The 57671-nt window shown below is 41.7% G+C and carries 57 protein-coding genes (1 of these 57 running past the window's edge); 25 read left to right on the forward strand and 32 right to left on the reverse strand.

Annotated features, from left to right (window positions below):
* Positions 1-45: 45 nt before the first annotated feature.
* Genes B2727_RS18385 through B2727_RS18395 form a run of 3 tightly spaced genes read right to left on the reverse strand, consistent with a single transcriptional unit; the run spans position 46 to position 3404 of the window.
* A complete protein-coding gene (locus B2727_RS18385) occupies positions 46-984 on the reverse strand; it encodes an alpha/beta hydrolase (RefSeq protein ID WP_033134236.1) in 939 nt (312 codons plus the stop codon).
* Between the two features lie 27 nt (positions 985-1011).
* On the reverse strand, positions 1012-1749 hold the full coding sequence (locus B2727_RS18390; RefSeq protein WP_033134235.1) for an SDR family NAD(P)-dependent oxidoreductase: 738 nt from the start codon (positions 1747-1749) through the stop codon (positions 1012-1014).
* Between the two features lie 2 nt (positions 1750-1751).
* Positions 1752-3404, reverse strand: coding sequence for a flavin-containing monooxygenase (locus tag B2727_RS18395; protein ID WP_033134234.1), 1653 nt, complete (start codon positions 3402-3404; stop codon positions 1752-1754).
* A 110-nt stretch (positions 3405-3514) separates the two neighbouring features.
* On the opposite strand from B2727_RS18395, the gene B2727_RS18400 reads away from it, so the two are divergent.
* On the forward strand, positions 3515-4210 hold the full coding sequence (locus B2727_RS18400; protein WP_033134233.1) for a response regulator transcription factor: 696 nt from the start codon (positions 3515-3517) through the stop codon (positions 4208-4210).
* A 79-nt stretch (positions 4211-4289) separates the two neighbouring features.
* Here B2727_RS18400 and B2727_RS18405 read toward each other — a convergent pair whose 3' ends face one another.
* Both B2727_RS18405 and B2727_RS18410 read right to left on the reverse strand, forming a co-directional pair.
* Positions 4290-5270 (reverse strand): putative solute-binding protein, encoded by a 981-nt coding sequence (locus tag B2727_RS18405; RefSeq protein ID WP_033134232.1) that lies wholly within the window; start codon positions 5268-5270, stop codon positions 4290-4292.
* Between the two features lie 125 nt (positions 5271-5395).
* Entirely contained in the window at positions 5396-6214 is an 819-nt protein-coding gene (locus B2727_RS18410; protein WP_033134231.1) for an NAD-dependent epimerase/dehydratase family protein, read from the reverse strand.
* Between the two features lie 18 nt (positions 6215-6232).
* On the opposite strand from B2727_RS18410, the gene recG reads away from it, so the two are divergent.
* Both recG and B2727_RS18420 read left to right on the forward strand, forming a co-directional pair.
* Positions 6233-8278: an ATP-dependent DNA helicase RecG gene (recG, locus tag B2727_RS18415; RefSeq protein WP_033134230.1), complete on the forward strand. Its 2046-nt coding sequence runs from the start codon at positions 6233-6235 to the stop codon at positions 8276-8278.
* Positions 8271-8975: a ComF family protein gene (locus B2727_RS18420; protein WP_033134229.1), complete on the forward strand. Its 705-nt coding sequence runs from the start codon at positions 8271-8273 to the stop codon at positions 8973-8975. Before recG ends, B2727_RS18420 begins: the two co-directional genes overlap by 8 nt.
* Here B2727_RS18420 and B2727_RS18425 read toward each other — a convergent pair.
* The gene (locus tag B2727_RS18425; protein WP_033134228.1) at positions 8908-9303 is read right to left on the reverse strand and encodes an NUDIX hydrolase; all 396 of its coding nucleotides are present in this window, start codon (positions 9301-9303) and stop codon (positions 8908-8910) included. The genes B2727_RS18420 and B2727_RS18425 overlap by 68 nt on opposite strands.
* 10 nt (positions 9304-9313) lie before the next feature.
* Complete coding sequence (locus B2727_RS18430; protein ID WP_033134227.1) at positions 9314-9898, reverse strand: TIGR00730 family Rossman fold protein; 585 nt, start codon at positions 9896-9898, stop codon at positions 9314-9316.
* 171 nt (positions 9899-10069) lie between these two features.
* Here B2727_RS18430 and B2727_RS18435 point away from each other — a divergent pair, with 171 nt between their 5' ends.
* Positions 10070-11083, forward strand: a complete 1014-nt coding sequence (locus tag B2727_RS18435; RefSeq protein ID WP_004657647.1) for a magnesium and cobalt transport protein CorA — start codon at positions 10070-10072, stop codon at positions 11081-11083.
* Positions 11084-11131: 48 nt separating this feature from the next.
* Here the strand turns inward: B2727_RS18435 and B2727_RS18440 are convergent, their stop codons facing one another.
* The 9 genes from B2727_RS18440 to dxs form a co-directional block, all read right to left on the reverse strand.
* A complete protein-coding gene (locus B2727_RS18440) occupies positions 11132-11419 on the reverse strand; it encodes an STAS domain-containing protein (RefSeq protein WP_004657643.1) in 288 nt (95 codons plus the stop codon).
* Positions 11420-11430: 11 nt separating this feature from the next.
* Complete coding sequence (locus B2727_RS18445; protein WP_004804079.1) at positions 11431-12063, reverse strand: MlaC/ttg2D family ABC transporter substrate-binding protein; 633 nt, start codon at positions 12061-12063, stop codon at positions 11431-11433.
* Between the two features lie 19 nt (positions 12064-12082).
* On the reverse strand, positions 12083-12760 hold the full coding sequence (locus B2727_RS18450) for an outer membrane lipid asymmetry maintenance protein MlaD (RefSeq protein WP_016162220.1): 678 nt from the start codon (positions 12758-12760) through the stop codon (positions 12083-12085).
* The gene (gene mlaE, locus B2727_RS18455; protein WP_005201238.1) at positions 12760-13539 is read right to left on the reverse strand and encodes a lipid asymmetry maintenance ABC transporter permease subunit MlaE; all 780 of its coding nucleotides are present in this window, start codon (positions 13537-13539) and stop codon (positions 12760-12762) included. Before mlaE ends, B2727_RS18450 begins: the two co-directional genes overlap by 1 nt.
* The gene (locus B2727_RS18460; RefSeq protein ID WP_004804074.1) at positions 13536-14354 is read right to left on the reverse strand and encodes an ABC transporter ATP-binding protein; all 819 of its coding nucleotides are present in this window, start codon (positions 14352-14354) and stop codon (positions 13536-13538) included. The genes mlaE and B2727_RS18460 overlap by 4 nt, the downstream gene beginning before the upstream one ends.
* Before the next feature lie 419 nt (positions 14355-14773).
* On the reverse strand, positions 14774-16732 hold the full coding sequence (locus tag B2727_RS18465; RefSeq protein ID WP_005201239.1) for a DEAD/DEAH box helicase: 1959 nt from the start codon (positions 16730-16732) through the stop codon (positions 14774-14776).
* 465 nt (positions 16733-17197) lie between these two features.
* Complete coding sequence (locus B2727_RS18470; protein ID WP_033134387.1) at positions 17198-17782, reverse strand: shikimate kinase; 585 nt, start codon at positions 17780-17782, stop codon at positions 17198-17200.
* A gap of 73 nt (positions 17783-17855) precedes the next feature.
* On the reverse strand, positions 17856-18686 hold the full coding sequence (locus B2727_RS18475; protein WP_033134386.1) for an inositol monophosphatase family protein: 831 nt from the start codon (positions 18684-18686) through the stop codon (positions 17856-17858).
* Positions 18687-18819: 133 nt separating this feature from the next.
* On the reverse strand, positions 18820-20715 hold the full coding sequence (gene dxs, locus B2727_RS18480; RefSeq protein WP_033134385.1) for a 1-deoxy-D-xylulose-5-phosphate synthase: 1896 nt from the start codon (positions 20713-20715) through the stop codon (positions 18820-18822).
* 306 nt (positions 20716-21021) lie between these two features.
* On the opposite strand from dxs, the gene ribA reads away from it, so the two are divergent.
* Entirely contained in the window at positions 21022-21624 is a 603-nt protein-coding gene (gene ribA / locus B2727_RS18485; protein ID WP_004804065.1) for a GTP cyclohydrolase II, read from the forward strand.
* A gap of 132 nt (positions 21625-21756) precedes the next feature.
* Positions 21757-22698: an oxygen-dependent coproporphyrinogen oxidase gene (hemF, locus tag B2727_RS18490; protein WP_033134384.1), complete on the forward strand. Its 942-nt coding sequence runs from the start codon at positions 21757-21759 to the stop codon at positions 22696-22698.
* Positions 22699-22739: 41 nt separating this feature from the next.
* Here the strand turns inward: hemF and B2727_RS18495 are convergent, their stop codons facing one another.
* Positions 22740-23195 carry a GNAT family N-acetyltransferase gene (locus B2727_RS18495; protein WP_033134383.1) on the reverse strand — a complete coding sequence of 152 codons (456 nt, stop codon included), beginning with the start codon at positions 23193-23195 and terminating at the stop codon, positions 22740-22742.
* 114 nt (positions 23196-23309) lie between these two features.
* Between B2727_RS18495 and B2727_RS18500 the strand changes: the two genes are divergently transcribed.
* Both B2727_RS18500 and aroE read left to right on the forward strand, forming a co-directional pair.
* Positions 23310-24791, forward strand: coding sequence for a PLP-dependent aminotransferase family protein (locus tag B2727_RS18500; RefSeq protein ID WP_033134382.1), 1482 nt, complete (start codon positions 23310-23312; stop codon positions 24789-24791).
* 60 nt (positions 24792-24851) lie between these two features.
* Positions 24852-25640, forward strand: a complete 789-nt coding sequence (gene aroE, locus B2727_RS18505) for a shikimate dehydrogenase (protein ID WP_033134381.1) — start codon at positions 24852-24854, stop codon at positions 25638-25640.
* A gap of 59 nt (positions 25641-25699) precedes the next feature.
* Here aroE and B2727_RS18510 read toward each other — a convergent pair whose 3' ends face one another.
* Positions 25700-28024 carry a hypothetical protein gene (locus B2727_RS18510; RefSeq protein ID WP_033134393.1) on the reverse strand — a complete coding sequence of 775 codons (2325 nt, stop codon included), beginning with the start codon at positions 28022-28024 and terminating at the stop codon, positions 25700-25702.
* A 239-nt stretch (positions 28025-28263) separates the two neighbouring features.
* On the opposite strand from B2727_RS18510, the gene B2727_RS18515 reads away from it, so the two are divergent.
* Positions 28264-30087, forward strand: a complete 1824-nt coding sequence (locus B2727_RS18515; RefSeq protein ID WP_033134380.1) for an acyl-CoA dehydrogenase C-terminal domain-containing protein — start codon at positions 28264-28266, stop codon at positions 30085-30087.
* A gap of 60 nt (positions 30088-30147) precedes the next feature.
* On the opposite strand, the gene B2727_RS18520 is transcribed toward B2727_RS18515, so the two are convergent.
* Positions 30148-30822, reverse strand: coding sequence for a hypothetical protein (locus B2727_RS18520; RefSeq protein WP_004804055.1), 675 nt, complete (start codon positions 30820-30822; stop codon positions 30148-30150).
* 345 nt (positions 30823-31167) lie between these two features.
* On the opposite strand from B2727_RS18520, the gene B2727_RS18525 reads away from it, so the two are divergent.
* Positions 31168-31437, forward strand: a complete 270-nt coding sequence (locus B2727_RS18525; RefSeq protein ID WP_004804053.1) for a PspC domain-containing protein — start codon at positions 31168-31170, stop codon at positions 31435-31437.
* Between the two features lie 72 nt (positions 31438-31509).
* Here B2727_RS18525 and B2727_RS18530 read toward each other — a convergent pair whose 3' ends face one another.
* The 4 genes from B2727_RS18530 to B2727_RS18545 all read right to left on the reverse strand — a co-directional run bounded on the left by B2727_RS18530 (position 31510) and on the right by B2727_RS18545 (position 35327).
* Complete coding sequence (locus tag B2727_RS18530; protein ID WP_033134379.1) at positions 31510-32610, reverse strand: HPP family protein; 1101 nt, start codon at positions 32608-32610, stop codon at positions 31510-31512.
* A 111-nt stretch (positions 32611-32721) separates the two neighbouring features.
* Positions 32722-33138 (reverse strand): lysozyme inhibitor LprI family protein, encoded by a 417-nt coding sequence (locus tag B2727_RS18535; protein WP_004804050.1) that lies wholly within the window; start codon positions 33136-33138, stop codon positions 32722-32724.
* A gap of 132 nt (positions 33139-33270) precedes the next feature.
* The gene (locus B2727_RS18540; protein WP_033134378.1) at positions 33271-34062 is read right to left on the reverse strand and encodes a TIGR03915 family putative DNA repair protein; all 792 of its coding nucleotides are present in this window, start codon (positions 34060-34062) and stop codon (positions 33271-33273) included.
* 2 nt (positions 34063-34064) lie between these two features.
* Complete coding sequence (locus B2727_RS18545; protein ID WP_033134377.1) at positions 34065-35327, reverse strand: putative DNA modification/repair radical SAM protein; 1263 nt, start codon at positions 35325-35327, stop codon at positions 34065-34067.
* Between the two features lie 294 nt (positions 35328-35621).
* On the opposite strand from B2727_RS18545, the gene glyQ reads away from it, so the two are divergent.
* Positions 35622-36611: a glycine--tRNA ligase subunit alpha gene (gene glyQ / locus B2727_RS18550; RefSeq protein ID WP_033134376.1), complete on the forward strand. Its 990-nt coding sequence runs from the start codon at positions 35622-35624 to the stop codon at positions 36609-36611.
* Positions 36611-38680 (forward strand): glycine--tRNA ligase subunit beta, encoded by a 2070-nt coding sequence (glyS, locus tag B2727_RS18555; protein ID WP_033134375.1) that lies wholly within the window; start codon positions 36611-36613, stop codon positions 38678-38680. Before glyQ ends, glyS begins: the two co-directional genes overlap by 1 nt.
* Before the next feature lie 63 nt (positions 38681-38743).
* On the opposite strand, the gene B2727_RS18560 is transcribed toward glyS, so the two are convergent.
* On the reverse strand, positions 38744-39028 hold the full coding sequence (locus tag B2727_RS18560; protein WP_005185387.1) for a YciI family protein: 285 nt from the start codon (positions 39026-39028) through the stop codon (positions 38744-38746).
* 173 nt (positions 39029-39201) lie between these two features.
* Between B2727_RS18560 and B2727_RS18565 the strand changes: the two genes are divergently transcribed.
* The gene (locus B2727_RS18565) at positions 39202-39624 is read left to right on the forward strand and encodes a hypothetical protein (protein WP_033134374.1); all 423 of its coding nucleotides are present in this window, start codon (positions 39202-39204) and stop codon (positions 39622-39624) included.
* Between the two features lie 210 nt (positions 39625-39834).
* Entirely contained in the window at positions 39835-40245 is a 411-nt protein-coding gene (locus B2727_RS18570) for a hypothetical protein (protein ID WP_033134373.1), read from the forward strand.
* Between the two features lie 93 nt (positions 40246-40338).
* Here the strand turns inward: B2727_RS18570 and B2727_RS18575 are convergent, their stop codons facing one another.
* Together B2727_RS18575 and B2727_RS18580 are read right to left on the reverse strand one after the other, a co-directional pair.
* On the reverse strand, positions 40339-41694 hold the full coding sequence (locus B2727_RS18575; RefSeq protein WP_005201260.1) for a S8 family serine peptidase: 1356 nt from the start codon (positions 41692-41694) through the stop codon (positions 40339-40341).
* Between the two features lie 76 nt (positions 41695-41770).
* A complete protein-coding gene (locus tag B2727_RS18580) occupies positions 41771-42082 on the reverse strand; it encodes a hypothetical protein (protein ID WP_005201261.1) in 312 nt (103 codons plus the stop codon).
* A 618-nt stretch (positions 42083-42700) separates the two neighbouring features.
* Here B2727_RS18580 and B2727_RS18585 point away from each other — a divergent pair.
* Positions 42701-43315, forward strand: coding sequence for a hypothetical protein (locus B2727_RS18585; RefSeq protein WP_004804029.1), 615 nt, complete (start codon positions 42701-42703; stop codon positions 43313-43315).
* Positions 43316-43382: 67 nt separating this feature from the next.
* Here the strand turns inward: B2727_RS18585 and B2727_RS18590 are convergent, their stop codons facing one another.
* A complete protein-coding gene (locus B2727_RS18590) occupies positions 43383-44654 on the reverse strand; it encodes a hypothetical protein (RefSeq protein WP_033134372.1) in 1272 nt (423 codons plus the stop codon).
* A gap of 121 nt (positions 44655-44775) precedes the next feature.
* Between B2727_RS18590 and B2727_RS18595 the strand changes: the two genes are divergently transcribed.
* Positions 44776-45555: a class I SAM-dependent methyltransferase gene (locus B2727_RS18595; RefSeq protein ID WP_005201267.1), complete on the forward strand. Its 780-nt coding sequence runs from the start codon at positions 44776-44778 to the stop codon at positions 45553-45555.
* Positions 45556-45574: 19 nt separating this feature from the next.
* Positions 45575-46138, forward strand: coding sequence for a hypothetical protein (locus B2727_RS18600; RefSeq protein WP_005201269.1), 564 nt, complete (start codon positions 45575-45577; stop codon positions 46136-46138).
* A gap of 51 nt (positions 46139-46189) precedes the next feature.
* Here the strand turns inward: B2727_RS18600 and B2727_RS18605 are convergent, their stop codons facing one another.
* The gene (locus B2727_RS18605; RefSeq protein WP_004657571.1) at positions 46190-46753 is read right to left on the reverse strand and encodes a hypothetical protein; all 564 of its coding nucleotides are present in this window, start codon (positions 46751-46753) and stop codon (positions 46190-46192) included.
* A 161-nt stretch (positions 46754-46914) separates the two neighbouring features.
* Here B2727_RS18605 and B2727_RS18610 point away from each other — a divergent pair, with 161 nt between their 5' ends.
* Positions 46915-47550 carry a class I SAM-dependent methyltransferase gene (locus tag B2727_RS18610; RefSeq protein ID WP_005201271.1) on the forward strand — a complete coding sequence of 212 codons (636 nt, stop codon included), beginning with the start codon at positions 46915-46917 and terminating at the stop codon, positions 47548-47550.
* On the opposite strand, the gene B2727_RS18615 is transcribed toward B2727_RS18610, so the two are convergent.
* The gene (locus B2727_RS18615; protein WP_005201277.1) at positions 47544-48014 is read right to left on the reverse strand and encodes a Holliday junction resolvase-like protein; all 471 of its coding nucleotides are present in this window, start codon (positions 48012-48014) and stop codon (positions 47544-47546) included. The genes B2727_RS18610 and B2727_RS18615 overlap by 7 nt on opposite strands.
* A 130-nt stretch (positions 48015-48144) precedes the next feature.
* Here B2727_RS18615 and B2727_RS18620 point away from each other — a divergent pair, with 130 nt between their 5' ends.
* The 4 genes from B2727_RS18620 (at position 48145) to yccS (ending at position 53093) form a co-directional block, all read left to right on the forward strand.
* Positions 48145-48789 (forward strand): ParA family protein, encoded by a 645-nt coding sequence (locus B2727_RS18620; RefSeq protein WP_004657565.1) that lies wholly within the window; start codon positions 48145-48147, stop codon positions 48787-48789.
* A gap of 123 nt (positions 48790-48912) precedes the next feature.
* On the forward strand, positions 48913-50007 hold the full coding sequence (locus B2727_RS18625) for an AI-2E family transporter (RefSeq protein WP_005201278.1): 1095 nt from the start codon (positions 48913-48915) through the stop codon (positions 50005-50007).
* A gap of 108 nt (positions 50008-50115) precedes the next feature.
* A complete protein-coding gene (gene sodC / locus B2727_RS18630; RefSeq protein ID WP_033134371.1) occupies positions 50116-50697 on the forward strand; it encodes a superoxide dismutase family protein in 582 nt (193 codons plus the stop codon).
* A 245-nt stretch (positions 50698-50942) separates the two neighbouring features.
* Complete coding sequence (gene yccS / locus B2727_RS18635; protein ID WP_033134370.1) at positions 50943-53093, forward strand: YccS family putative transporter; 2151 nt, start codon at positions 50943-50945, stop codon at positions 53091-53093.
* Between the two features lie 17 nt (positions 53094-53110).
* Here the strand turns inward: yccS and B2727_RS18640 are convergent, their stop codons facing one another.
* Positions 53111-54346, reverse strand: coding sequence for an MFS transporter (locus B2727_RS18640; RefSeq protein ID WP_374755513.1), 1236 nt, complete (start codon positions 54344-54346; stop codon positions 53111-53113).
* Positions 54347-54707: 361 nt separating this feature from the next.
* A complete protein-coding gene (locus tag B2727_RS18645; RefSeq protein ID WP_033134369.1) occupies positions 54708-55079 on the reverse strand; it encodes a hypothetical protein in 372 nt (123 codons plus the stop codon).
* Positions 55080-55259: 180 nt separating this feature from the next.
* Between B2727_RS18645 and B2727_RS18650 the strand changes: the two genes are divergently transcribed.
* From B2727_RS18650 to B2727_RS18660, 3 genes are all read left to right on the forward strand, one after another.
* Positions 55260-56135, forward strand: a complete 876-nt coding sequence (locus tag B2727_RS18650) for a DUF4349 domain-containing protein (RefSeq protein WP_033134391.1) — start codon at positions 55260-55262, stop codon at positions 56133-56135.
* A 112-nt stretch (positions 56136-56247) separates the two neighbouring features.
* Positions 56248-56838 (forward strand): NAD(P)H-dependent oxidoreductase, encoded by a 591-nt coding sequence (locus B2727_RS18655; RefSeq protein WP_033134368.1) that lies wholly within the window; start codon positions 56248-56250, stop codon positions 56836-56838.
* Positions 56839-56851: 13 nt separating this feature from the next.
* Positions 56852-57166 carry a putative quinol monooxygenase gene (locus B2727_RS18660; protein ID WP_033134367.1) on the forward strand — a complete coding sequence of 105 codons (315 nt, stop codon included), beginning with the start codon at positions 56852-56854 and terminating at the stop codon, positions 57164-57166.
* A gap of 86 nt (positions 57167-57252) precedes the next feature.
* On the opposite strand, the gene B2727_RS18665 is transcribed toward B2727_RS18660, so the two are convergent.
* Positions 57253-57671 carry the 3' portion of a nucleotidyltransferase domain-containing protein gene (locus B2727_RS18665; protein WP_033134390.1) on the reverse strand. 346 nt of this gene lie beyond the right edge of the window, so only the last 419 of its 765 coding nucleotides appear in the window; the start codon falls outside the window, past its right edge; its stop codon occupies positions 57253-57255.

The following is a 57671-nucleotide window of genomic DNA, read 5'->3' on the forward strand; positions in this document are numbered from 1 at the left end:
TTGCTTTTTTTATCTCTGAAAGAAAGTAGATAAGTGCTTTACTGACTATTCATGAAAGAACGTTGCTAATGCCTGAACATATTGCTGTATAGCCTGTTGTCCTATTACCGTCATTGGTGCATAGCCGTCAAAACCATGAAAGCAGCCAGGGTACAAATGAAATTCAGTGGGGACTCCTGCTTTTGCCAGTGCTGCCACATAGTCCATTGTTTCATCCCTAAACGGATCTTGATCACCCACACAGGTATAGGTTGGTGGTAAATGAGCATAGTCCTCAGCCCTTGCTGGAGCTGCATAAGATGGAACTTGCTGTGCTAGCATATCACCTAAATACATAGCCCATGCATTTCGATTGGATTGCTCATTCCAGACTCGACTATCCTGAATTTCAGTACTAGAGTGCGTCTGAAGACGATCATCAATCATTGGGTAAAGTGGCATTTGAAATGCAATCTTTGGTCCCTTACGATCCCGAGCCAATAAGCTAACCGCAGCGGTTAAGCCACCACCAGCACTCGCCCCTGCTACCGCGATCTTGTCAGCATCAACACCAAGTGCAGATGCATTTTCAGATAACCAACACAAGCTATCATAACAATCCTCCAAAGGTGCAGGATAAGGATACTCAGGTGCCAGATGATAATCGACAGCAACAACCTGACAACCAGCCTCAAGTACAAAGCGCTCACAAAGACTGGCATCCATTTCAGGTGTTCCCATCACATAGCCACCTCCGTGAATCCACAGTACGGCAGGACTCGGCTTCTGAAGGGCTTGAGAACGATAAATTAAAATTCGAATCTCTCGTCCACGATATTGTGACGGAATCCACTGCTCAAGGCATTCGACTTGTGGGTGAGCTTGAAAATCACCGATCAAATGATCTTTCAGGAACTGACGAATAGCAGGCATTTGCTCTGCACTAATCATTAACTCAGGGAGTTGCGCCAATACAGACTGCAATTCCTTATGAACATATCTCATGTTGCTTACTCCTTTGTCTAATGCGAGTTAACTAGCTAGGCCACCATCCACTGGAAGCAAGACTCCGTTGATATAAGAAGCATTTTCTGACAATAGATACACCACACTATTAGCAATTTCTCCCGCTAAAGCCAGACGTCCTAAGGGACCTAAACGTGATGCATCACTGTCTTTTACCATGCCACTAATCATGCTGGTATCCACACCTCCCGGACAGACGGCGTTAACACGTATGCCGTACGGCCCATATTCATGTGCAGCGGATACTGTCAACCCTGACAAAGCATGTTTACTCGCGGCATAAATTGCCAGATAAGGTTCTGCACGTATGCCAGCATGAGATGACGTATTGACAATGCTGCCAGATTTTTGTCCCATCATCTGCTTCAGCACCAGCTGCATTCCCCAATAAGCGCCTTTTAAATTCACATTCAAAACACGTTCCGCTTCAATCTCTTCCGTTTCATGTAATAACGAAGGTTTCTGGAGCACACCAGCATTGTTATGAAAGAAATCAATTCGTGGAAACAACTCGTTTGCCTGATCCACATAAGCCTGCACGTCAACATAATTTGCTACATTAGCTTGTTTACAGTAGGCAATGCCGTGCTCATCTTCAATTAATTGTTTTGTTTCAAGAAGGGCCTCATAGTTATAATCCACCAACAGAACTTGTGCGCCCTGCCTACAGAGTTGTAGAGCCGTTGCTCGGCCAATCCCTCCACCAGCCCCCGTTACAATGCCAAATTTATTTTTAAAGTTCATAATTAAGCACTCCATACTGTATTGTGACTGTCTACTTGTTTGAATTGAAATCCTCGATATTGATCTGCCGCAACTTCATTACAGAGCTGTCGATATGGTCCAATACCAGGCAAATAGATCAGAAAGCGTCGCGGTTTTCCTGCAATATTGGCGCCGGTATACCATGACTCAGCTTTGGTAAATAAAGTGTATTCCGCAATCTCCAGGCAACGTGCACTCCATTGATCTTCAGCCGTAACCGAAGCCTCGATCAGGTCATGATCGCAATCTCGCATATAATTCAGGCAATCGGTAATCCAGTCGACATGCTGTTCAATACACAAAGGCATATTGCTAAGTACCGATGGGCTTTCTGGTCCAGTAATCATGAAAAAATTGGGGAAGCCTGCTGTGCAGAGCCCAAGATAGGTCCGGGTCGCAGCTCCATTTTCCCATTTATCTTGTAAGGAAATACCAGCAACGCCGCGGATATCCATTTTAAACAATGGCCTGGTCATACCATCGTATCCCGTCGCATAGACCAGAATATCTAATTCAAAATATTCATCGGTGGTTTGCAAGCCATGTTCATCAATCGCAACAATTGGATTCTCTTTAATATTGACCAATTGCACATGTGCCTGATTGAACGTTTCATAAAACTGCGAGCCTAAAATTGGACGCTTGGTTCCATAGTAATATTGAGGCTGCAACTGTTTGGCAATTTCATTATCATCAATACTGTCTGCAATTTTATCTCTAAAGAAATGAGCAATTGCGGCATTGGATTGTTCATTTACCAACAAATCGTTATATGAAGTTGCGAGATAAAAACCACCTTTATCCCAAGCATGTTCAAATACTTGTAAGCGTTCTTCAGCACTATCTTGCATAGCAGACTTGTCTGGAGGGTCTTGTGGCATCCCAAACATGGTTTGATGCATTTGCGCCTTCAATGTCTGAAAGCTATTTTTTATGTGCTGACGTTCCTGATCTGAATAGGGACGATTATTAGCAGGCGCCACATACTGTGGAGTTCGCTGGAAAACAAATAATTGTTCAGCCTCTTTAGCAATCTCTGGAATACTTTGGACGCCACTTGACCCAGTACCAATGACACCCACTCGTTTTCCTTTGAAGTCGACCTTTTCATGCGGCCAATGTCCCGTATGGTAAGCTTGTCCCTTAAAGAGGTGTTGCCCTTGAATTACAGGCATATTCGATGCAGACAAACAGCCCACACCAGAAATAAAATACTTAGCTGAGAACCGTTGTCCCTCCTGTGTATGAATGTCCCAGCGTTGGCTCTGTTCGTTAAAATGCGCAGAAATGATCGTTTGGTTAAACTGAATGTCTTTCTTTAAATCAAACTTATCTGCCACATAATTGAGATAAGCTAAAATTTCAGGTTGTTCCGGATAGCGTGAGGACCAGCTCCATTCTTGGAACAGCTCTTCGGAAAAGGTGTAGTTATAAGAAAAACTTTCTGTATCACATTTGGCACCAGGATAGCGATTCCAATACCAAACACCACCCACCCCCTGACCCTTTTCAAAAACCATGGTCTTAAACCCAGCATCTCGCAGCTTTAACAGCATATAGAGTCCTGAGAATCCTGCACCAACAACAACTGCATCTAGAAATACATTGCTTGTGTCTAAAGCTGCTTTTATCATATTCAAATACTCCTTTTGAATTTTACTGACAAATTCATCATAGGAGCTTGAATCGGATACGGATATTCCCGATTTCTATACTAACAATTCCCTAAAAAGGAGGATAAGCATTGATCCCACCTTCTAGAATAATTAAACAGGTACAACAAATCGGATTGGCAAAAAGCCATGAAGAACAACTTTTTATGATTTTAAAAACCTATATATCACTTTTCCCAATGATGAATGCCACACTATCCCGATATTCTGCATTCGGCTTTCTTGGAGAAGGTATTATTTCAATGGAAGGGGAACGGCTCAAGTACATCAGTGAAATACGAGATGATATCCGTTCTATTCCTATTATTTATCTAGCCGTACAGGAACGTAAGGCACATTTTTGTCAAGGCATTGATTTCTTAAAAATGGTGAGTAGTCGTTATCAAATTGCAACCAACATACAAGCCATTACGGTCACGCCCATATGTAATGGTTCAGCCGTATTGGGTTTTATTTGCAGTACCAAATTTAGCGATGATACCCAACTCAATCCAGCTTTACTCCATGCCCTCACCCAATTTGGGCATTTGGTCGGTCAATATGTGGCGGGTGATACTGCCTTGCAATTAAAACATCGTCTCAGTAAGAGAGAACTCGAAGTCATGAAACGGGTTTCACTAGGTGAAAGAAGTAAGGAAATTGCAAATGCTCTAGATATTAGCGAATTAACCATTAACCAATATATCCAATCATCAGTCAAAAAATTGTTCGCCCATAATCGCACCCATGCAGTCAGCATTCTGTTACGCGAAGGTGTTTTAACATAAAACCAATGAGCAGCTCAAAATGCTGTTATAAAATGCGATACAACAGGCAACTAATCGCAGTTGCCTGTATCTTTAATAGCTATTTACGACACTCTAAATACTTCGGATCATCCAAACATCTCAGTCGTTTAATCAGCGATACAAAATATGCATCATAATAACCAGAGTCGACATAACGATTCCGAATTTTGACCACCATCGCGTCATAGCCCTGTTTCTCATAACCTGAGATATCCGCCCAGTAATAGGCTGGTAAATGGTTTTCCCATTGAATGGCTTGTGCAGCAAGCACATTGCTGTTGCGTACAAACCAAGCTCGTATTTGATGACCGAAGCCCGCTGGGTAGACTTGTGGTCGAATCACGATATTCATCGCAAAATACGCCATAGGGAAGTTGACGACCTGCGTGTCTGCACCAAATTCCTTTTTCAAGTTATACGGCAATATGCCATAGGCAGGTGCAGCCAAAATATCAATTTTCTTCTGCTTAAAGGATTCCACCGCATTGGAAAAATCCACGTAGACAGGTTTAGCACCCACACTTTGTACCAATGCTTGCTGTGGTGGATTATTCTCCAAAATACCAATGGTTTTATTTTTTAATTGAGACACCTTATTGATCTGTTGCGTATTCATGATCATATAAGCCGTACCGATCGGGATCATACCCAGCATTTCATAATCTGCCCCGACCATACGCTTTTCTACATTGCTATTATTTAAAAGCTGTAAAAAGACTCTGGCAACACGATTATTGGGAATCAAACCAATCCCCCCCGTTGTCCCCATAAAACGGTTATAGCGATAGGTATTAAAGTTAGATGCCACCAAGCCTGAACATTTACGCTGCTCAAAAGCTTGTATAGCCTCCTTTTCATTCTTAAAGGTTTGAAATTTTAATTGAACTTGATTCTGTAGCGAATACAAACGAATATCTTGTAGACGGCGGCTGATATCACCCTTTGTACTTAAAGGATCGAATACGCACCAAGACTGCTCAACAGCCCAGCTAGTGGTTGTGATCAACCCGAATAAGATCATGCAAATTATTTTTCTCATGTATCACCTTTACGCCTCGCCGCAAACCATGTGCTTAATTTAGGCGGTTCCTTTCAGGAATCTATTGGTATTTATAATTCAAAATACATACCAACTCTTTAAACTTTCTTTACAGTCTAATCTAATTATTTTTCATTACTATGTACCAATAAAGCCGCTGCATAGTCATTAAAGCAAATCAAATGGTCAAATTTAAAATCAATCTCAACTAATCGTGTCGCGTAAATTCGCTTGCCAGTGTGTTGTTCTGATACTAGTTCTAAGGGTTTTACATGGAGTTGCTGTTGAAACCACCATAATATTTCGTGCATTGGTAGTGGTGTATTATTGCTAATGATATAACTTGCTTCAACTTTAGATAAATTAACTAATAATGCTAAAAACTTTGCTAAATCATCAATATGAATGCGATTACTAAAATGGATTGCGGGATAAGTTAGACTCTGTTCTGCCATTTTTTTGAGTCGGGCGATTGAAGTCCCATAAATGCCAGTCGGGCGAACAATAATACTTTGTTGCGGATAATGTGCTTGCCAAAGTAATTCCATCTCCCGAAGAATACGCCCTTGCTCATCAGCAGGCTGTATCAGCGATTCATCATCAATTCGCTCTCCTGCATTTTCGCCATACACCCGAGTCGAGGACACCACGACAATACGTTGCACGGGATGTACTTTGAGTGCGTTGACAATGGGCAATACACTGTCAAGATAGGTTTGCTGATAGGCTGCTATACCACTCTGTGCAGGGGCCAATACCACATACACCATATCAACAGGTGGCAGTTTACTTAAATCCAGCTGATGAATATCCTGAATATAATGGGTCGCGTAACAATCTGTTTTTTCACTGCGACTAATTGTGCTAATGTGGTGACCTTGCTCAAATAAGTGTTTAGCGACACGCTGAGATGTTTTACCATAACCAATAAATAAAATATGCATACACACCTTTGAGCAGAGATGACATCAGTTCAGCAATTACAAGGCGTTGGTGCTGCCGCAGCGACCCTCTTAGAAAAGCTTCATATTTTTAGCACGGATGATTTGTTATTCCATCTTCCCCGTGACTATGAAGATCGTAGCACTATTATTCCAATGAATCAGCTGATCGTTGGACGAAGTTACTTGCTTGAAGGTGAAGTTCGTTCTGTCGATTTCCCTCCGGGGAAAAAGAAATCGCTCGCAGCTCTGCTACAAGATGATTTTGGCAAGGTAACCTTGCGCTTTTACCATATTTATAAAGGTCTGACAGATCGTATCCAAATGGGGCAACGATTACGGATTTTTGGTGAAGTTCGAGTTGGTGCACGGGGTTTGGAGTTGTATCATCCCGAAATTCAAGTAATCCAGCAACATACTGCTTTACCTAAGACACAACTCACTGCGATTTACCCCAGCACTGAAGGCTTAACTCAACCCAAGCTGCGTGAATACGTCCACCAAGCCTTGCAGCATCATAGTGATGACTTACCTGAATTACTGCCCAGCAAATACAGCAATGGCTATGAGCTTAAACAAGCGCTCCATTACATCCACGAGCCGCCGCTTAATGCCAATATGCTGCAACTCAATCAAGGTTCGCATCCTGCACAACAACGCCTGATTTTTGAAGAACTGGTTGCCCATCAAATTAGTTTACTCACCCGACGTGCCTATATTCGGCAAATTTCTGCACCTCGCTTTAGCAGCAGTAAAGTACTTGCAAAGAAACTCTTGGAAGGCTTGCCCTTCCAAATGACCAATGCACAAAAACGGGTGTCCAAAGAAATTCTGCAAGATCTTAAACAAGATCAACCGATGCTACGCTTGGTGCAAGGTGATGTGGGCGCAGGTAAAACCTTAGTAGCTGCAGTCGCTGCCTGCCATGCCTTAGAAGCGGATTGGCAAGTAGCCCTCATGGCACCAACTGAAATTTTAGCCGAACAGCATTACTTAAACTTTAAACGCTGGTTTGAACCCTTAGGCATTCAGGTGGCATGGCTATCAGGCAAACAAAAAGGCAAAGCCAGAACTCAAGCGGAACAACAAATCAAAGAAGGTCATGCGCAACTAATCGTAGGTACGCATGCTCTGTTTCAAGACACTGTTGGATTTTCTAAACTTGGCTTGGTGATTATTGACGAACAACATCGTTTCGGTGTCGATCAACGTCTTGCCTTAAGAAATAAGGGTGCAGATCAATTTACGCCACACCAATTAGTGATGACGGCAACACCGATTCCCCGTACTTTAGCGATGAGTGCATATGGGGATTTAGACACCTCGATTATTGATGAATTACCTCCTGGACGAACCCCAATTCAAACCGTAACGATTCCATTAGAACGTCGTGAACAGGTATTACAACGCATTGCCAGCAATTGCCGCGAAGGTAAACAAGCCTATTGGGTCTGTACCTTAGTGGAGCAATCTGAAACGCTGGATGCGCAAGCTGCAGAAGCCACTTATCAAGAAATTAAAGAACGCTTTCCAGACATCAATATTGGTTTGGTTCACGGCAAAATGAAGGCCGATGAAAAACAAGCGGTGATGCAAGCATTTAAAGACAATCAATCCCAACTGTTAATTGCCACTACAGTCATTGAAGTCGGGGTCGATGTCCCGAATGCCTCGATTATGGTGATTGAAAATGCAGAACGCTTAGGCCTTTCCCAACTGCATCAACTTCGTGGACGCGTGGGTCGTGGTGCAACCGCCAGTTTCTGTGCCCTACTGTATAAAACCCCATTATCGCAGAATGGACAGGAACGGCTTTCAATTTTACGTGAAAGCAATGATGGCTTTATCATTGCAGAAAAAGACTTAGAAATTCGAGGTCCTGGAGAACTGTTAGGTACTAAGCAGACAGGAGATATGGGCTTTCGCGTGGCACGTTTAGAACGGGATGATCATTTGCTTACCCAAGCACATTATGTGGCAGAGCAAATTCTAAAGGACTATCCACAACATGCCGAAGGACTACTCAAGCGCTGGCTGCCTGAGGCCCCAAGATATGCCTATGTTTAAACAACTTGGCACATCAGCACAGCAGCTTTTTGATTATTTTACACCTTGTAATCTCTGTGATATCGGCATGAAACGCCAGTTTGGTGTTTGCCACAGTTGCTGGCAACAACTGCCTTGGTTAAAGCAAAGCATTGAACGTAACCAGCAACAAGTCTTGGTTGCATGCCATTATCAATATCCAATTGATCGCTTGATTCAACAATTCAAATACGAGCAGAAACTGCATCATCAAAGAATATTAGATGGCCTGCTATTACAACTCAGACTTCCTAAAGTACATGCGATTGTACCAATGCCTGTTTCGATTGATCGCCTAACAGAACGTGGTTTTAATCAGGCCCTGCTATTGGCCAAGACACTAAGCGCTCACCTGAATGTTCCCGTGTGGCAGCCGGTACAACGCTTGGCTCAACACTCACAAAAAGGCTTGTCACGCTTAGAGCGTATGGAAAATATTGAGCAACAATTTGTGGCAGCACCGCCTAACTCAATTCGTTATCGCAAAGTCCTTATTCTCGATGATGTCCTGACCACAGGCAGTTCGATTCGTGCTTTATCTAAGGTACTGACCCAACTCGGCTGCCAACAAATCTATAGTGCCTGCATAGCAGCCGCACAAGTACAACAAACTAATTCACTTGATTTTGCTGACACCACGGAATCACAATTTCTTTCGTTAAGGGCGCAAGTAAAGTAAATTGATCATCTAAATCAATCCATTTCATTTCTGCGATTTCGGCTGCAATTTGCGGTGGCTGTTTTAATTCAACCGCGTAGACATAGCTCACTAAAACATGATCAGGTTCATTGGCTGCTGCTGTTTCAAAACGACCAATGAATTGTTTCAGCTCACATTCACAACCAATTTCCTCCAAAATCTCACGTTGCATCGTGATTTCAGGTGCTTCATCCATTTCCAATTTGCCGCCCACTTGCATAAATGCATGTGTGTTTTGCTTGCGTACTAATAACAATTGATTGTGTTCATTCAAAATCACGGCAGCCGCGACGGTGATAATTTTCACTCATTGATCCTCAAGCCTGAATTTCAGCAGTCGACATCCATTTCGGTGTCGCTGGTTGATAATTTGAAAATGCCGTAAGAATATCCTCAATTTGTTCCGCCACAATCAACTTATCGACAAAACGCTCCTGACTAAAGCCGCGCTCAACCGAGCCCTGAATCATTTGGATCAAGCCATCATAGAAGCCGTCCACATTTAAAAATGCGCATGGTTTCTGATGAATCCCCAATTGGCTCCATGTCCATTGTTCAAAAATTTCTTCCAGTGTTCCAGCACCACCTGGTAAAGCCACAAAGGCATCGGATAGCTCAGCCATTTTAGTTTTACGCTCATGCATATTCTTAACGATATGCAATTCAGTTAAACCCGTATGTGCTAGTTCTCGGTCGACCAAAGCATCAGGAATCACCCCAATCACTCGCCCACCCGCCTGTAATGCACTATTGGCGACCACTCCCATTAGACCAGAACGACCACCGCCGTAAACCAAGGTTTTTCCCTGTGCAGCAATTGCCTGACCAGTCGCCTCAGCCATTTGCTGATAAATGGGATCATTACCGAGAGAAGAACCACAGAAAACACATATAGAATTCATACAATTAAAACCGTTTTATATAACTGTCATGCTGATAAAGTAGGCTATGTAACAAGATTTTTGAGAAAATAACGTTTAGGCAAGTGTTTTTCGTTTCATCCTTGTCTAAAATACACCCTGCTTTCGGTAAACGACCGAAAACATTACACCGACTGCGCGAGGAAAAAAGACATGCTTGAAGCCTTTTATGCCACAGAGCGCGGTAGTCTAGAAGATGCAACCATCAACGGAGGTTTCGATCTCCACCCCGAACTGGTCTGGATTGATCTCATCGCTCCTTCCCAAGAAGAACAACAATGGGTTCTGGATGCGTATGACCGAAACTTACCGACCTTAAAATCGCTTGAAGATATTTCCTCATCTGCACGATTTTACCGTGATGATGATGGAATTTTGCATATCAGTACCTATTTTTTAACAAAGAATAAAAACTTTCAAGTCGATGGTGATACAGACGACTCCTTACCCATGTTAGCAATGGTACAAACGGTTGCATTTATTTTGCATAAAGATCGCCTATTTACCATGCGTGGTGAAAAGTTGGTTGCCTTCCGTGCCTTTCGTGCCCGCGCACGTCGTAATGACTATGATATGGATTATAAAGATCCCACATGGATCTTGCTCGGCCTACTTGAAGCGAAACTGGATGAACTTGCGGATATCTTGGAAGATATCCACAAGGACTTGGAACGATATTCCACAGAAGTCCTGAATAACCATCATCGCGAGAAAATTTTAGACCTTGATGACATGATTACCCGCTTAGCCCAGCAAGAAGATATGCTGGGAAAGGCACAACTCTGTTTAATTGATTTACGCCGTGTATTGACCTTTTTAGCACGCCCGCGTGCATTAGGCAGTCACATTTATGATGCCGACATTCGCGAGTTAAGTGAAGACGTTCGCTCTCTAGTCGAACATGATGCCTTCTTATTCCAAAAAGTGCGATTCTTACTGGATACCACTTCTGGATTCATTAATACTGAGCAGAACGACACGATTCGTCGATTCTCGATTTTACCCAGTATGCTTGCGCCCCCAATGCTGATCGCGAGTATTTATGGGATGAACACCGATGTACTACCTTTTGCTCATGGCAGCCTCAGTTTTTGGATTGTGATTGGTATTCTGATGGCCTTCCTCGTCTTGCCAATGTTTTACTTCCGTTGGAAGAAATGGATCTAATAATAAAAAAGCACCTGACGGTGCTTTTTTATTTCGACAAGATTTTGATCAAATCAATTTCAAATCGTCTTGTAAATGGCAAGCTTGGATGATTTTCAACATCTTCTCAGACACATTTTTGAAGTGTAGACCTTTATTTTCAGGTGTTTGACGCAACCATTGCACCAATACCGCCAAAGATAAAGTATTGCCTTGTTCAAGCTGGGCCAAATCAACAACCAAAGGAAAATTCTGATGTTGCTGAATATGCTTTAAACCAGCCTGATAAATCTGTTCTGCATTTTCAAAATTAATTGTCTTTGACACAATTAATTGCTGATCAATATATTGAATCACCCGTCACCTACTTATTTTTTGCTAACAGCAGCATCTGCATCTGGTTTAAATGTCGCAATCGCTTTATTGATGTCACCACCATTACGTTGAACCGTTGCCGCAAACTGATTACGGAATTGCAAACCAAGGTCAATACCAGACACATTGATATTACGTACCTTCCATTGATCGCCTTTGTCGGTTAACTGGAACGATACTGGAATTTTTTCACCATTGTGCAAGAAGTCTAAAGTCACCACAGGGTTTTTACTGTTGGTCGATTTAAACGGACGCATCGTGTAGCTTTCGTTGGTATATTTAGCGAAAGCACCACCATAGTTCTCAATAATGACCGCACGGAAGTTTTGTTCAAACTGAGCACGTTGAGCAGCATTGGTGTATTGGTTATTCGCATACGTCCCTAACACAATACGGGTAAATGCTTGTGAGTCCACATACGGGTCAAGATTCTGACGAATAATCGTTCTGACCAGAGCTGGATTATTCTGTAATTTTGCATTATCTGCTTTTAAACGAGTAATCAAGCCATCAGCTACGCGCTTAACAAAATCAGGTGGGGTCTCTGTTGGTGCCGCAAATGCTGCACTTGCAAGCATTGTTGATAATACGCTTGCTGTTAGAGTTTGTTTCAATAATGTGTTCACTTCAATCTCCTAACCTGAATTACTCAACAAAAGAGGGTTCTGCTTCAGTCGCCGCTGGCTTTGAAGCTGGACTTTCTGTCGCTGTTGAGCTCGATGTGGCTTTACCAGCACCACCAGTAATAAACTTACTGATTAAATCTTCTAAATCCATTGTACCTTGGGTATTTGAAACTACATCACCACGTTTTAAGTAGTTCACACCACCACCTGGGACAACTTTCAAATATTTCTCACCCAATAGACCATTGGTTGCAACCATAATATAAGCATCTTCATCAAGGCTGGTGATGGAGGTCATGTTAGCAATAAGTTGCTGTTCCATTTCTTTTTGTTTCGCAGCATCAGCTTGTTGATAATCAGCACTATAGTGCAATTCTTCAAGTGCATTCTTTTGCACTTCTTTCAGTTGCTCTGGGCTAAAACTGGTCAACTTACCATCTAGATCAAATTTTACAGTTGCCAAACGTGTCACTGGATCAAGTGTAATTGATTCAACACGGCCAATGGTTACACCGCTCATGGTGACTTTCGCGCGTGCTTTTAAACCGTTTACGTTATCAAACTGCGCTGTCATGCTGTAGCTATCACGTAAATTAGTACCAACTAAACCACTGACTTTCATCGCAAGAAAAAATAGAGCGATACCGAAGATAATGACAAAAATACCTACGGCCAGCTCACTAGTACGTGATTTCATTAAATCCCTCCGAACATGACCGCAGTCAACACGAAATCAAAACCTAATACACAAAGTGAAGAATATACGACCGTTCTGGTCATTGCAGTCGCGATACCTTCTGGCGTCGGATCACAAGCATAACCTTGATATACCGCTACCCATGTACAAATTAAAGCAAATACAATGCTTTTGATGATAGTGCCGTTAAAAACGTCATGCCAGAATTGTACGCTACTTTGCATACCGCCCCAGAATGAGCCTTCATCCGCACCCAAGAAATCAACACCCACCATCTTGCCACCAATAATACCAATGGTTGCAAAGATCACAGTCAGCATCGGAAGACTGACAATTCCCGCCCATAAACGTGGCGACACGATTTGTCTGAGCGGATCAACTCCGATCATTTCCATGCTGGCAAGTTGTTCACTTTGTTTCATGGAACCAATTTCAGCAGTTAATGCTGAACCGGCACGACCTGCGAAGAGCAATGCAGCAACCACGGAAGCCAATTCACGCAATAGTGTCAATGAAATCGCAGTACCTAGCATTGCCTCACTACCAAAGGTGACCAGAATGCTATACATCTGCAAACCAAGAACAGCACCAATAAACAAGCCAGAAACAGCGATAATCAGCAGGGACATCACCCCGACACGATACATTTGGTAAATAAAGCGCTGAAATCCACCTTTCGATGGCATGGAAAATAAAACTTGCAGAAGCATCAGTGCCGCAGCACCAATCCCCTTTATCCGCTCAATAACGAGTCTACCTAACCAGGCAATCGCATTCATGGACGAACCTCGTTATCTAAATATGCTTGGTGAGTAAATTGATATTCGACAGGTCCCTCAATCGAACCTGTTAAAAACTGGCGTACAAATGGTGATGCATGATTTTTTAATTGTTCAGGTGAACCTTCACCCTGAATTTTGCCTTCAGCAACCACATAAATATAATCAGCAATCGATAAGGTTTCTGCAACATCATGCGAGACGATAATCGTGGTTAAATCTAAAGCATCACGCAAAGAACGGATTAAGCGGGTCAAAACACCCATCACGATCGGATCTTGGCCTGCAAATGGCTCATCGTACATAATCAATTCAGGGTCTAACGCAATCGCACGTGCCAAAGCAACACGACGGTTCATCCCGCCGGAAAGCTCTGATGGCATCAACTGCTCAGCTCCACGCAAGCCCACTGATTCAAGTTTTAACGCAACTAACTCTGCAATAATATGTTCGGGTAATTTGGTATGTGCGCGGATGGGAAAAGCGACATTTTCATAGGTCGACATATCGGTAAATAATGCACCACTCTGGAATAGCATTCCCATACGTGCACGTGCAGCGAATAATTCTTGACGCGACATTGTCGCAATATCTTTACCGTCGAGCAGCACTTCACCATGATCAGGAAGCAATTGGCCACCAATCAAACGTAATAAAGTCGTCTTACCCGTACCAGACGGTCCCATAATTGCAGTAATTTGACCACGTCGAATTTTAAGACTGATATCGTCATAAATGACGCGTTCTCCTCGATTAAAGCTCAAGTTTTTAACTTCAATTAAGGCTTCGGTATCGAGAGGAGATTTGTTATTCATAATGGCATTCATTCCTGCACTTTTTATGCACGCATACTATACACTGAAACATTAAACGCTTGTTTTTATTTTGATAACCGATGGTACGAAGATTATTTAATTTATGTAGTTATTCTTCGAATCAGTTTGGCTGGTGGTATGTTGAGAATTGACATTAAAAGCATCAGAGTGACTGGTATCAAAAAGTGCATAGGCAAAGAACAAGCCATTACAAAGCATCAGAATGACAAATAGACACGGCAGTCCTTCACTACACATGAAAGACCACATTTGACTCAAAAGACTTTTATTTTGCTTAACCCTATTCATTTCTTATATAAAATTTGAATTAGTACACATTTTTAAGATTTTACATGACTAGCACAAAATAAAAAAGCCAGTTTTTCAACTGGCTTCTTGTTTTCATCGGTTTTTAACGATTAAAAATCGTTTTTGCGACGACGGTCACCACCGAAAGTTTCTTCACGTGTACCGCGTGCTGGGCTATCTTCACCAAACTTACGTTTTGGACGATCTTCACCACCGAAGCTGCGTTTTGGACGATCTTCACCACCGAAGCTACGCTTTGGACGGTCATCACCACCGAAGCTACGCTTACGGTCGCCAAAACCACCTTCACGTTGAGCAGGACGATCACCAAAATCACGTTTTGGACGGTCGCCGAAGCTACCTTCACGACGTGGTTTGTAATCTACACGGTTGCCACGGTTGTCATCATTCGAATCAAAACGCGGTTTATCATTGAAACCACCTTCACGACGTGGGCGATCAGAGTTGAACTCGCGACGTGGACGATCTTCACCACCAAAACTACGCTTTGGACGGTCTTCGAAACCACCTTCACGACGTGGACGATCAGAGTTGAACTCGCGACGTGGACGGTCTTCAAAACCACCTTCACGGCGTGGACGATCTGAATTAAATTCGCGGCGTGGACGGTCTTCGAAACCACCTTCACGGCGTGGACGATCTGAATTGAATTCGCGACGTGGACGATCTTCACCACCAAATGATGGACGTTCGCCACGAGGCTTGTCATCGAAGCTACGACGTGGACGGTCATCACCACCTTCACGGCGTTTGAAATTGCTTTCGCCTTCAAAACGACGACCACCACCGAAACCGCCACGACCGCCATCACGACCGCCACGACCACGACCACCGCCATCACGGCCACGACCACCACCATCACGACCTGAACGCGCAGGAGGTGGAGATGGCTCAAGACCTTCAATTTCAGATACATTTAAACGTGCATCTAAGTAATCTTCTAACGCACGGATTTTACCACGCTCGCGGTAAGTCGCTAAAGTAACGGCTTGACCTGTACGACCAGCACGACCTGTACGACCGATACGGTGTACATAGTCTTCGTTTTTCATCGGTAAACCGAAGTTAATTACGTGTGAAATTGTTGGTACGTCTAAACCACGTGCTGCAACGTCAGTCGCAACTAAGATTTTTGCACGACCTTCACGAATGCTACGTAAACGACGGTTACGAACGGTTTGTGGCATTGCACCGTGCAACGCAACAACTGAGTGACCAGCTTCAGCTAATTCTTCAGCAAGCATATCTGTATCTTCTTGCGTGCTTGCGAATACAACAGCTTGATCTACTGATTCGTCAGATAACCAATGCGTAAGTAATTTTTTCTTGTGTTCGAAACCATCAGTCCAATGCAATGTTTGCGTTACATCAGTATTGGTACTGTGACCAGTTTCAATTGCAATACGTTGTGGATCATTCATCATGCGCTCAGCAAGACGGATAATACGATCCGCAAATGTTGCAGAGAACATTAATGTTTGTTTACGGTTTGCAGCTAATTCACCAATTGCTTCTAGATCTTCAGAGAAACCTAGATCAAGCATACGGTCTGCTTCATCAACAATTAATGATTCAACTTTATCAAGTTTAATTTGACGACGGTTTACAAGATCAAGTAAACGACCTGGAGTCGCAACAACAACTTGTGCACCTTTAAGCTGTTGAATTTGCTTACCAAAAGGCATACCACCCATGATTGCAGCAATACGAACACCTTTCATGTGACGTACAAATGCAATTGCGTCTTGGCTCACTTGTTGAGCCAATTCACGGGTAGGAGAAATAACTAAAATTGTAGGCTGAGTGACTGCTTTCATACGGTCTTTAAAAGAAACAAATGCTTCTTCGCCCGCTAACGCATTTAACGTAGGTAATAAAAATGCGGCAGTTTTACCTGAACCAGTTTGGCTCGAAACTAATAAATCTTTCCCTTCTAATGCAGCGGGAATCGCTTGTTCTTGCACAGGAGTTGGTGTAGTAAAACCTAAACCTTCAAGCGCTTGTTGTAAGGTTTCGTGTAAAGAAAATTCGGCAAAAGTTTTGCTCATAGAGAGTTTCACCCTAATGGGTGCTCCATTTTAATAAATGCTAAAAAATAGACATCGGCAACAAGCGGCAAAGCGACTCAAGCTGAAAAATAGATGAAGTTCAGCGGCGATCCGAATAACGACGATGTGGACTTAACGCACGCTTGATTACTGCTTCAACCTGAAGAATCGCTAAGCGATTTGGGCGCAAGATGTGGTCCTCTCTACGGACAGCGTGCGCTAATAATGAATAGAACTGAATGTTCAGGTAATGAACTGGAATTTAAGTGCGTGGGCGGATTATAGCAGAATAATTTTAAAAGTCACCCTTTTTAATAGGTTTTTCTATTTCACCCTCTTTATTATTTGTATCCAGACGATAATGACGACCTCAAAACAACATATTTAAAATAATTTATATTCCAATATAAACATAATTATCAGCAAGTTAAAAACTTATTATGCCTTACTCTTTTGTTAACATTCTTATTGTACAGTTAAACTAAGTTCGATAGATCCCTGCTTTACTTTATTAAGGGTATCCAGTATTTGTTTCACATTTGCAGCAACTTGATCAGGAATCTGATCCGTCAAAAGTACCCGACACTTCAAATTCGAATAAAGCTGAAATCTCTGCCTAATCTTTAATTCTTCTTTTGCTCGAACAGGATTCAAGTAAGCTCGATTCATTTGCCTTGCTACAATTTCTTGAACATATGTTTCCAATGCGAGTGAAGGTAACATTAAAAAAGTAAAAATATGGCTCTCTATTTCATCTTTGATTTTCATATAGTCTTGTTGAATATCATGGGGATAGGCCATAAATCCAGAGGAACATACAATGATCATTATTTTATTCAAATCGTATTTTATTTGAAGCTGCATAAAAAGCTGAATGTTACGCGCTGCATATTCTTTATAACCATGTTGAATAATGTACTGAGTAATATCTCCTTCACTTTGCATAAAATATTCATCTAAATCATAGTAGTCAAAACCAAACTCCGCCGAGAGCAACTTGGCTACAGTAGTCTTACCAGCACCACCTGGGCCAATAAAATAGATAAGCAATTGATTTTACCTTATTTCGAATAACGCATAAAAAAGCCCTCAAATATTGAGGGCTTTTTTAGAATTCGGCAAATTATTTTGCAGCATCGCCCCAAGCAGGAACTACGGTTTGCATCAATGGCTTTAACATCTTGAGTGAACAAGCAATCACTTGACCATTATCCAATGAATCATTGCCACCACGAGCATCAACAATAACACCGCCCGCTTCTTTCACAATCAACTCACCTGCAGCGATATCCCATGGTTTTAAGCCAAGCTCAAAGAAACCATCAAAACGGCCTGCAGCAACATAAGCCAAATCAAGTGCAGCTGAACCACCACGACGGATTTGCGCACCAGATTTAGTCACTGCCAATAATGAAGCAAAATGCTGTTCTGCATAAGAAATGATTTCGCCATTACGTTTTGCACGGTATGGATGACCAACAGCAAGGAAAGTGTTTTCTAAGCTTTCTTTTACATTGACACGGATACGGCGTTGGTTCATCACTGCACCACGACCGCGGCTTGCAGAGAATAATTCATCACGCACAGGATCATAAATCACGCCGTGTTGAGTAACACCTTTATGTTGTACAGCAATAGAAATACAGAAATGTGGGAAACCATTAATAAAGTTTTGTGTGCCATCTAAAGGATCAATCACCCAGCACCAATCTGCATCGTGACCTTTACCTTCTTGCATACCAAACTCTTCGCCAAGGAAGCTGTGGTTTTTATAGCTTTTACGGAGGGTATCAATTGTAAGTTGTTCCAAGTAACGATCGACGCGCGTTACTGGACCATCGATGCCTTTTTCTTCAACTTGCAAATCGAGTTTATGACGATTTTGATGTGCCTTTAAAAGCTCTTGACCAACTGTTTGAGCCGCACGCGCAGCCATAACCACCATAGGTTCCATTGAACACCCACTACAAATTTGAAGATTTTGACAAAGAATAATGCATAAAAGCGCGTATATTCTAGCAAATATAAGCGCTTTTAGGGGAAAAATGTTGCGAAAAATTATTTTCGCTTTTACATGAGCTTATAGATTAAAACCAAGCTCGCTCAATTGAAGTTAAAATTCCCTGACTGTCTAAACCACAATCTTGCAACATTTGCTGATGCGTTGCCTGATGTAAGAAGCTATCTGGCAAACCAATATTCAAAATCGGCTTAAGAATCTTCGCATGTGCTAAGAACTCATTCACAGCACTCCCCGCACCAGCCATCACGGCATGTTCTTCTACCGTTACAAACAGCTGGGTCCGTGGAGCCAACTCACGAAGCATTTGCTCATCTAAAGGCTTCACAAAGCGCATATTCACCACACGCACACCCATCGAGTGTTTGTTCGCAAATTGCTGAGCGGCTTCTACCGATGCTGCAACACGACTACCAAAAGCAAGGACACTGATCTGCTGTTCAGCATCCACATTAAATTCAGCAACGATTTCAGCTTTACCAATTTCCATCGCTGTCATTTGCTGTTGAATCTCAACGCCTGTACCCACCCCACGTGGATAGCGCACTGCCGTTGGCCCTTTGTAGAGATAAGCGGTATGCAGCATTTGGCGGCATTCGTTTTCGTCTTTCGGTGCCATGATCACCATGTTAGGTACGGTACGCATATAGGCGTAATCATAAGCACCAGCATGGGTTGGGCCATCTTCACCCACTAAACCAGCTCGATCAATACCAAAGGTGACATCCAGATTTTGCAAGGCAACATCATGAATCAATTGATCATAACCACGTTGTAAGAAGGTTGAATAAATCGCAACAACGGGTTTAAGACCTTCACATGCCATACCTGCAGCTAAAGTCACTGCATGCTGTTCTGCAATGGCAACATCAAAGAAACGCTCAGGATATTGCTGCGCAAATTTAACCATACCAGAGCCTTCACACATCGCTGGGGTAATTGCGAGTAAACGATCATCTTGCGCTGCTTCATCACATAACCATTGCCCAAATACATCTGAATATTTTGGCGGTGATTTTTTTGCAGGTGTAGTTGCTGCTGGTGCAATCTTGGTAATGGCATGATAGGTAATCGGATCGGCTTCCGCTGGTGCGAATCCTTTCCCTTTTTTCGTATAAATATGAACCAGACGTGGACCTTTACGCTTTTTAAGCGCATGGAAAACTTGCGCCAACTGATCCACATCATGACCATCAAATGGCCCAAAATAATCAAAACCAATTGCTTTAAATAAGTTATCCGCGGCGTCTGTCGCAGATTGGTGTAAACGAGAGTTATATGTCCACTTCGGGTGCGGTTGAACATAGGCTTCGCCTTGTTCATTTACATTGACCAGTTGGCCTGTTTCCCAAATCGCAGCCAAATGTTTTGCAAAACCACCGGTACTGCACGAAATCGACATATCATTGTCATTTAAGACGACGATCAAGTCTGCATCATGCGCAACCGCATCATTCATGGCTTCAAAAGCCATGCCCGCTGTCATTGCACCATCGCCCACAATTGCCACAACGTCGCATGGATCGTTCTGATAACGACGCGCCAAGGCCATACCTAAACCTGCCGAAATTGCAGTAGATGAATGTCCAACACCAAAGGTATCGAACTCAGATTCATCACGCGCTGGAAATGCAGCTAAACCATCTTTACTACGAATCGTGGTAATTCGATCACGACGACCTGTCAGCACTTTATGAGGATAAGCTTGATGGCCCACATCCCACACTAAACGGTCATTAGGTGTGTTAAAACAATAATGCAGCGCAACGGTCAGTTCAACTACACCTAAATTTGCACCAAAGTGACCGCCACTTTGCCCTGCTGCATACAAAATATATTGACGTAACTCATCTGCAACTTGTACAAGTTGGCTTTGCTCGAGCTGACGTAATTGTTGCGGATGATCAATTCCATCTAACAATGGCGTAACAGGGCGTTGAGTTGGAATTTCGGTATACAACATAATGTGGCAAAGCCTTTTTAAGCCTGGCAAGTCCGAAGCTGGGTTTTAAATGGGGGCAATCATACAATTAAATACGATCTACCTTCAATCAGCCACACGTGCGAATGATGTAGTGCTGAACATTCTCATGCAAATTTTAAAGAATGACCCTTAGATTATCCTGAATTATGTCACTGTTTATCAACCATTATTGTGTGCTTTGTATGAAAAAGAAAAAGTTATGTGAAAAATCAGAAATTCCAGTTCACGCAATCTTCAAACATTAGGCTATACTCGAACTGTTTTTATTATCATAGTGAGCTCTCTGTGCCGATTGAATTTATTGCAACATCAAAGCTTCCCACCGCTTTTGGTGACTTCAATATTTCCGTGTTTCAAGACCCTGCAACAGGTGAAGAACATGTGGCGCTATCTAAAGGTTTAGAAACGGCTCCAGATCAGCCTGTACTCGTGCGCATCCATTCAGAATGCTTAACAGGCGATGCTTTCGCTTCACTCAAGTGTGATTGTGGACCGCAACTACAAGCCACACAAAGCTTGATCAATGAAGCTGGTCAAGGCGTGATTCTTTATCTCCGTCAAGAAGGCCGTGGTATCGGTTTAACCAATAAGATTCGTGCTTATGCCTTGCAAGATCAAGGACATGATACGGTTGATGCGAACCTGTTATTGAACTTGCCTGCTGATGCGCGTCGATATGATATGTGCAGCATTATGTTGGATCACCTTCAGATTAAAGAAGTGAAACTACTGACCAATAACCCGCTTAAATTAAAAGCCTTGACTGATCTCGGCATCAATGTGGTTGAGCGTGTTCCATTAACGGTAGGTCGCAATCCTTTCAATGAACAATATTTAAAAACCAAACGTGAGCGTATGGATCATCTCTATAAAAAAGATGACTTTTAATTCATTTTTCAAAACGTTTAAAAATAAATCAGTTAAAGGGTTTTTATTGTAAAAAATAAAAAAACCCTTACTTTTTTTATGGGTTTTATGTTTTGATATAAGCAATCCCTAGATCACTTTCAGAGGATCATCATGCAGCATCCAACTTCAGTTGATATTCAACGTGTTCGCGAATTTTTACTCGATCTACAGGCACGGATTTGTGCAGGACTAGAGCAACAGGAACGTGCAGGCGGTGGTACCGCGGAATTTATCATTGATGATTGGCAACGAACCGAAGGTGGCGGTGGCCGCTCTCGTGTTTTGCAAAATGGTGAAGTGATTGAAAAAGGTGGGGTCATGTTCTCCCACATCAATATTAGTAAACTCCCCGCTTCTGCAACTGAACGGCATCCACAAATTGCTGGGGCGAAAGCACAGGCACTGGGCGTATCCTTAGTGATTCACCCGAAAAACCCAAATATTCCAACCTCTCATGCCAATGTTCGCCTATTTGTGGCTGAGCCTGAAGGTCAAGATCCAGTGTGGTGGTTTGGTGGTGGTTTCGACTTAACCCCATTTTATCCAGATGATCAAGATGTTCAAAACTGGCATCAAACTGCGTATGACTTATGTCAGCCTTTTGGCGAAAATGTCTATGCTGAACACAAACAATGGTGTGATGATTATTTCTACCTAAAGCATCGTGATGAACAACGTGGTGTCGGTGGTTTATTCTTTGATGATTTAAATCAATGGGATTTTGAAACCTGCTTTAAATATATCCAAGCTGTAGGCAACGGTTATTTAGCCGCGATCTTGCCGATTTTTGAAAAGCACCGTGAACAACCATATACTGAAGCACAGCGTGAGTTCCAACTGTATCGTCGTGGTCGTTATGTCGAATATAACTTGGTCTATGACCGCGGTACTCTGTTTGGCCTACAAACTGGTGGTCGTATTGAATCAATCTTGGTGAGTTTGCCGAATCTTGCAGGTTGGTCGTATCGCCCTGAGTGGGATGCGGACTCGGCAGAAAAGCGTCTTACCGATTATTATCTAAAACCAAGAGATTGGTTAGGTTTGAATGCTTAACCATCTAAAAGCCAAAGCAACCATCTGCTTTGGCTTTTTTCTTAGTCTAAACGCATCCGATATTCAATGATTCCTGGCTTTTCTGCAATCCAGTCATAGAGTTTCTGTGCCGTATGATTCGTTTCCTGTGTATGCCAGTATAAGCGTTCACACTGATGTTCCCTCGCTTGTTGCTGTACGTATTCGATTAATCGCTTTCCGATCTGCTGCCCTCTTTGCGCTGGTGAAACGAATAAATCTTCTAAATAACAATAGCTATTTTTCGCCCAAGTTGAACGGTGAATGACGTAATGTACAAAGCCTAAAAGCTGATCTCCTTGTTTTGCAACCGCACAATAGACAGGCTCAGTTTGATCAAAAAAACGTTGCCATGTGGTTTGTGTGATGGCGCTAGACAGTTCCACGTTGTAAAAATTCTGATAGGCCAGCCAAAAGGGTATCCACTGTTGATAATTATCTTGTTGCACAGGAGTCACTTGGATGTCTTGATGCTGCATGAAATTTTCCTTAAATTTTATGGTCTTGGAAATGAGAGTTAGCAGTGTAGTTTTGATTGTGGATGGTTTATAAGATACAGTTTTGATTTATTTGACAGTACCAGTTTACTCGAAATGAAAAATTCATCCGCTGCTCATTTTCCTCATCTCGTCTTAGCTCAAGGCAACATTAAAGACGCCTTATACACGGCCTTACATACTGCCATTCTAGATGGCAGGCTCCATGCTGGAGTAAAGCTTCCATCAAGTCGTGCTTTAGCAGAAATGATGTCCATCTCTCGTAATTCCGTTTTAGCAGCATTAGAGCGCTTATTGGATGAAGGTTATCTCATCACCAAACCGAGTTCAGGAACCTATGTCAGCGCGGTTATCCCCGACCAATTGATTCATGCGCAAACCCAAACACCGATTGATCACCTTGTGACGACTCAGCATTTGGATGTTAATCCAAACCTTGTGCAACATCTTAAAACTTGGCAATTACAGCAAGCGTCACAAGAAAAACGAATGTTTCATGTAGGTGTCGGATGTGTTGATCTTTTTCCACACTCCCTTTGGGGAAAACTGCTTGGCCGAGCCTGGCGACAGTCATACCACCAACTCGGGCAAGCTTATGACCCTTGTGGTTATTTACCCCTACGACAAGCAATTTGCGACTATGTCCGCTCAACCCGCGGCTTGAATTGCACAACACAACAAATCTTAATTGTGAACGGAACCCAACAAGCCATCCATTTAACCGCTTTCGCCTTATTGCAGAAGCAGGATCAGGTCTGCATGGATGAACCTGGTTATGATGCAGCTTTAGCAGTTTTTCAGAGTTTTGGAGCAAGAATACAACCCATTTTAACTGATGATGAAGGGATGAATATTCCAAGCATCATGCAAGATCATGCACAAAGCAAACTGATTTATACAACACCCTCACACCATTTTCCATTAGGCGGCACATTGAGTTTAAAGCGCCGCTTAATGCTGTTGGAGTGGGCTGCGCAACAGCAAAAGTGGATTTTTGAAGATGACTATAATAGTGAGTTTCGTTACGGCTCTCGTGCTATTCAAGCCTTACAAGGGTTAGATCAGCAACAACGTGTGATTTACTCGGGAACCTTTTCCAAAATGATGTTTCCTGAGTTTCGTTTAGGGTTTATGGTCATTCCTGATTCATTGATGGATCTTTTTTGTCTTGCTAAAAAACAGATCGACAGCCAATGTTCCTATTTAGAACAAGTTGCTTTAAGCCTCTTTATCCAAGAGGGTCACTATGCGAGGCATGTCAGAAAAGTTCGTAAAACCTGTTTTGAGCGCCAACAGGTCTTGATTCGCGCGATCCAAACCTATCTCGCAGAGATTTTAACAATTCAAATAACTGACTCAGGAATACATTTACTCTGTTGGTTAAATCCAGATTGGACGGAACAAGAGTTTATTGCTTACTGCTTAAAGGTTGATTTGGCGGTTCAACCCCTTTCTCGATATTGCCAAACCGACGCTTCCCAAAGTGCAGTCTTATTTGGTTATGCCGCACATCAACCTGATGAAATTTGGCGCAATATCCAAAAGCTGGCTGAAGCCATCAAAGCATCCATGATCTGATTGCGATTAGATCAATAACTTTATACACTTCAGCTATTTTCTTCAGTTGATCGTCGTACAATGACCAAACAATTTGCTGTAATTGGAAATCCGATTGAACAATCCCGCTCACCTGAACTTCACCATGCATTCGCAGCAAAAACTGGGGTCGATCTTCACTATAAAAAAATTCTTGCGCCCTTAGATGGTTTCGAAAGTGCTGTAAAAGATTTCTTTGCGCACAACGGCATCGGCATGAATGTCACAGTACCTTTTAAGGAACAAGCCTTTGCTCTTTGCGACCAACTGACTGAACGCGCCAAGATCGCCAAAGCAGTCAATACCTTATGGATGCAGGGTGGCAAACTATATGGTGATAATACCGATGGTCAAGGCTTAGTTGCAGCGATTCAGGCTTTGGGTTGGGAACTAAAAGAGAGTCGTATTCTCATTTTAGGGGCTGGCGGTGCAACCCGCGGTGTCATCTACCCTTTGGTACAGGCAGGCGCAAAACAGATTGTGATCGCTAATCGTACCCTTACCCGAGCTGAGCAACTCGTTGACGATTTAAAAGATGCTGTGCCGCACGCAGAACTTAAAGTAACAGGCTTAGACCAACTCGCTGGTGAGTTTGATGTTGTGATTAATGCAACCTCTGCGAGCTTAACAGGTGATGTCCTACAACTGCCTGAAAGTTTAGTGTTCCATCACGCTTATGAAATGGCTTATGGCAAACCATCTAGCTTTCTAGATCAGGCCAAACAACGCCAAATTCCATCTACTGATGGTTTCGGTATGCTGGTCGGTCAAGCGATTGAAGCATTCTCGATCTGGAATGGGGTAAAACCAGAACTAAAAGACTTTTTATAATCGCCAAAGCACAAAATAAAAAACCTGCACTTTGCAGGTTTTTTATTGGGATAAAGAAATTATTTAACTGTCAGCATCTTCTGATACACCTCTTTGAAAATCTCATAATCAATAAATTCGTTATGCTCGATTTTTAAAGACTGAATCGATTTTTCAGACAATTTATTCTTACGGGCATCCACAAACACTTGCCCTAAGATATTTGCGGTTTGTCCAAGTAAGATTTTTTCCTCACTTGAAGCACCATTCTCTTGTTCGAACTGGATTTGATATTGTTTGGCAAATAACTGCTGTGGCTGCTTATATTGTGCTTGTAGCTTTTTCCACGCTTGGCGATCTGTATCACCACGCATCGCATCCAACACAATACGATTCACTGCTTGACCTAATTTGTCATCAAACTGATCTTCATTTTCAAGATGATGTTTCTTCTGTAAAGCTTCAATGCTTTGCAGGGCTTTCCCTTTTGGATTATAAACCTCTTCATCGCCATACCAGTATGCATATACAGTGGCAATTTCTTGCAGCTCCTGGCTTGAAGAACGCTGTACAACCTGTGGTGTGCTTTCGGTCAATTTCGCAATGAATACTGCTTTATAGGTTTGATCATAGGCATGCGTAGCATCATAGCGTTGTTCTGCAATGACTTTGAGTTGATCTTCCAAAGTCATGGTATATGGTTCTGCTGAACGTTCTTGAACCCCTGCTTGACCTAATTTCTCAGAGAAGCTATTCACTGCTTGTTCCAACATCGAGCCTTTGCTTGCTTCTGACCAACTCTTCGCGCGTTTCAATTGTGCCTGATCAATTGGGGTGGCTTTGCCATAATTTGAAATCAACATATCTGCTTTGACACTAAAACGTGACTTCAATTCAGATAAGCCATAGTTCAAATCATAATCGAGTTTGACCGCACGCCCTTGAGCATCCAAGCCGACATCCATAACAAATGGATTTCGTTTCTCAACTCGTGGCAATGCTTTTGCAATATCCGCTTGATGCTTAATCCAAAGCGCTTTAAATGCCTGATCATCAATAAATTGATTTTGATCATATTCAGCAAACTGTTTTTCGACCGCTTGTAATTTAGTGATATAACTCAAGAAACCAGATTCTGCTTTCTGCTCACCAAAGACATCAATGTCATACATACTTTGGCAATACTGCGCATCACCATATGTGGTTTTTGGCGTATTTTGCAGGGCTGTACATTGCTCCTCGGTTAAACCTGCTTGCTCGTCTTCAGCGACTGTGGCCTCGACCGTACTATCCGCAGCAGCCTCGGCATAGGCCTTCTGCGCTGCTTGTGTTACATCTTCCGCCGCATCTGCGCTCTCATCGGCATAATCTTCTTCGGCATCCTCCACACCAAAATGTTTATTTACCAAGCGATATAGTTCTTGGCTAACCACACTGGCATCATCAGCCGAATCTTTTTTATCCAACAATGAAGCGGTTTTTCCTGATTTAGATGAACTTGCAGCATCAACTTCATTGGCAATCAGTTTCTCCAGATTCTCTTCTTTAATATTGAGAACACTTTGCATGAAGTATTTTTCATTGACTTTGCTATACAAATTGGCTTGTAAAATCAGCTCTTCAATCGAGCTTTTTAAACGAATCTTCTCGACCACACCGGCTGCTTGATCAGCAGAAGAAACCGGTAAGGCTTGAATGTTATTTTGATCGGCAAGACGATAATAGACGGCGCCAGAAGCTTTCACATATTCAGCAAATTTCTTGTAATCGACTTGCTTGAACATATCCTGATACTTGGAAAAATCTAAATACGCCAGATTATTTTGACTATCTTTATTGACCAAATACGGCATCAAAGCAAAGTAATTGATATAAAACTTATAGTTATTTAAATCTAATACCATCGGCACTTTAGCTTGAACCAATAAAGTTGGTTTTTCATAACGTGCGGTTAAATTAAATGAACCCATTTTCTGACGATAATGCACTGAACCATCATATTCAAATTGCATGTCATTCAGAACATTGGCCACGATTTGGGTGAACTTATCCACCTTGGTCTGACCATAGCTTTTTTGTTCTTGTGCAAGCGCAACATACAGCGCCTGTTTCTGTTTACTGTTTAAATTGACCTTTTGATCTCGTAAATATTGATCAACCTTTTGCTTGAGCGCTGCATCTAAAGGTGCATTGTCTGCTTTGGTATTTGTATTATTTTGCTGTGGTTCAACATGAATATTAAATTTGCCACGGTAATCATAGCTTGGATATTCATACATCGCATTAATACTATTGATTGCCTTCTGTTCCAGATTGGTCGAAGCTGTATTGGTTTTAATGACATGTTGTGAACATGCAGAAAGACTTAGACCCATTAAGCATAAAGTTAAATATTTTATACGCATAGCTTTACCAAACACCTTTATATCATTATATTTTCAAGTATAAAATTGAGTACTTTTCACATTTCATATCCGTTTTGAGACCAATAGAAAAGTGATTTTTTTACAAATTTCCCTTTTAGGAAATTCGCTTTTCTGACATTCTTTTCCCTAGTGGTTATCAATGTATTTTTATCACCATTGTGAATAATCAAAGTATCGAAACAGATAATCCAAAATGATTCAAATACAGGATTAAGATTATGCCAGCTTATAAAGCCCCGCTCCGTGACATTCGTTTCTTAATGAACGAAATGTTAGATTATCCAGCACATTACCAAACTTTGACAAGTGGTCAAAATGCGGATGCTGAAACGGTTGATATGATTCTTGAAGGTGCAGCAGATTATTGCGAAAACGTACTTTCTCCGCTCAATCAATCAGGTGATGAAGAAGGTTGTACCTTTAACAACGGCGAAGTGACAACACCAAAAGGTTTTAAAGAAGCTTATGACCAATTTGTCATGGGTGGTTGGCAAGGTCTTTCTTATCCAGAAGAGTTTGGTGGCCAAGGCTTACCAATGTCTTTAAACCTGATCAAATCTGAGATGATGGGAACGGCGAACTGGTCATTCACCATGTATCCAGGTTTAAGTACTGGCTGTATGAACACGATCATGCAGTTTGGTACAGATGAGCAAAAAAATACCTATATGCCTAAATTGGTTGAAGGGACTTGGTCAGGCACGATGTGCTTAACTGAACCGCAATGTGGTACAGACTTAGGTCAAGTTAAAACCAAAGCAGAACCTGCTGCTGATGGTACATACAAAATTTCTGGTACTAAAATCTTCATCTCTGCAGGTGAGCACGATTTAACCGAGAACATTATTCACATCGTACTTGCGCGTCTTCCAGATGCACCAGCAGGTACTCGTGGTATCTCTTTATTCATCGTACCTAAATTCATTCCAACTGCGGATGGTGGTGTAGGTGAACGTAATACTGTTTCTTGTGGTTCAATCGAACACAAGATGGGAATCAAAGCTTCTGCAACTGCAGTGCTTAACTTTGACAATGCAACAGGTTATCTGATCGGTGAAATCAACAAGGGTTTACATGCAATGTTTACCTTTATGAACACTGCGCGTATCGGTACAGCAGTTCAAGGTATTGCACATGCTGAACTTTCTTTCCAAGGTGCTTTACCTTATGCGAAAGATCGTATGTCTATGCGTGCCCTTTCTGGTAAAAAAGAACCTGAGCGCGTCGGTGATGCGATTATTCACCACGCTGACGTTCGTCGTATGTTGTTAACGCAAAAAGCAATTGCTGAAGGCGGTCGTTCAATGATCTATCATGCTGCAAAACTTGCAGACAAAATGACAGATGCATTGGTAAGTGGCGATCAAGCAGCGTATGAAGCTTATGATGACAAACTTGGTTTCTATACACCGATTCTTAAAGGCTTCTTAACTGAACTTGGCTTAGAAGCTGCAAACCACGGTATGCAAGTATACGGCGGTCATGGCTATATCCGTGAATGGGGTATGGAACAAATCGCACGTGATGCGCGTATCTCAACCTTGTACGAAGGTACCACAGGTATTCAAGCACTTGACTTGATTGGCCGTAAAGTACTTTTAAGCTCAAAAGGTAAAGTCGTTCGTGACTATACTGCTGAAATCTTGAAGTTCTGTGCTGCACATGCACGTAACAAGTACCTTCGTCGTTTTGCTTGGGACTTAACTAAGCTTTGCGCACAATGGAATACCCTAACTGTCCGTATCATGCTTGCTGCACGTAAAGACCGTGACATCGTTTCTTCAGCGTCGGTTGATTTCTTGATGTTCTCTGGCTATGTGATGATGGCTTATTTCTGGGCGCAACAAGCAGTGGTTGCTTCTGAGAAATTAGAAGCGGGTGACGGAATCGAAACACCTGAATTCTATAAAGCAAAAATCAAAGTTGCAGATTTCTACTTCGACCGCCTATTGCCACGTGCGCAAGGTCATGCAGAATCTATGGTATCAACCTCTCGCACTTTGACTTCACTTGCACCTGAACACTTCAGCTTCGATTACTAATCGGAACTGCAATAAAAAAGAGCGCTAAATGCGCTCTTTTTTATTTTGAATACAGATTATTTAATCAACTTTCTTAAATACATAGGCTTGTTCTGGGAATGGATACTCTTTAAAGAACTTACGATTCCGCCCATTATCGCCATTCCAGATCTTATCCAGATCCATCACCAAGTCTTGATTCGGACTCACTTGATAATATAAGTTTACATCCGCAGCATCACAGCGAATCATAATTTCATTTAGTTCTTTATGCACATGCCACTGTACTTGCTTACAGGTCTGCTCAATCTTGGCAATATTACGTGACGGATCTGAGCCAAGGCGGCTAAAACTGGTATTGGTCCAGAACACAGAACCATCATCCATTAAATTCAGAATATATTCTGCTTCTTTCTCATTATTGACACAGCCTGCAAAGGCATCGCTACAAGGGATACGTGCATGATAACGACCCGCATACACCAAATCGGCTTCTGAAGGTTTACTCAAATTATTTTTACGATCCGCAGAATACGGCAATGTTGCTTGGCCTGCTACTTGGGTTAGCGATAGCCCTTGCGCGTCAGATGCAAGCTGTTCTTCTTGTTCATCTGCAAGCACTTCACTCGTTTCACCACTCGGTTGCGTCTGGGGTTGTTGCTTTACTGGTTCTGGATGATGGCTATCACAAGCACTCAAACCCAAAATCAATAGAAGTCCTACACTAACATGCTGTAAGAATAACCTGAACTGCATATCCTAAATCTCTAACATCAACATCATTATCGCGTGCTTTTCATGAACTCGTCCTAAACTTCGGAAAATATAGGGATCATTTAAATGTTCGTCTATTCCCCAAAAGGGTAATAGCCAATGCGATAGGACTGAAATAGTAAATTGACAAAGCAGGATGCTTTAATTCGGTGCATTTTAGGCGATGCTGTCGGTTTTTCCATCAATGATTTACACAACTTAACTAATCTCCCATCTGTTTAAACTTTAAAAAGAGCAGTTCGCCCCTATTTCTTAATTAACAGCAGCTCAAACTAACACTATTTATTATTTTCACTGTTGTTTCATGAATTTAAGGAGAAAAACTCGATGGCCAACTCTGGTTTATATCGCTCAAACCAACAAAGCATGATCGCTGGTGTAATGGGCGGTATTGCGGAACGATTTGGTTGGAACGCAAATTTATTACGTCTGATCTTTGTTGTGATCTCACTCATGAGTGCAGCCTTCCCGGGTATTTTGGTGTATCTGATTTTATGGCTGGTCATTCCGAAACAGCAGCAAGCGCGTATTGATCACGTACAAGGCTATTCACAACCTGTAAAAACAGTGTATGAAGACCAAGGCATAAAACGTTAATTTTCGGTTACCTTTTTGGTCGCTACGGTTGAAATTACCCCTAATCCAACCGTAGCTTTTTTTTATCTAAATTCAGACCTGTCGATTCAACTGCTGTTGCAAGGCCGCAATCATATCGGCACGACTGATAATCCCGATTAAACGATGTTCCTCAACTACAGGAATATAGTTAAATGATTTCTCGACAAAGTAAGGCACCAAATCCTGAATCGGTTGTAACGGACTTACTGTCACAACTTTATGGCTCATAATCTGTCTGACATAGTGCTGCCAAGAGTTTCGTGGATCTGTTGCACCTTTAAACCACTCCACCACTTCATATAAGGCCAAAGTCCCGACCAAATGCTCTTCCGCATTGACGACTGGTAAACTCATTAAATTCACGGCTTTAAACTTATCTAAGGCCTGATGAATATCATCATACTCATGCAGTTTAATCACATCTCGGCTCATAATATCTTGGCAAACGAATGAGTTAATCAAGCGCTCGTTGGCATGCGATTGTGCTTCTAAAATGATTTTTTCTAAATCGTACTGACTAATATCCAATAGCTCAGTGTGATGCTCAAGCGCATATTCAATATCTTTTGGTTGAATTGAGACTTTCTGGGTGGGTGTCGGGTCTTTAGATCGCTCATTTACATGTGCTGTGATTGGATAATGACGGCCAATCAAACGATTAAAAAACACTGCAAACACAAGCAATAAAATCGAATTAAGCAGAACTGGATACAAGATAAAATGAAAACCTAAGCGGTGTACAGCTTCGCCTCCTAAGACAGCAGTAATCGCAACTGCGCCACTTGGTGGATGCAAGGAGTCTGTGGTCATCATCACAAAAATTGCCAATCCAACAGCAACACTAAAAGCACTGGTCAGATCAGGCAGATATTGCGTACAGGCAACACCAATGAATCCTGCCAGTGTATTCCCCACAATAACATTCCAAGGCTGCGCCAACGGACTGTTGGGGACTGCAAATAGCAGCACAGAAGATGCCCCCATCGGGGCGATATACCACGCATTCATGCCACCCAGGACATACCAGCTAATCAAGGAGGAAATCGCCAAACCACATAAAGCCCCGAGACCAGAGAGCATCCTCTCTTTTAAAGGCAGGACTTTATAATTCGGTTTTAGAAAATTTAGCCAGTCTGATTGGGTCAAGCTCACAATGCACCTTGCTGGATTCGCGTGGTTTTACTCGATGCAGCAGTATACGCCTACTCAAGCTTAAGGTGTATTTAAATTACAGTTTTAAATCATGATAAAAGCTGTTCAAGCTCAATTTAAATATTCTTTTAGCTGCTCCAATCGCTCTGCATATTTTTGCATCGGGCAGAACTCATACATCGGCGAGCCAATATAAGCCCCTGCATTACGGCACTCTTGATCCACAAAATTTTTCCAGAGTTGCTGCGATTTCATAATGTCGTTATATCGTTCAGGCTGCTTATATTGCTTGCTCTGAATTTTAATTTGATCCAGCAATTGTACGATCTGTTTGGTATAGAGGGTTTTAGCCCTTGTACTACAGATTTCCACCACGGCATTATTGATGTTACCCAACTTTAATTCTTGAATGGTTTCGTCAACACATTGGCTATAGGGATCAGTGGTTTTATCCTGTGCTTTAGCAAAAGCATGAGCGCTCAAACACGTCATTGCAAACACTACAACGGTGAACATTAATTTAGTCATGGATCTGCTCTTTTGTTGTTCTCATATTTTTTAATCATAATCAAAAAATCACGCCCATACTGATTTTTATTCTCCTATCTTCTACGAATATTGGTCACCATGACATCCATTTTTCAAACAACAGACATCACCTCAAATGAATTTTTCATTCAGATAACGCCAATAACGTTTCGGCGAATATTGCACATGTAATTTGATATTTTGGCGTGCTTTAATATTGATACTATTAAAATAATCTTTCCAAAGCTGATCGTATAAAACTTCCTGCTCATCAAGCTGCAACTGGAAGTTTTGGCTACCGCCATTTTGAATATTACGATCGATCTCATTTGCATCCATATAGACTTCATGGACATCGAGCAGATCATAATAGAGTCCATATTTACGTTGCTCATCATAAATCAGCCAACGTTGATCCTGATAACGGCGCCTAAAATGCGGCTGAATCAAAGGCAATACATTAAAATCGGGACGAACTAAACTTAAAAATAGCCCATCCTTGGTTTTCTTAAACCGTACAAAAGCCTCCATCCGATGCTTTTCACGTCCTACTTTTTTGGTCCATTGAGAAATGGCCAACACACTCGGATGTAAATAATCTTTTTCTATAGAATGCTGCTGTTGAAAGACATAAATACAGTAATTAAATACATGCTGGTAGGCATCAAGTGACTCAGATAGAGAAGCAAAATAAATCTGCTTCAATGCTGCTTTAGACAGTTTTTGTTGTAAAGCAGACCAAACCCGCTGTGCATGTTGCTCATGACTCGGAACCTCAATGACTTCAGAAAACAAGCCATGTTGTGCGCCATCCAATAAACTGAGCTGAACCTGAAACTCTTTAAACTGAAAGGCACGAAATACGCAGCTCAGCAAGCCTGCCATTGAACCATCAAAATAATAGCTCAGTTGCTCATTCGACATTGTTAAAACCCTAAACTCAACTGAGGTGAAAGCGGCTTGATATATTTAGATGAGCCTTGGGTTAAAATCTGCTGACGAATAAAACCAGCAGAAAGTTCCTTCTGAAAGCGAGGACTGTCTTCACAACGAATAAAATACTGCGCACGTGAATAGGCCACTCCTAACTGCTTTAATAAATCGACATGAATTTTGCCAAAACGACGCGCCTGTACAATTTTCTTGGCTGATTTCACTCCAATGCCAGGCACACGTAAAATCATAAGATAATCAGCTCGATTTAAATCTACTGGAAAATGCTCTGGATGCCGCAATGCCCAACTGAGTTTCGGGTCAACATCCAGATCCAAATGTGGGAATCGGTCATTCACAATTTCATTGACCTGAAAACCATAAAAACGCATCAACCAATCACTTTGATAAAGTCGATTTTCTCGTAGCAACGGTGGCGCCGATCCTACCGCAGGTAAATAATTATTCTCGGTATTAATCGGGATATAACCTGAGAAATAGACCCGCTTTAATTTAAATTCTTTATAGTGGTGATCTGCCATAAACAGCACATCTTGATCAGTTTCTTGATGCGCTCCCACTACCATCTGTGTGGTCTGCCCTGCGGGGACATATTTCGGCACATGCTTGATAATCTGGCGTTCATCTTTAAGCTGAATCAAGCGATCTCGAACCAGCCCCAAATCTTTTTGTACTTCTTGATGCGACTTTTCAGGTGCAAAGGCTTTTAAACCGACCTCGGTTGGCATTTCCAGATTAATACTCATGCGATCGGCATACAGACCCGCTTCATGAATCAATTCAGGTGAAGCCCCTGGAATAGTTTTAAGATGAATATAGCCATTAAAATTTTCTTCCAAACGCAGTTTTTTCACCACTTGCAGCATACGCTCCATGGTGTGGTCGGCTGACTTGAAAATACCTGAGCTCAGAAACAGCCCTTCAATATAATTACGGCGATAAAAATTAATGGTCAGGTCAACCACTTCCTGTACCGTAAATGCAGCCCGTTTCACATCATTGGAACGGCGCGACACGCAATAGGCACAATCAAAAATACAGACATTGCTAAACAGAATTTTAAGCAAAGAAACACAGCGTCCATCTTCGGTATAGCTATGACAAATCCCTGCCCGACTGGCATCACCTAGACCTTTGTCTTTATTTTTACGGTCACTGCCACTGGATGAACAGGACACATCATATTTGGCAGCGTCCGCTAAAATTTGTAGCTTTTCACGAATGCGATCAGACATTTAAAACGACCTGAAGAAAACAGAGAATATCGTTTTAAAATTAGCATTTCAAAGTTGTGAAATTAAGAGCATGTGAGATGCAATACGTCATGAGCTGACGTGAGGATTGTTCACTTTAAATCCAGACGGTTCATTTCAACGTTATTTAATCGATCTATACATATAATTAAGAAGAGCCGCTCTATTTTTTATTTCTGATCAGAACTTGCTGGCGAAGTGCTAGAAGCCTTTGCCACTCCTCTACAAAATCCTTATACTTAACCACAATTTTTGTTTGATTCCAGTGGATGCACCATGAGTCGTGCTATATCGCATATTGACACATTTCAGGGCTTAATTCTTGCCCTACAAAACTATTGGGCGGAGCAAGGCTGCGTCGTATTACAACCATATGATATGGAAATGGGCGCAGGTACTTTTCACACTGCGACCTTCTTACGTGCATTGGGGCCAGAAACTTGGAACGCGGCTTATGTTCAACCATCACGTCGTCCGAAAGACGGTCGTTATGGTGAAAACCCGAACCGTTTACAACACTACTATCAGTTCCAAGTGGTACTTAAACCAAACCCAGACAATATCCAGCAGCTTTATCTCGATTCATTAAAAGCAATCGGCATTGATACCCTAACTCACGACATTCGTTTCGTAGAAGATAACTGGGAATCTCCAACCCTTGGGGCTTGGGGCTTAGGTTGGGAAGTTTGGTTAAATGGTATGGAAGTGACTCAGTTCACTTACTTCCAGCAAGTCGGTGGTATTGAATGTTACCCTGTGACAGGTGAAATCACTTACGGCTTAGAACGTCTTGCCATGTATCTGCAAGGTGTAGACTCAGTTTACGATCTGGTTTGGACCAAAGGTCAATTCGGTACAGTAACTTATGGTGATGTATTCCATCAAAACGAAGTTGAGCAATCAACCTATAACTTTGAATATGCACCAGTCGATAAAATGTTTGAATTGTTTGACTTCTATGAAGCGGAAGCATCTCGTTTAATCGAAGCTGAATTGCCACTTCCTGCTTACGAGCAAGTGATCAAAGCATCGCATTGCTTTAACTTGCTGGATGCGCGTGGTGCGATTTCGGTAACTGAACGTCAACGTTATATTTTACGTGTTCGTACTTTGGCGCGTTCAATTGCACAAAGTTACGTGACTGCCCGCGCGAAACTTGGTTTCCCAATGGCAGAACCACATTTGCGTGATGAAGTATTGGCTCAACTTAAAGCACAAGTTGAAGCAGAAGCAGCCCAAGCTGAAAAAGCGAAGGAGAATAAATAATGACTCAACATACAGTTTTATTCGAACTTGGCTGTGAAGAACTTCCACCAAAAAGCTTAAAGACTTTACGTGATGCACTCAAAGCAGAAACGGAAAAAGGCCTTAAAGATGCGGGCTTAAATTTCGCCTCTATCGAAGCCTATGCTGCACCACGTCGTTTAGCATTGAAAATTGTTGATATCGACACTGCTCAAGCAGACACGCAAAAACGTTTTGATGGCCCTGCGGTACAAGCGGCTTATGATGCTGAAGGTAACGCAACTAAGGCACTTGAAGGCTTTATGCGCGGTCAAGGTATTACCGTTGACCAGCTTTCGACGTTCCAAGCGGGTAAAGTTGAAAAAGTTTGCTTCTTGAAAGATGTCAAAGGTCAAAGTCTTGACGCTTTACTGCCACAAATTTTACAGACCGCATTGGATAACTTGCCAATCGCAAAACGTATGCGTTCAGCGGCAAGCCGTACTGAATTCGTACGTCCAGTAAAATGGGTGGTATTGCTGAAAGATGATCAAGTGGTTGAAGCAACCATTCAAGATCACAAAGCAGGAAATGTGACTTATGGTCATCGTTTCCATGCACCTGAAGCCGTGACTTTGGCGCATGCAAATGACTATTTAGCAACTTTAGAACAAGCCTATGTAGTTGCGAATTTCGAAAAGCGTCAAGCGACGATTCAAGAACAAGTCAAAACATTGGCAGATGAAGTCAATGCGACTGCAATTGTGCCAGCAGATTTGCTTGATGAAGTAACCAGTCTGGTTGAATGGCCTGTTGCTTTACGTGCAACTTTTGAAGAGCGTTATTTAGCTGTTCCTCAAGAAGCTTTGATTACCACCATGCAGGATAACCAGAAGTATTTCTGTTTAATCAATGCAGAAGGTAAATTACAGCCTTACTTCATTACCATTTCAAATATTGAGTCGAAAGATCCGATTCAAATTATTGAAGGGAATGAGAAAGTTGTACGTCCACGTTTGTCTGATGCGGAATTCTTCTTCTTACAAGACCAAAAGCAACCGCTTGCGTCTCGTAAAGAAAAATTAGCCAATATGGTATTCCAAGCGCAATTGGGCACACTTTGGGATAAATCAGAACGTATTGCTAAATTAGCGGTGGCATTGTCTCCAATTACGGGGGCAAATGTTGCTGATGCTGAGAAAGCTGCGTTACTTGCGAAATGTGACTTAACCTCTGAACTTGTGGGTGAATTCCCAGAACTTCAAGGGATTGCAGGCACGTACTATGCGCGCCTTGAAGGTGAAAATAACGAAGTTGCCGAAGCTTTAGGTGAACAGTATTTACCTAAATTTGCTGGTGATGTATTACCGCAAACCAAGACGGGTACAACCATTGCCCTTGCGGATCGTTTAGATACGCTAGTAGGTATTTTCGGTATTGGTCAAGCACCAACAGGTTCTAAAGATCCATTTGCATTACGTCGTTCTGCAATCGGTATCTTGCGTTTAATCATCGAAAATGAACTTGATGTGACCATCGAAGAGCTGGTGAATTTTGCCTTGCAAGGTTATGGCGACGTTGTTAAAGATCACGATAAAACCCGTGCGGATGCTGTTGCATTCCTTGAAGGTCGCTACCGTGCCAAGTATGAAGACCAAGGCGTTGCGGTTGATGTGATTCAAGCGGTTCAAGCACTTGCACCAAAATCTCCTCTTGATTTTGACAAGCGTGTGACTGCGGTCAATCATTTCCGTACCTTACCAGAAGCAGCTGCATTGGCTGCGGCAAATAAACGTGTTGCCAATATTCTTGCTAAAGAAGCGACACCGGAAGGTGCTGTGGTTGAAGCAAATCTGGTTGAAGCTGCTGAAAAAGCACTTTATGCAGAATTGTCAGCCCTCACGCCTGTGGTTCAGCCTTTACTTGCTGCACGTAACTACACAGAAGCGTTGTCTAAGCTTGCTGCGCTTCGTGCACCAATTGATGCCTTCTTTGAAGGTGTAATGGTCATGGCAGATGATGCTGAATTAAAAGCCAACCGTTTACGTTTATTGGCTCAATTACGTGATTTGTTCACGGCAATTGCAGATGTAAGTGTGTTGCAGGGTTAAGCTCTAAGCATATCTTCAATAAAGGGATCTTTGATAGATCCCTTTATTTTTACTTTAATTCACTTACACAAGTGCTTTAATCTCATCCAAACACTTTGAAGGTTCAAATAGTAAGAAATCATAATCTGCAATTTCCTGAATATAAAATGGGTCATTTTTTATTATTTCTTTAGCTTCTCGAATAGATGAACCCAATATTAAAATTACACCACCCACCCTATTCTCACGGCGTCCAGATGCTAAAAATTTCTTTCGCTCATAATTATCCTGTAAAAATTGAACATGCTCATTTAGAAAGGAATCAACCTCGTTCAATGGTTTCTTATAAGTTAAAGTCACAACAATCATTTTTTCTGCTAAACCCCAATTAATTATTTCTTTCCATCATACTCTTTAGGATTATCGAATCTCATTATTTATACATAACTGTATCAATTTCATATCATCCCCACTCTTTTCTTCAATCCAACGATAAGATATAAAATCTCGATTGCGACAATATCGCGGAAAGGACAGAAAAGATGATGAATAAAGTACAAATATTATGTGTTACGACGGCACTGATTGCATCGTCTTCGCTTTGGGCAGCAGACACAACTAACACCACAAGCAATGCTTCTAATGCTGTCCCTGAAAAAGCCATGCCCTACGGCGACAATCCAAGCCTAGGTCGTATCCTGCTATATAAAACAGGTAAAGGCATGCAGAATCTCGGTGATTCAATCCAAGGCGCATCCGAAAACACATCGCAAAAGATGAGCGAAAAATGGCAAGACACCAAGAAATATACGGAAGAACAATCTGAAGTTGTTCAAACACAAACTGAAAAAGCCAAACAATACACAGCCAAAAAATGGCAAGACACCAAAGATGCGGTGGTGGGCACCAATGAAGGCAATGTCCCGATCGAGCGTGCTGAACTGAGTCAGTCTTCAAAAAATTAAACCCAAAAACCTCTACACCGTAGAGGTTTTTTATTTCTTCAAATACATCTAGCCTGATCATCTGAAATATCATTTTCTAAAAACTGCGCTGTTATAGTGATTTGAAAAATAGGCGTTAAATTTACAGTGTACGCTCAAAACATTCATTGAACTTCACGGGTTTTGCCGACACACTAAATCGCATAAATTCATCGGACTGGAATTTTGCACATGACGCAACGCACTTTCAAAATAATTTTTCTTTCCTGCATCAGTGCAATCAGTTTTACTGCTTGCTCAGCGCTCTCTACACAGAACAATGGCACACAAACATTACAGCAAGTGAAGAATATTGGTGCCACACCATCCACTGAAGGTAATATCGCAAAATTGACCAAACAAGACCAACACTGCAACATCGAATTCACGGGATATTTTGATGGCGGTCAGGCAGTTGAACATTGGAGCTTTAATCAAAATGGTTTAATTTCAGCAAGCTCAACCACTCAACACTATCAAGATAAAACACTTGCTCAACCAACAACCGCGACCGCCTTTGATGTGCAAGATGCCACTGTTCAAGCCAATTTTCACAAACTACAAAGTAACTTTAGTGCAGATAAGCTAGCACAATGTCATTAAGCCTATAAAAAACTCGTTGCATCTATCTCTAGCTGCAACGAGTCATGGCTTTTTAAACTATTTTTGGATCGATCTTTAAACTATAAAATAATCTTAATTCGAACTGAGTCCGCTGGTTGCAGACAGTAAATCAATACGTGGGAACACCAAACCAGTTCGCGTATCGGTAATTGGCTTACCTGTTACTTTCAAACGATTTACGGTTTGATCGATGGTCTCTGATGGTGTCACGCCATTGGCACGTAATAATGCGATTGCCCCTGCAACATGAGGCGCAGCCTGTGAAGTTCCACCTTGAGTTTCCCCACCTGCAGTAATCATTGCACCTGGTGCCAATAAAGTCACCAATGAGCCACCATTACTAAAGCATGTGATTTTATCGGCTGCTGTGGTTGGATCAGAGCATTTCAAAGGATTGCCCCAAGACACGCCACCAATATTACTGTCATACACCGCGCCTACTCGTACTGCACCTTTCACACAGGCTGGTGAAGAAATCCCATCGGCGAAGGCATCATTACCCGAAGCCACTACAGGTACAACACCTGCTGCACGCGCATTGGCAAAAGCCGTACTATAGCTGCTATTGCTACATTCAGAGGTGTATTTCACCCCAGGTACACCCAAACTTAAATTAATCGCTTTAATGTTATAGGTTTGCGCATTATTTACGGCCCAGTTAATGCCTGCCAGAATATCACTGTCATAAGCGGTACTTGCCCATTGCCCTTGTGATCGAACTTTTCTAAACACATCTATCCCAATTATTTTGGTTTTAGATGCAACTTTGGCAACAATCCCAGAAACGTTACTGCCATGCCCGTCATCATCCAAGCTATTGTCATCAGGTGCGCTATCAAAGGCATAGACCACACGACATGTTGAAGCTGGGGTATTGACTGCGGTACAGCCAAAGTCAGCATGTTTATAATTCACCCCAGTATCAATCACCACCACACTCGAACCCTCCCCAGTAAAGCCATTTGTGACCGCTTGAGGTTGATTAATAAGAGGTAGACTTTCCATTGTGGTCGGGACATTTTTACGGTTTGGATAAACACCCTTTACCGTCGGATCATTTAACACCTGCGCTAAGGTTTCACGATTTTGAATACGATATAAGCCCAAAGGCAAACCATTAAACTCACGCAAGGTCTGAAAACCTGCTGCGTTGCTAAATTTATTTTTAAACTGACTTTTACCATCCGCAATCAGGCTACGTTTTTCTCGCCCTAAAGTAGTGCTCGTTGCACTGCTATCGTATTCAATCAGTAGATCATTTGAGTCATTGTCGACTAAGGCATCAATATTAATTTTGCCATTCGACACTTTATTTAATGCTGCGGTGCTGAGTCGTTGTTTGAGTTGGACAGCATCGAGTGCTGCGGCAGAGGCTGTAGTGGTATAAAAAGCACACAAGCTTAAAAGTAGTAAGGTTTTATTGTTCACTATTGATCTCCATCGTTCTTGGATAAAGAACGGTTCTTAATATCTGTTTTTCTTGGATAAAAGAAGCCCAGACGATTTAAAGTTTTTTAATTTCATTGGCTGGATCAGTGTCAGGATCAATCGGTTGTATCGAAGGATCGCTTTTCGTATCGTAAAATTGGGTATCTTTTTGAGTTGTCTCCAATTTTTTCAACATATGTGATGTGGTATGTTCGGTTGTGTTCACCTCCTGTTTGCTTAAAACGGTTGAAATATTCCCTGAATGATCAGGGCTGATCTGATAAATTGCGGTATCATCCGTTGAACTGGTTGGTTCGGCAGGTTCAAAGTAGAAAACCACCACACCCAGTGCAATCAATACAATTAAAAATGCTGCAATCTGTTTCATTCATATTCTCCAGCGCTTTATTTACTGGCCATTACTTGGTTTTCAATTCTTTTTCTATAAATAATGCGAATACAATTTAAGATTCACTTTATATTTCACATATATCTTTAAATAAAATACGATCTGAATCGTGGGTTTATCAAAAAATATAGCGGCATCATGGTATTTAATCTTGTGCTTCCTGGTGCAAAATTTCTACGCACTGCAAACACGATGAAAAAAATGAAATGACTAAAAAAGTGCAATCACAATTTCACATAGTTATACCAAGCAATAAAAATGCCATTTTTTTGATCTTTTTTGAATCGGTTTAAAGCTATTTATTTATTCATAATTTTCATATTCATTTTGTTAAAACATAACCAGAAGAGTAGCTATATTATTGCCATTACTTTTCTCAAAATTGATTTACTACAATAATTTATATTAATTAAAAAACTATACTTTTCACGTGCTTATCAGTATAAATAATCTCCACAATTTCTCTCCAGATTGTTTTTAAGCTGTAATCTGGTTGTAACGTTTGATGAAAATCACACATTTCTGATTTTTTGCTCGCTATGATGCAGTTGCGTTAATGAAGTACCCCAATACGGTACATCGCTTAAGGAAATCGCAATGAAAAAAATGATCAAAACAGCTATCGTGACAACTTCTATCCTTGCTTCTGCTTCAGTTTTTGCACAGAACGTAGGCGCAAATGCCAGTGGCTCAGCTCAAGTCAATGTACAATCAGGTGGCCTACTTAAAGGCGTCACAGGTGCAGTGAAAGGCACAGCACAAGGTGTGGGTCAAGTGGCTCAAGGTGTTGGTCATACTGCACATAATGTCGGTCATGCTGCTGTAAATACAGGTGTTGCAGCTACGCATCAAACAGTTAATGCGGCAACAAATGTTGGCTCTAAAGTCGCGAATAAAACAGGCGAAGTCGTAAAAAATACCAAAGACTATGCTGTAGACAAGGCAGTTGATGGTAAAGAATTCGCTGCAGATACGACTGCAAATGTAAAACAGCGTATTGCGGATAAACAGGCAACTTCAAAATCTAAATCATTGAATTTGGAAGCACAAACCAATGCCAAAGCACAATTGAATGGCAAAACAGCTGGTGTAAATGCTCAAACAGGTTTGAATGCTGATAAAAAGAACCTGCAAACAGGTGCAAATGTAGGTGTTAAAGTGTTAGGCGTAAATGCCAACGTCAATACCAATGCAAAAATTGGTGCGAATTAATAGTCAGTAAGATATAAAAAAGCCCTTTGAATATTCAAAGGGCTTTTTTTTATTGCAGAGCAGTCATTCAGCATAATTGCAGTCTGGTCTGTTCATCCGCATTATTTTCAATAAACTGAGTCAAGCCTTGCGGATCACAACTTAAGGTCAGCTGCTTATAACTTAGATGATAAAAATCAGCATAGTGTTTAAACACCAACGGCGATTGATCCAGTGCAAAGGGTTCACCCTCTTTGACCAATTTATGAATTCCACGATCATTCATACTCAATAAATAATATTCATCATTCAATCTGAGCTTCACCAAACTATTGGCAGTCAGGTTTAATGGCAATAGATAGGCTGGATTGGCTGCAATAATCTCAGCGCTATAGCACTCTAATTTCAAGCTTGCCAAATTAAAGACCAAAAACTGATTCTGCGCATTCACCACATTGGCAGCTTGTGTCTCGGTATGTTGTGCAAAATGCAGATGTACGCCGAGCTTATGTAAATTCTGTTCAGTGCCTTGTTTTAGATTAAACAGTTGCTGTACCAGTTTTTGTTTGAGCGCAGCATCAAAATAGCGCTCATCTAAGGCAATGTCGTTCTGTTGCAGTATTTTTAATAAAGCCTGATTATGGCGAGGTAACAAGGCATCCAATACATGTCGATAATAGAACTTGCTTTGCTTCTTAACTTCTCGAACCCGCTTATAGAAATAAGTGATTTCAAATGGTTTAACCACAAAATCATTCAGCAACTGGGAACTTGCTAAAACAGAAAGTGCTTCATGGCCTGTAAATGGCAAATGAATCACATGCATTTTAGGCAATAAAGGTTGGATCTTTAAGAAATGCTCTTTATCTTCTGCATAGTACGGATCGTAGACAATGATGTACTCACGCGATGAATCGACTTCATCTGCCTGAATTTGCATGTCTTGATGGATAGACGCATCAAAAAATTCAGCATAACGGCGATCCTGTACCACATCAGGGTCAATGGAATACTGTGGCACAAAAGCCACAATCTTTTGCATATTCAATAAATTTGAATACTTGATTGCAGCATAGCCACCCATTGAGCCGCCATAGCCGACAATGCCTTTAAATTGCTGCAAAATCGGTTGAATCTGCTGCTGCATCTGAAGCATGCTACTTTTTGGAAACCATGATTTCTGCTTCGGCATAATGCCGATCACATTGTATTGATATTTTATTAAGGATTTTTCAGCATTAATTGACATGCCTTTAGCACGACTAATCAAGTCGCCAAACGAAATCACTAAAGTGTCACTTGAACCTTTTAAAAAAATAACGCGAATGTGCTCATCTTCAAATATTATTTGCTTATCCATGCTCACACTGAAAAGTTGATCCTAGGTCTGTAGCAAAAAGTCACCAAATGATGGCTTTGCCAAACCATAATTGCGGAGTATCTTATTTTATAGAGATAAGACAGATTAAAAAGCGCAAAAAATGACACAATCCTTACATCCTGCTGCTCAAAAAGGCTTTAGTTTAGGGGCTGAACTGTACCAGCAGGTTCGCCCCAGTTACCCACAAGAAATAGCGGTTTGGCTGCAAGATCGGCTCCAAATAGATGAAAGTTCCACTGTTGTTGACCTCGGTGCAGGGACTGGCAAATTCTTACCCTACTTGATTCAGACCCAGGCAAAAGTGATCGCGGTCGAGCCTGTCACTGAAATGTTACAGCAGCTTCAACAAGCCTATCCGACAGTCGATTGTCTGCAAGCATTCAGTAGCGAACTACCATTCGCCGATGCGTCAATTGATGCCATTCTCTGTGCGCAATCGTTCCATTGGTTTGCCAATATCGAAACGCTCAGTGAAATGCATCGGGTACTTAAGCCAGCAGGCCATCTAGGGCTGATCTGGAATCAACGTAATACCGCTGTCGATTGGGTCAAAGCCTTGGCTGATGAAATTGCCCCTTTAGAAGGTGATACCCCGCGTTATCATAGTGAATTATGGAAACAGGCCTTCGAAGGACAATCCTTATTTAAACTGGATGGATTAACCACCTTTCAACAGGCGCATCAGGGCACTGTCGAACAAGTGGTGAGTAAACGCTTGCTGTCCACCAGTTTTATCGCCGCGATGCCCTCCACAGAGCAACAACAGTTAAAAGCAAAGTTTGAACAAATTGTATTTGATTTTACAGGCTTAACTGCGCAAGATCAGATTAGTTTCCCCTATACCACTTTTGCCTACCATTTTCAGAAAATACCCAACTAATTCTTGAACGAGCTCTGCTATGCCTAACCTAAAAACCACATTTGCCATCACCTGTGTACTCAGTTCAGTACTGATGCTCAGTGCTTGTAATAAGGACAAAGAGCCAACTGCAAAGCAACAACAGCAAAGCAGCGCAAGTAATGATGCAATTGGTCAACTGAATCAAACCCCGATCAAGCAATTCCCTGCCACAGCAGATGATGGGCATGATATTGCGGTATTGGATGACTATGATCATCGCTTTACCGACATGAGCGATAGCATGGAAATGGAATTGGCCAAGATGAAAGAAGCCAATAGCCTCACCCCTGAATTCGAGCAGCAACGTCAAAAAGATAATGTGAACTCAGCCTTGAAAATGCTCAAAGAACTGGAGCTCAAAACTGAGCAGGGTCGCTATATTCAAGGCTTGCTTTATGATTATTGGGAACATCAAGCCCAAGTCTTGGAACACGCCAATGCTGCTCAAACGACAGATGCGAATCAGCAAGTCAATCAGCTAAATGAATATCTACATGCACAAAGCCAGTTGCATCATTGGAGAAATGCGCAAACAGCGGAAAGCAAAATGCAAGCTGAGTAGCTGAAATAAATAAAAAGGGGCTGATGCCCCTTTTTCATTGCAAATTTATTGTTAAATATTTTGTTTCTCAATCCAGTGAATGGAACTCACACGAAATAACTCACATGCGCCATCACCCACTCCACCTGGGGTTAAAGACGATTTCCATACCAAGTCCTTATCCCGGACCTCGACCAACTCACCTTTGAGTTGAACCAAGTCACCACGTTTCACTTGCTTGATTTGTTTGGCAATCTCTGGATTGGCAGGAATAATATGCATATTGGACACCAGTTTGATCGCTTGATCGGGTGGCACAGGCAGTGTATTCATTTTCCAATTCAAATAACGGTCATATTGACGTACATCAATCGTCCGTGCGATCGCAGGATCAGTAAACAGCCCCAAACTCACCGCATAATCGATCGGAGAAAATTTGGCTTGCTCATCGTCATGATAGACTTTTGAACCGAGAATACGGAAATTACCATCAAAAGGTTTTAATACCGAAATCGATTGATATTCCACAACAGGCGCTAAGCCATTGGCAATGTTATATTCTGCCTGACCGGTTGATGCATGTGTTTGCCCAATTGCAGCCACCATGCATAAACTCATCCATAGACGTTTTTTCATGGCTCGATTATCCTCGAAAATATTAGAAAAGCCTTTCTCTTGATAGTATGCTGAGATGGTGAAAAAAAGTGCTTTTTTTGGTAACAGTCAAATTCATTTTAGTCATATTTTTGTGCTGTTAGTGAAGTATCCTCTTTATTAAAACCAACGAATGGATTTCTATGATTTACCAATTTTACCAACGTCATATCTTTCCTCATTTGCTCAATCAGGTCATGCAAACCGCTAGCTTGATGGATCGACGTCGTGAATTACTGCTCCCACTCGAAGGTGAAGTACTCGAAATTGGTTTTGGTACAGGGCTCAATATTCCGTTTTATGGCAATGTCGATTCACTCTATGCCTTAGAGCCCAATCCTGATATTTATCAATTGGCCGTTGAACGGGTACAGCATGCACCTTTCTTTATTAAGCATGTGCAATCCAGTGCAGAGAAATTGCCTTTCGCTGATGCATCTTTAGATCATATTGTGTCGACGTGGACACTGTGTAGCATTGCTGATCTTGAACAGGCCTTAGCCGAAATACATCGGGTACTCAAACCAACAGGAACCTTTCATCTGGTTGAGCATGTCAAACATCCAAACTCGACAAAAATCCAATCTTTGCAAACGCTGCTGACTCCAATTCAAAAACGTATTGCCGATGGTTGTCATCTAAACCGAGACATTGAACGCCAGCTCTTGCAAGCCAAATTTAAATTGATCGAAAAAGAATATTTTGATGCAGAAGGTATTCCTGCTGTGGCACAAACAATGCTGTTGGCGCGTGTACAAAAATTAGAAACGCCTCATTGATCTTCGAAATCAATTCGCAAGGTTTCAAAACGAATGCGACCTTCTGTGACCGCCTGAGCAATCGCCTGCTGTCCTTTGCTCAAGCGTGCACCACCACTTTTAATATCCAATAGAATCACCTCAATATCGTCGGCTGTACCATCGCCATCGCGAAAGTCGGTATAACCATCAAAAACCACATAATCGACAGGATCACCTAAAAACTTGGCATCACTGGGTAAATAACGAAACTCTGGTAAGATCGGTGCAAACTGCTCCGCCATTTTGCCTTTCAATACCGCACGGCTGGTATTGACACTGCGCTTCTGCGCATCAAGCAAAGCCTGTTTATGTTCTAACTCTAGTTCGGTGATATATTTTTCATACTCAGCCTGAATCCGACCATTACGGGTGCTGGATAAAATAATCGTGGTGATCACGACACCAATACAACCACCAATCAGCATCGCCAACCAAACCGACATAGCAACTTTCCTTCTCTTGAATGCAGCTATTTAACTGCAACATTAAACTTTTGTCATGTGTAACACACTTGACCGAAAAAGATGCTAAGGTATAAACGAATACGAGAGCCTAGTTAATAAATCTAATTTCATGAAAACCATATTAATCGCAAATCAAAAAGGTGGCTGTGGCAAGACTATGACAGCTATTACATTGGCTGCAGCACTATCTCAAAAAGGATATAAGGTTGCGCTGGCTGACGCTGACAACCAAAAATCGTCTTTGCAATGGCTCAAGCAACGGCCTGAAACCGTCACAGGCATTCAGAGTCTGGATTGGCGACATGAAAAATCCATTGGTGAAGCGCCAAAGAATTTAGATTATTTAATTATTGATGCACCTGGTGCACTTTCAGGTGAACATGCAGAGCAATTGGTCAGCGAAGCGCATGCGATTGTAACGCCATTACAGCCATCGTTCTTTGATATTGACAGTACTCGTCGCTTCTTAAAACATTTACAAGACATTAAACGTATTCGTAAAGGTAAAGTGCAAATCCTGTTGATTGCCAATCGCGTCAAACCGAACAGTGCCAGTTCCAAAGATATTCAGGACTTCTTTAGCAAGATTGAGCAAGATCCTGTGGCATGGATTTCTGAGCGTAGTGCCTACGGTACATTGGCAATGCAAGGGCTGAGTGTGTTTGATAAAACCCAGAAAAATTTTGTCAGTATCCAAAGCCAATGGCAGCCTGTTTTAAACCAGTTGGTCGATGATCCGAGCGAGTGGTTTTAAGGCTTTGCAAAGAAACGTAATCTTTTGATATCAAATCTTAAAACAGGGAAATGAAAATTTCCCTCGCTTACATTTTCAGTTAAGATGGTTTTATTCAATTTATAGCACTTGAGAAATACTATCGTGCAACAATACGCTCCCATATTACAACGCGTTTTGCTGTTTGGACTGTTCTTTGTCCTGCTCTTTTTGGGATTCAGTATTCTCAAATACTTTATTGTCCCTGTCCTTTGGGCCGCAATTATTGCCTATATGACTTGGCCCTTATATCTATGGGTACAGCGTCGTTTCTTTGGTGAAAACCGACCTACACTGAATGCCACCCTAATGATTAGCTTGGTCATTATCGTGATTGGTGTGCCATTTATCTGTGCAATCTTTATGTTGCAACTTGAAGGTCGTAATTTATATTTTAATTTACAGCGACAATTATTTTCAGGCCATGTTCAAGTTCCTGAATTTATCAAAAATCTACCGATTATTGGCAAAGACATCAGTCGTACCGTCAATGAACTGAGTAGTGATCCGAACAGTATTACCAAGAATATTGCCGAATGGATTCAAAGCCATCTGAGTTATGGCCGTTTTGTGTTGAGCGAGATTAGCCGTAACTTGGTCAAACTCACATTTGCACTGATGACTTTATTCTTCTTCTACCGTGATGGGCAAATGATTTTGGCGCAAGTGAGTCGTGCCTTGGAAATGGTGATTGGTCCACGTGTGCATCATTATTTAGATACCATTTCGGAAACAACTCGTGCTGTCGTATACGGCGTTGGTTTAACTGCAGTTGCACAAGCCCTATTAGCTGGCCTCAGCTATTTTGTTGCAGGCGTTCCAAATCCAATGCTGTTGACCATGGTCACCTTTATATTGGCGCTAATTCCTTTTGGAACACCTGTTTCATATCTTGGGGTAGGCCTGTGGTTATTTGCTCAAGGGCAAACCATGGAAGCCATTGGTGTTGTGGTTTGGGGTGTGGTGATTGTGAGTAGTTCGGACAATGTGATTCGCCCATTGGTAATTTCAGGCGCGACCCAGATTCCATTTATCTTGATCATGTTCGGGGTATTAGGTGGTATTGCCAGCTTTGGTCTGGTCGGCCTATTCATTGGCCCAGTGATTTTAGCCATCCTGTTAGCGATTTGGCGTGAATGGTTGCATGAAAATGTCGATGAGCCTGTTGCCGCTTTGGAGGCTCCTCCTGAAACTAAGTAGGTTTGTTTTGTTTAATTTTTTGTCATGAATTGATTAATGTTGCTTGCGAGATATCGCTTACTTTGTTTGAATCGTCAAATAAAGATAATTTATAAGGATATCTTCGCAATGACTTCAATGCTTCAAAAAATGTCTCTGCTCGGCTGTCTGAGTTTAAGTCTCGCAGCCTGCTCTTCGGTTTCGCTCGATAACAATGCGGCTAAAATCCAGACCAAGACCAGCACAACGGATCAAAAGCAGTTGATCCAAGTCTATCAAGTCGATGCCAATGGCGTGGGTGCTTCAATCGGAACGGTTGCTTTTCAACAAACGCCTAAAGGTTTATTAATCACCCCTGCACTTTGGAAACTTTCTCCTGGCGAACATGGTTTCCACATCCATGAGAACCCATCCTGTGAAGCTGCATTAAAAGATGGAAAAATGGGGGCAGCCTTGGCAGCAGGCAGTCACTTAAATCCTGAAAAGGTCGCGCATCATGGTACGCCTGAAACAGGCCACTTAGGCGATTTACCTGTGTTGGTGGTGAATGAAAAAGGCTTTGCAACCACACCTGTGATTGCGCCACGTTTAAAACTGGCTGATATTCAAAATCGTGCGATCATGATTCATGTCGGTGGAGACAATTATTCGGATACACCTAAGCCATTAGGCGGTGGTGGTGACCGTATTGCATGTGGTGTGATTAAGTAATCTAAATACTGTGGGTATCTTACGAGTTATCCACAGTTGCTTTGCTTTTAGTCATTTTTTATATGTTCTTTAATAATCTCATCATAACAAAATACAACTGAGCATGAATTTTGCATCTTATCTATTATTTGAAAAATCATGCAAATATTGATGCTAAAAAATAGTGCTACTTGTTGGTTAACAATGCTTTCCTTTGGGAAATTTATTTGTATGATGAATCCAGAACATACTAAAGAATAAGAATCGTGAAAAATTTATCCCGCCTGTTCAATCGCTTTCGCTCCAACTCAATTGTTCTTTATTGCCTACAAATCCTGATTGTACTGTGTGGGACCACTTTAGGTTTATATCAGCTTGGATTCGGGCAACTGATTGTTCCTGTCACCTTAGGGGCAATTGCGACCGCACTGACCGACTTTGATGATCGTCTCAGTATCCGTTTACGCAATCTGGTCTATGTCTGCGTGCTGTTCTTTACGGTCAGTACCATTTTAGAGTTTCTTGCCCCCTATAAATTTTGGTTCATTGTCTATCTCAGCCTCTCCAGTGCAGCACTGGTCATGATGGGTGCGCTTGGGCAACGTTATGCCACCATTTCCTTTGGTACAATTTTACTTTCGATCTATACCATGTTCGGTCTAAGTGAATATCCAGATTGGTATCAGCAACCGAGTTATTTTGTATTGGGTGCCTTGTGGTATGGACTAACTTCAATCTTATTTTTTGTTATTCGCCCAACCTTACCTTTACAAGAAAAGATTTCCACTATTTTTCAGGATCTTGCTGAATTACTTCAAGCCAAATCACGTTTATTCGACCCAGATAATATTGATAATGTTGAAACACTGCTATTCGAACTTTCTCACAAAAATAGCCAAGTGGTCAGTAGCCTGAATCAAGCCAAAAACTCCTTACTGACGCGCTTAAAAGCGTCTCGGGTTAACAACACCAGTATTTATTGGCTGAACTTATATTATTTTGCTCAAGACATGCATGAACAGGTCACGTCCAGTTATCTGCATTATGAAAAGATTCATCAAAATTTTAGCCGCAGTGATTTAATTTTCCGTATTCAAAAAAATATGCAGCTTCAAGCCATGGCGTGTCATGATTTAAGCCAAGCAATCTTAGATCATCAAAGCTATCAGCCCCGTGAATCTGCCAGTAAAGCACTAGAAAATCTAGAATTGTCGATGCGTGATTGGATGCAACAACATCCCCATAATCTTGAAGTTAAAAATCTGGAATTGATCCTCAATAATTTAAAAAGTGTGCATGAGCAGTTTGCTCAACTGCAGCTCAATCAAAATATTGAACAGCTTTCACCGCAGCAACATCAAGATCATTTGAACTTACTCGATGATGATATTCAGGGTGTGCAGGATCTAATTTTAAAAATCAAACAACAACTCAGCCCACAATCGGCGCTGTTCCGTCATGCCGTGCGTTTGGCTGTGATCTTTGCGGTTGGCTATGCCATTTCATTATTGCCCTTTGCTCAAAATGGCTACTGGATTTTACTCACCAGTTTATTTGTTTGCCAAATTACTTATTTTGCCACCAAGAGCCGACTTAAACTGAGAACCATTGGCACTTTACTCGGGGTGTTATTAGGTATCCCCATTCTTTATTTTGTGCCAAGTATTGAAGGCCAATTGCTATTAACCGTCATCTGTGGGGTCTCATTCTTCTATTTAAGACAAAAGAAATATGCACTTGCCACGGTTATGGCTACTTTGATGGTGTTATTGATTTTTAATTTAAAAGGTGCAGGTTTTAGTATTATTCTGCCACGCATTATTGACACTTTTATTGGCTGTGCGATTGCATGGCTCGCGGTCAATTTCATTTGGCCCGATTGGAATTTTCGCAATATCTCCAGCAACATCAAGAAAAATAATCAAACCACCTTCGATTATTTTCATGTGGTGGTACAACAATATCATCAAGGGCGTGAACTCGATCTGGAATACCGAACCACTCGACGTGCAGCACATAATGCCCAGATCGAGCTGTCGAATATGATCTCAAGTCTAAGTACCGAACCTCAGCCTAATCAAGAACTCATTCAGCATGCCTTTCGCTATTTGGTCTATAGCCATAGCCAACTCAGCTATGTCTCGGCCTTAGGACATCAACGGGAAAAAATTGAAGATCAGGCGTTGTTAGAACTACTGGATAAAATTGAGAATGTGCTCAAGCAAAGTCTGATCGAACAAGCCGCTATTCCGCAACAGCAAGTAGAACGCTTGCTTGAAGAGATTGAGATCCTCAATCAACAGCATCAGGTCTCTGCAAAGCACCCGTTGCTGTTAAAACAAATGAGTCTGTTACTCGAGACCTTACCTGAGTTAGTCCTATTAAAAAATAAACTGCTCGCCTTAGAAATCAAGTGAGCAGTCGATGGGGATAATTAATTCAACCCGTCTTGCTGACGTGCCAGCATATGCTGTTTCAAGGCATGGCGTGGTGAACTAAACCAGAATAAAATCAAGACCAAACTGGCTAAAGCAAAGGCCCAAATATGGAAATGCGTATACAGCACACGAACCAATTCAATCACGACAAAATAACTGATCATCATCAACATCGAGACCGCGGCTGCGACTGTTCCTTTTGAGACTTCCGAAGACATCAGTGCAAAACGGTACATCACCGAGAAGCTAATCCCCTCGCCCAAACTGATTAAGGTCATACCAATCAATAAACAAGGCACCAAATAGCTTTGCCAAATGACACCGAGCAGCAAGAATGCAGTACCCAATAACATGATCGGCAAACCAAATAGAATGGTTTTACCTAGCGGGAAACGATCAATAATCTTGATCAGGATGATATTGCCTGCAATTAAGCCAAAGAACACAGGAAACTGCGCCAAGCCATATTGCACACTGCTCAATTTCAGCTCATCAACTAAAATGATTGGTGATAAAGCAATCCATAACATCAACGGCATACCCACCATCGGTAAGGCAATGCTTAAACCCAAGAAACGACGGTTGCTCAATACCTTTTTAAAGTCATCAAAAATATAACTAAAAGGCTGCTTCGGTTGTTTACGGCTTTCTTGTGTCGCAGGCATAAATTTCTTTAAGCCAAACCAACTGATAAAAGACACCGCAGCAATGGCGACGAAACCCCAATGCCATGACACATAATCAATCAGGAATGCCCCCAATACAGGGCCTAGTAAAGGCGCCAATAAAGAAATATTTGCCATCAGTGCCATAACTTTGATCGCATCACGCTCTTCAAAGGTTTCTTGAATGGCTGCATAACCGACCGCAGAAATGACGCTTAGCCCCATACCCTGCAAGAAACGCAAGGTCAGGAATTGTTCAATATTGTGCGTCAATAAAATCAGCAAACAACAAACCGTAAAAAATGCCACACCTGCCAACAGTACTTTTTTACGCCCGAGACGATCCGAAAGCGGTCCCAACAGCCATGCGACACTGGCACCACCCAACAAATAAAATGACATTGACGACGGTGCCCACGTTGCACTGACTGCAAATTGTTCTGTAATCGACAACATCGCAGGTTGAATCAAGTCATTACCGATATAAACTGAAAATTCGAATAGCACTAAAGCTAAAGGAAACATGAGCGTTATACGGTTTAACGTCATGTTCTGATTATTCGTCATCATGTTTTATTCACAAAAATAACCAACTCGTGTTCGTCCCATTTTTCAAAACGAAAAAGGGATCATCACCACAAGATTTTATGGCTTAGATTTAAATTAAATTTTGATTTCATGCTGTGAGAAAGCATGTGATAAATGTGAAAACACCGTATTCACTAGGTGTATATAAGAAAAACAATTTATTTACGTGAGATTGGTAAATGTTTTACCGTTTGGCTAAATTGCCACGCGCAACTGTAGCACTTTTTCAAAATGACCGCAATTTAAACAGCCGATAACGCTCATATTGAGATGTGCATAACCAAAAAGTTATCCACATCTTTGCTGATATTTTATACATAGCTCTAAATAGAACCCATACTTATGGGCAGAGATCAAATTGGAAAGTCTCTGTATTTTCTCCTCTGGCACATTGATAGCTTTGCTTTTTATTGACCACTTTCCAAACATCTTGATTTCGTTTCAATTGATATTCTGTCCGCACCGCAATCACCGAATCATCTAATTGAGCTTGTTCAACTGTGACCTGTGCATCGGTTGGATTCTCGGCACTATTGAATTGCTGATCTATTTTTAAATTGCTGTCTTCATGAAATAGATCGGGCTGATCCGATAAGACCGCATGCATTACCGTACTCTTTTGCACGGCTGCTTGTTGCTGCGATGGTGCTGTTGGTTGATTACACGCCGTGAGGAATAAAGCAGATCCAAAGATCATCGCAATTTTATACATTTTGTACCCATCCAATCCATTTAGCTCATTTATGCTACTATGCAAAACTGAATGGCCACGCAACAAAATGTATGTGGCGTGCATTAAATTTGTTGTCATCATTCAAGATGATGATCATAACAAATGATTAAAAAAACACAGTTTATAACATCAAAACCACCTTACTTTGGACATGCCGATATGTCAGATTTAGCGAAAAATTTAAGCATTATTTTAATCTTGGGCAGCACTTTGGCTGCCTGTTCAAAACATCCAGACCAGGCGGAAAATGAGGCTGCTGTTGCGACTGAAAGTGCGGCAATGGATAGTACTGCTGTTCAAGAAAATGCCGTTCAAAATCCAGAGCAATTGCTCAGCAATCAACAAAGTGCTTTGGAACAAAATCGCCAATTGGTGAAAAGCGCACAATTACAATTTGAAGTGAAAGATGTATTAAAAACCACATCAGCACTGGAACAGCAGTTATTGCAATACAATGGTTATATCGAAGAAAAGCAGATTAATTATCAAGTCAGTGACCGATCTGAACGTGACCGTATTGATGGCAGTGTCGATATTTATGAAAAGATCACCCCCACCGTGCAACTCACGGTACGTATCCCTAATGCACAGGTGACCAGCTTTTTAAATAATTTATTGCCACTCATGCTGAACTTTAATACCCAGAGTTATGAAGCCAAGCGTTATGAATTAAAATTGCTCGAAGAAAAACTGAATACTGCCAATCAAAGTAACAGCGGATCAAATGCAGTGAACAATCAGCTACAGCAACTGACCAATTTAGAAGTCAAAGACCGCTTGGCCTATAGCACCATTCGACTGGAATTCTTCCAACAATCACAAGTGCGTAAAAGCCATGATCTCAATATCAACCGTATTGCCACCTTAGACAGTGATCCGTTATTCAGCCGAATTTGGGAAGCCATTAAAGTGGGATTATATGGCTTTAGAGAAACCCTCATTTGGCTGGTGATGCTGTGGCCGCTGTATGTAGCGATTGCGATTTTATGGGGAGCTCGTCGCTGGTATAAAGCGAAAAAATCCAAAGCTGAATAGTTTAATTATTGATTTTTGATCAATAGTATTTTGCTCATTTATGCATTTTTACTCATGAATAGATTTTCTAAAATACTTTCCAGTTTTTAGAGATTTATTTTTGAGTAATCCCATGAGCAATATTTTAATTATTAATGGCGCCAAACAATTTGAACATTCGAATGGTGAGTTGAACGACACACTGACCGAGTTTTCTCAAGCACATCTAAGCACCTTAGGTCATCAGGTACAAGTTACGCGTACCGATAGTGACTATGACATTCAAGCCGAAATTGCCAAATACCTATGGGCAGATGTGGTGATTTACCAAATGCCAGGTTGGTGGATGGGTGCACCTTGGACCATGAAAAAATACATCGATGACATCTTCACCATCGGACATGGCTCACTTTATGCCAGTGATGGCCGCAGCCGTTCAGATGCCTCTAAAAAATATGGTTCAGGTGGTTTAATCCAAGGTAAAAAATACATGTTGTCTTTGACATGGAATGCACCGATGGAAGCCTTTACTGATCCAGACCAGTTCTTCCAAGGCGTTGGTGTGGATGGCGTTTACCTACCTTTCCATAAAGCCAATCAGTTCTTGGGTATGGACTCACTACCAACATTTATTGTGAATGATGTCATCAAGGCGCCAAATGTGCCAAGTTATATCGAAGCGTACAAAGCACATTTAGACCAGCTTTTTGCAGCAAGCCATTAAGTGAGAAAATAAGATGCTAACCATTATTGCTGAAATTTATACACATGCAGGCGCTGAACATCGCCAAGCCGTTTTAGATGCCTTTGAAAAAATTATTCCAACGGTACTGGCAGAAGACGGCTGTCATGGCTATGAGCCATTGATTGATCATCTTCCTGCAATTGAGATGCAGGCCACTGATGAGAATACGATTGTCATGTTAGAGAAATGGCAGAGTACTGCTCATTTAGAAGCGCATATGCAAACTGCCCATATGCAGCAACATTTTGAAGCGACCAAAGACCATGTTGCCGATGTAAAAATCCGTATTCTCAACAGTGGGATTTAACAGATAACACCATACAGCTGAGTCCGACAAAATATGAAATCATTAAATATTTAAGTCGAACCCAGCTGATGAATAAATGCATGGTTCTACTGATAGTAATGCTGTTTTAAATAACGGCTATAATCTGTTAAATAGGCTTCCAAACTGGCACGACGATCCGCCTTCGGCATCGACTTTGCTGCCAGTTGCTCTATCTTGCTTTGCAACAGTTGAAGAATCGCAGCTTGTTCCGCTTGGGGTAGCTGTGCTTTTTCTTGTTGCTGCTTTTTAATCTCCAGATAATCTTCCGCCCAATGCCGTAATGGATCGTTTGCATCCACTTGCGCAAACAGATCGGTAATCAATAATTCAGGCATCTGTTCTTGGGTCGCCAATTCAGCCGACATCAAGCCACGAATCGAATAAAACACTTTTTTATAAGTAAAGTTATCTGCGGTTTGCATCACTTTCATGCCACCATTCGCTAATGATAAATAGTGGTGATACAACGCGCTATAGTCGATTC

This window comes from Acinetobacter sp. UBA991 (assembly GCF_002292065.1).
GTDB lineage: Bacteria > Pseudomonadota > Gammaproteobacteria > Pseudomonadales > Moraxellaceae > Acinetobacter > Acinetobacter higginsii.

Coding starts and splice junctions, on each gene's coding strand:
- B2727_RS18385 (WP_033134236.1), bottom strand. CDS start 984: ATGAGATATGTTCATAAGGAATTGCAGTCTGTATTGGCGCAACTCCCT.
- B2727_RS18390 (WP_033134235.1), bottom strand. CDS start 1,749: ATGAACTTTAAAAATAAATTTGGCATTGTAACGGGGGCTGGTGGAGGG.
- B2727_RS18395 (WP_033134234.1), bottom strand. CDS start 3,404: ATGATAAAAGCAGCTTTAGACACAAGCAATGTATTTCTAGATGCAGTT.
- B2727_RS18405 (WP_033134232.1), bottom strand. CDS start 5,270: ATGAGAAAAATAATTTGCATGATCTTATTCGGGTTGATCACAACCACT.
- B2727_RS18410 (WP_033134231.1), bottom strand. CDS start 6,214: ATGCATATTTTATTTATTGGTTATGGTAAAACATCTCAGCGTGTCGCT.
- recG (WP_033134230.1), top strand. CDS start 6,233: ATGACATCAGTTCAGCAATTACAAGGCGTTGGTGCTGCCGCAGCGACC.
- B2727_RS18420 (WP_033134229.1), top strand. CDS start 8,271: ATGTTTAAACAACTTGGCACATCAGCACAGCAGCTTTTTGATTATTTT.
- B2727_RS18430 (WP_033134227.1), bottom strand. CDS start 9,898: ATGAATTCTATATGTGTTTTCTGTGGTTCTTCTCTCGGTAATGATCCC.
- B2727_RS18435 (WP_004657647.1), top strand. CDS start 10,070: ATGCTTGAAGCCTTTTATGCCACAGAGCGCGGTAGTCTAGAAGATGCA.
- B2727_RS18450 (WP_016162220.1), bottom strand. CDS start 12,760: ATGAAATCACGTACTAGTGAGCTGGCCGTAGGTATTTTTGTCATTATC.
- mlaE (WP_005201238.1), bottom strand. CDS start 13,539: ATGAATGCGATTGCCTGGTTAGGTAGACTCGTTATTGAGCGGATAAAG.
- B2727_RS18460 (WP_004804074.1), bottom strand. CDS start 14,354: ATGAATAACAAATCTCCTCTCGATACCGAAGCCTTAATTGAAGTTAAA.
- B2727_RS18465 (WP_005201239.1), bottom strand. CDS start 16,732: ATGAGCAAAACTTTTGCCGAATTTTCTTTACACGAAACCTTACAACAA.
- B2727_RS18475 (WP_033134386.1), bottom strand. CDS start 18,686: ATGGAACCTATGGTGGTTATGGCTGCGCGTGCGGCTCAAACAGTTGGT.
- dxs (WP_033134385.1), bottom strand. CDS start 20,715: ATGTTGTATACCGAAATTCCAACTCAACGCCCTGTTACGCCATTGTTA.
- hemF (WP_033134384.1), top strand. CDS start 21,757: ATGCAGCATCCAACTTCAGTTGATATTCAACGTGTTCGCGAATTTTTA.
- B2727_RS18495 (WP_033134383.1), bottom strand. CDS start 23,195: ATGCAGCATCAAGACATCCAAGTGACTCCTGTGCAACAAGATAATTAT.
- B2727_RS18500 (WP_033134382.1), top strand. CDS start 23,310: ATGAAAAATTCATCCGCTGCTCATTTTCCTCATCTCGTCTTAGCTCAA.
- aroE (WP_033134381.1), top strand. CDS start 24,852: ATGACCAAACAATTTGCTGTAATTGGAAATCCGATTGAACAATCCCGC.
- B2727_RS18510 (WP_033134393.1), bottom strand. CDS start 28,024: ATGCGTATAAAATATTTAACTTTATGCTTAATGGGTCTAAGTCTTTCT.
- B2727_RS18515 (WP_033134380.1), top strand. CDS start 28,264: ATGCCAGCTTATAAAGCCCCGCTCCGTGACATTCGTTTCTTAATGAAC.
- B2727_RS18520 (WP_004804055.1), bottom strand. CDS start 30,822: ATGCAGTTCAGGTTATTCTTACAGCATGTTAGTGTAGGACTTCTATTG.
- B2727_RS18525 (WP_004804053.1), top strand. CDS start 31,168: ATGGCCAACTCTGGTTTATATCGCTCAAACCAACAAAGCATGATCGCT.
- B2727_RS18535 (WP_004804050.1), bottom strand. CDS start 33,138: ATGACTAAATTAATGTTCACCGTTGTAGTGTTTGCAATGACGTGTTTG.
- B2727_RS18540 (WP_033134378.1), bottom strand. CDS start 34,062: ATGTCGAATGAGCAACTGAGCTATTATTTTGATGGTTCAATGGCAGGC.
- B2727_RS18545 (WP_033134377.1), bottom strand. CDS start 35,327: ATGTCTGATCGCATTCGTGAAAAGCTACAAATTTTAGCGGACGCTGCC.
- glyQ (WP_033134376.1), top strand. CDS start 35,622: ATGAGTCGTGCTATATCGCATATTGACACATTTCAGGGCTTAATTCTT.
- glyS (WP_033134375.1), top strand. CDS start 36,611: ATGACTCAACATACAGTTTTATTCGAACTTGGCTGTGAAGAACTTCCA.
- B2727_RS18560 (WP_005185387.1), bottom strand. CDS start 39,028: ATGATTGTTGTGACTTTAACTTATAAGAAACCATTGAACGAGGTTGAT.
- B2727_RS18565 (WP_033134374.1), top strand. CDS start 39,202: ATGATGAATAAAGTACAAATATTATGTGTTACGACGGCACTGATTGCA.
- B2727_RS18570 (WP_033134373.1), top strand. CDS start 39,835: ATGACGCAACGCACTTTCAAAATAATTTTTCTTTCCTGCATCAGTGCA.
- B2727_RS18580 (WP_005201261.1), bottom strand. CDS start 42,082: ATGAAACAGATTGCAGCATTTTTAATTGTATTGATTGCACTGGGTGTG.
- B2727_RS18585 (WP_004804029.1), top strand. CDS start 42,701: ATGAAAAAAATGATCAAAACAGCTATCGTGACAACTTCTATCCTTGCT.
- B2727_RS18590 (WP_033134372.1), bottom strand. CDS start 44,654: ATGGATAAGCAAATAATATTTGAAGATGAGCACATTCGCGTTATTTTT.
- B2727_RS18595 (WP_005201267.1), top strand. CDS start 44,776: ATGACACAATCCTTACATCCTGCTGCTCAAAAAGGCTTTAGTTTAGGG.
- B2727_RS18600 (WP_005201269.1), top strand. CDS start 45,575: ATGCCTAACCTAAAAACCACATTTGCCATCACCTGTGTACTCAGTTCA.
- B2727_RS18605 (WP_004657571.1), bottom strand. CDS start 46,753: ATGAAAAAACGTCTATGGATGAGTTTATGCATGGTGGCTGCAATTGGG.
- B2727_RS18610 (WP_005201271.1), top strand. CDS start 46,915: ATGATTTACCAATTTTACCAACGTCATATCTTTCCTCATTTGCTCAAT.
- B2727_RS18615 (WP_005201277.1), bottom strand. CDS start 48,014: ATGTCGGTTTGGTTGGCGATGCTGATTGGTGGTTGTATTGGTGTCGTG.
- B2727_RS18620 (WP_004657565.1), top strand. CDS start 48,145: ATGAAAACCATATTAATCGCAAATCAAAAAGGTGGCTGTGGCAAGACT.
- sodC (WP_033134371.1), top strand. CDS start 50,116: ATGACTTCAATGCTTCAAAAAATGTCTCTGCTCGGCTGTCTGAGTTTA.
- B2727_RS18640 (WP_374755513.1), bottom strand. CDS start 54,346: ATGACGAATAATCAGAACATGACGTTAAACCGTATAACGCTCATGTTT.
- B2727_RS18645 (WP_033134369.1), bottom strand. CDS start 55,079: ATGTATAAAATTGCGATGATCTTTGGATCTGCTTTATTCCTCACGGCG.
- B2727_RS18650 (WP_033134391.1), top strand. CDS start 55,260: ATGTCAGATTTAGCGAAAAATTTAAGCATTATTTTAATCTTGGGCAGC.
- B2727_RS18655 (WP_033134368.1), top strand. CDS start 56,248: ATGAGCAATATTTTAATTATTAATGGCGCCAAACAATTTGAACATTCG.
- B2727_RS18660 (WP_033134367.1), top strand. CDS start 56,852: ATGCTAACCATTATTGCTGAAATTTATACACATGCAGGCGCTGAACAT.